Raw genomic sequence first — 57,671 nt, forward strand, 5'->3', positions numbered from 1 at the left:
CGGGCCCGCCCGCGTTAGCACTGGTTAACCTGCCTCCATGACTGTGACCCTCGAAGTACGCGACAACGTCGGGACCATCCGGCTGGACCGGCCGCCGATGAACGCCCTGGACGTGGCGGTCCAGGACCGGCTGCGGGAGCTCGCCGAGGAGGCCGCCCGGCGCGAGGACGTGCGCGCGGTGATCCTGTACGGCGGCGAGAAGGTGTTCGCGGCCGGCGCGGACATCAAGGAGATGCAGGCGATGGACCACACGGCGATGGTCGTGCGGTCCCGGGCGCTCCAGGACTCCTTCACCGCGGTCGCCCGCATCCCCAAGCCGGTCGTCGCCGCCGTCACCGGTTACGCGCTCGGCGGCGGCTGCGAACTGGCCCTCTGCGCCGACTTCCGCATCGCCGCGGACAACGCCAGGCTCGGCCAGCCCGAGATCCTGCTCGGCCTGATCCCGGGCGCCGGCGGCACCCAGCGGCTCGCCCGGCTGATCGGCCCGTCCCGGGCCAAGGACCTCATCTTCACCGGCCGCATGGTCAAGGCGGAGGAGGCCCTGACGCTCGGTCTGGTGGACCGGGTGGTCCCGGCCGCCGAGGTCTACGAGCAGGCGCACGCCTGGGCCGCCCAGCTGGCGAAGGGGCCCGCGCTGGCGCTGCGCGCGGCCAAGGAGTCGGTGGACGCCGGTCTGGAGACGGACATCGACACCGGGCTGACCATCGAGCGGAACTGGTTCGCCGGACTGTTCGCCACCGAGGACCGTGAGCGCGGGATGCGCAGTTTCGTGGCGGAGGGGCCCGGCAAGGCGCAGTTCCTCTGACCCAGGACCCAGGACCCAGGTGCGGGTGGGGCCGGTTCCGGACCGCACGTGCGGTGGGGACCGGTTTCGACCGCACGTGCGGTGGGGACCGGTTTCGACCGCTCGTGCGGTGGGGCCGGTTCTGGACGTACCCGAGTTCCGGACGCACCCGTGACGCGGGTTCATCCCTGCGGGCGGTTTATCCGGGCCCTGAGGCAGCCTCGGGGCCCGGCCTGGCACCTGTCGGGCGATCCCGCCCGGTCGGCTCATCGCCCCAGCTCATCGGGGCCGTGAAGGACGCCGTCCTGCCACGGGCATATGCCGAACGCCCTTTGGGGAGAGGGGTGTTCCGGGGTGCGGATTCCTTCGGAACGGCCCCGGAGGGCGAGGTGTGCGTCCATGATGGTGGACATGGCGGGCCTGGAGGGTGTGGATCAGCCGCGACCGCGCAGCAGCGCGACCGCGGCACGCTGGACGTCGGGCATGGACGACGAACAGGCGTTCAAGGCGCTGGAGTTGTTCGGAAATCCGACCGAGGGGGAAGTCCGGCTGCCGTCGCGGCCGGAGTCCGCGGCGACGGCCCGTCGGCTCACCTCCTGCGTGGTGCTCCGGCAGTGGGCCCTCTCGCCGCAGACCGCCGAGTACGCGGTGCTGCTCGTCTCGGAGCTCGTCGGCAACGCGGTACGCCACACCGGGGCCCGCGTCTTCGGGTTACGGATGGTGCGCCGCCGGGGCTGGATCCGGATCGAGGTGCGTGATCCCTCGCGCGGACTGCCGTGTTTGATGCCGGTGCGCGAGATGGACATCAGCGGCCGGGGCCTCTTCCTCGTCGACAAGCTCTCCGACCGGTGGGGGGTGGACCTGCTGCCGCGCGGCAAGACCACCTGGTTCGAGATGCGGATCTCGGACCGCTGACACCTGAGGCCGCGGGGGTCCGGGCGCGACCGCAGGGCTCCGGACGCACGGAAGCCCCCTTCGGCCGGGGTGCGGCGCTGCGGGGGCTTCTGTGGGGGCCGTGACATGTGGGGTGGGTTCACGGCCGCTCGTGACGACCTCGGCCCGGGTCAATGGGGGTCGTGGCTCCGACTATGGCAGACGGGCGACCTCGGTGCCAAAGATGCATTCCGGTTGATTCTCGGGCCAAACGGGCATTTCGTGGCTGAATCACAGGTGGGCTCGGTCACTCGCCTGTCTTTCCATGCATTCTTATCGCACCACCTGAATGATTCATAGATCATTCAGTAAATCGGTCAATCGTCATATTTCACTTGTTCCGCCCTTACTGTGTCCCGGGACTCCGTGGAAGGCGAGGTGGTCGGGTATGGCAGGACGCAGGGTGCCGGTGCGCCGCCGGGACGCGCTGGGTGCCGGGGCCGGGCTGCTCACGGCCGCCGCCCTCGCGGGCTGCGCGAGGAGGGCGGGAGGGGGAGTGGCCGACGGGGCGCCCGCGCCCTCGTCGGCGTACGCACCCCCTGCCGTCCCCGCCGCCCCGCGCCGCTTCCCCGGGCAGCCGGTCGAGATCGCCCACGGCCCCCGCGACCGGCCCCGCGTGGCCCTCACCTTCGAGGGCCGGGGCGACCTCGACCTCGCCCGTACCGCGCTCGCCCGGATCGAACGGGCCGGGGTCCGGGTCACCGTCCTCGCCGTGGGCAGCTGGCTCGACGCGCACCCCGGTATGGCCGGCCGCATCCTCGACGGCGGTCACGAGCTCGGCAACCACACCCAGAACCACCGCGACCTCGCGGCCCTCGACGAGCGCGCGGCATACGAGGAGATCACCGCCTGCGCCCGGCGGCTGCGCCGGCTCACCGGCTCCATCGGCACCTGGTTCCGCCCCTCGCCCGGCCCGGACACCACCCCGCTCCTCCAGCGCCTCGCGCGGCGGGCCGGGTACCCGCACGTCCTGTCGTACGACGTGGAGTCCCGCGACCACGCCGCGACCGGGGTCCCGGCCGTCCTCCGCAAAGTGACGGGCGAGCTGCGGCACGGCTCCGTGGTCGGGCTGAGCCTCGGCCGCCCGGTCACGGTCGCCGCGCTGCCGCTCCTCCTCACCGAGATCGACCGGCGCGGCCTGCGCGCGGTGACCGCCACGGAGCTGCTGAGCTGACGCCACGGGCGGCACGGCACCGGGACCTCCAGCCCCGGCCGCCGCACCCGTCACCCGTACGGCCCGATAATCTGACCCCGACAATCGGCACCACGAAGGGGCGGAACAGTGGCGGACATCGAGTCGGCGCGGACGGTATTCGAGAAGTTCGACGGTAACGGCGACGGTCTCATCACGGCGGGCGAGTACAAGAGCGCGATGGCGCAGCTGGGCGACCCGTTCGTGACGGAGACGGTGGCACAGGCGATCATCAACGCCCACGACGGCAACGGTGACGGCCTGCTCACCTTCGACGAGTTCTGGGCCGCGCAGAACAAGGCCTGAGCCGCGACGGGACCCCGGCCGCCGTCTCGTCCGGCCGGGGCCCGCGCCGGCGGCCCTTGCGGCGGCCCCGCCGGGCGTTCCGCACGGGATCTCACCCGCTAGCGCTTCTTCCGGTACGGCTCCCAGCCCCGCAACTCGGTCTCGCGCGGGGCCAGGACGACCGCCGGGGCGCCGCCCGCACCGAAGAACCGCACCGGCCGGGAGGCGTCCCAGGACGGCCAGCCCGGGTCGCCGGCCGCCGCGAAGTCCACCCACGCCCGGTGCATCGCGTCCGCCACCTCCTGCGGTGCGTCCGGGCCGGTCAGGGCCATGGTGTCGGGGTGGGCGAGGGTGTCGAAGACGAACCCGAGCTCCAGCGCGTGACAGGCACCGAGGCGCTGTACGGGGGAGGGCCAGCCGAACTCGTAGACGTACGTGGACGCCCCGGCGCCGGCGCGCGCGTCGGCCAGCCGGTTGAGCGGGACCCGCAGCAGCAGGTCGGTGGCGAGCGCGCCGAGGAGTTCGCCGGGGGTGGCGTCCGGCCGGTTGGCCCGGTAGGTGCGGGCGGTGGCGTTCGGGACCCTGAACTTCAGCAGTGCCAGGCGGAGCTTCAGCCGGCCGATCCGTTCCATCAGGCCGCCGGGGACGAACCAGAGCCGGTACTCCTCGGTGTTCGCCCCCATCAGCAGATCGATGCCGGCGGCGGCGCCCGCGCGCAGCGCCTCGGCCGGGTCCCGGGTCAGCAGCTCGCCGTCCACCACGATCTGGAAGGAGTTGCGGCCGGTCAGCGGGTTGCCGCCGCTCGTCACCTCGGTCTGGGCGGTCAGCAGCGCGTCCGGGTCCACGGCGGCCAGCGCGGCGGCCGTGGCGGGGACGCCGAGCCGCCCGGCGATCAGCTCGGTCGTCCCGCGCGCGACCTTCGGGGCCAGCGCCGTGGGCGCCCCGCTCTGGAGCACCGCCCGGTGGAACAGACCCGCCGAGCGCTCCACCGCCAGCAGGGCCGCGACGCAGACCGCCCCCGCCGACTCCCCGGCCACCGTCACCCGGCCCGGGTCGCCGCCGAACGCCGCGATGTTGTCCCGCACCCATTCCAGGGCGGCGAGCTGGTCCAGCAGCCCCCGGTTGGCGGGCGCGTCCGGGAACACCCCGAAGCCCTCGACGCCCAGGCGGTAGTTGACCGAGACGAGCACCACCCCGTCCCGGGCGAACGCGGACCCGTCGTACACCGGCACCGCCGAGGATCCGTGCAGCAGCGAACCGCCGTGGATCCAGACGAGGACCGGGAGCCCCACGGCCTCGGTGGACGGCGTCCACACATTGAGGTTGAGCCACTCCTCGCCCGGCACCCGCGGGTCCGGCAGCAGCCGGTCCAGCGGCGGGGCGTAGGGCCGCTTGGGGGCCGTCGGCCCGTACGCGACCGCGTCGCGCACGCCCGCCCAGGGCTCCGGCGGCTCCGGCGCGCGGAACCTCCGCACGCCGACCGGCGCAGCCGCGTACGGGATGCCGCGGAAGACCGCGACACCCCGCTCCACCGCACCGCGCACAGCGCCCCGCACGGTCCTGGCCTGTGGGGGAGACTGCGGGGGAGACCCCGCCCCGATGTCGGACATGGTGCGTGCCCACCCCTCTCGCGGTGCGGTGGCTCAGCGGCTCACTTCAGGTGGACCAGCCCGTCCGTGGTGAGGGCCGGGCGGCCCTTCGTACCGACCACCACGATCTTGACCGTGTGCCGGGCGCTCCCGGTACTTGGTGGCGGTGGACTTCAGGTCCACCGTGGCGGCCTTCTTTCCGTCGACATAGACGTATGCCTGCCCCGAAGTGGCGGCCCGCGACACCACCCAGGCGGCTGACCGGCCGGTGAACGTCCAGGTCAGGCTGGCGTTCTTGGTGCTGCTGGAGAGGGACTTGCCGCCCAGGTAGCCGGCGGAGGACTTCGACGTCCATATCCCGGTCTTCTCGGCGGCGGTCTCCTGGAGGATCACCGGGGTGCCGGAGACCGAGGCGGCGGCCGTGTTGCCCGCGTGGTCGTACGCCGTCATCTTCCACGCCGTCACCGCCCCGGACTTCGCCGTGTGCGCGGCGCTGCCGGCCGTCGGGCCGTACGTCCTGGCGACGGGCGCGGTGAGCCGGACCTCCTTGAGGGCGGCGGCGTCGGTGGCCTTCCACCGCAGGGTGAGCGGGACGGCGGCCGTGTTCACCGTGCCGGTGCGCAGGGTGAGGACCGGCTTGGTGGTGAAGGCGGGGGCCGTCCGCTCGGCGACGACCGTGGCCGCGGCCGACGTGGTGACCTTGCCCGACTGGTGGGTGGCCCGCACCTGCACGGAGTGCTTGCCGAGCGCGAGGGTGACCGGGGCGGTCGTGACGTTGCCCTTGACGGTGGCCACCGCCTTGCCGCCGACGAGGAGTTCGTACTGCTTGACGAAGGAGGCGGGGGTGGTCGCCCTCCAGCCGACGGTGACGTTCGACCGCGTGTAGTACGTGGAGCCGGAGGCGCTCGCTCCGGTCACCGAGGCGATGGTGAGGCCGGTGACCGATCCGCCGGCCAGCGAGCGGATGGCGGGGAGCTGGCCGTACAGGCTCTGCCCGGGGCACTGGGTGTTGAACGCGTCCCGGTGTCCGGAGATCTGCTGGAAGGGGTACTTCTTGCCGGTGGCGAACTTCGTCCCGGAGAGGTTGCGGCTCGCGGTCCCGGCGGTCAGCTCGACCTTGCCGGTCGGGTCGCCCTCGTACTGGCCGAGCTTCCAGGCGGCGATCCTGGCGACCGCGGTGGTCGCGGCTCGCGCGGCCGCGGTGTCCGTGTACATGCTGATCACGCCGATCCCGGTGGTGTCCCGGTTGAAACCGTACGTGTGCGCGCCCAGCACGGGCCGGTCCGCACCGCCCCTGCGGCCCTCGAAGACCGTGCCGCACCTGTCGACGAGGAAGTTGTAGCCGAGGTCCTTCCAGCCGCTCGACTTCACGTGGTAGGTGTGCAGCCCGCGCACGATGGCCGAGGAGTCGGCGCAGGAGTAGGAGTTGGTCTGCGCGGTGTGGTGGACGAAGACGGCCTTGACCTTCTCCAGGTACTCCGGCGCCTCGTCGTTGAGCGACTCGTCGGCCTGCCAGGCGACCCGCGAGACGATCGGCGGACGCGGGACCGTGGACGGCGGGGCGGGCGGCAGCGGCGGGGTCGAGGAGGCGCTGGGCGTCGAGGACGCGGTCGTCGGCGTCGGGGACGCGGTGGTGGGGCTCGGGGGCGGCGGAGTGGGGAACTCGGTGGTCGGGGTGGGGGAGGGGTCCTCGCCGGGCTCCCCGGTCGGCTCCTCCGGCGTCGGCGTGGGCGAGGGGGTCTCCTCACCGGGCGTCGGCTCCTCGGACGGGCTCGCGTCGACGGCGAACGCGGCCGGTTCGGCGGCGAGCGGGGTGGCGCTGCCGCCCGGGTCGACGGTGTCCAGCCGCAGCCCGTCGGGCAGCCCGGCCCGCACACCGTCCGCGGCACTGATCCGGACCTCGACGCCGTTCGAGGGGCCGACCCAGCGGGGCTCGGTGGTGCCCCGGACGCCGGGCCGCCCGGCCTCCGTGCGCGCGTCGATCTCGGTGTCCAGCGGCAGCCAGCCGGTCCACTCGCCGGTGGCGGCGGAGCGGGTGCGGGCCTCGACCGTGCCCGCCACCCGGGTGGCCGGATCGGTCCAGGTGACACCGAGCAGGCTGAACCGCTCGGTGGAGCGCTGGGCGAGGGAGGCGGAAGTGCCGTCCTCGGAGGTCCTGAGCGGGGTCCGGTACACGTCCGCCTCCGCGGGGGCGGACTTGGCGTCCGCGTCACCGCCGGGGGAGGAACTGCCCGTCACGCCCTGGAACACCAGGACACCCGTCACGGCCGCGGTGGCGACGGCAGCAGTGGTCCATATTCTTCGCTGTGATCTCACGTGTGACTTTCCCGGGGACTCTGGTGGAAGGCATGGCCTTCCGACCGGTCAGTCGCTGACCGGGGGCACGACACAGTGATCGGCCCGGCCGGTGGGGCGACCCGGGACAGGCTTGCGCGGGACAGGCTTCCATGCGATCACTTCCGACCGGGCCTGTTCTTTCCCGATCTGCCATGACGTGATCCGATCGATCTCTCTCCGGGATCATGCGATCGGTGCCGTCGGCCTCCAGAGCCTGGAAGGCCGCTGCCTTCCAGGCCCTATCTGCCTTATCTGCTCCATCTGCTCTATCTGCTCCATCCGCGGATGGAGCAGATAGAGCAGATAGGGCAGATGGATGGAGCAGATAGAGCAGATAGGGCAGATGGATGGAGCAGGTGGAGCAGGTGGAGCAGGTGGAGCAGGTGGAGCAGGTGGAGCAGGTGGAGCGGGGCGGGCTCAGGCGGCGAAGTAGCGGGACATCGAGTTCCGCGCGTCCAGCTCCACCAGGTCCGGCCGGGTGTAGCGCTCGGCGCGGGCGTGGTAGTCGAAGTCACCCCGTACGAGCCCCCGGTAGTCCTGCACGCAGCGCTCCAGGGCGGCCCGGGTCGCGGCGCTGATCCCCGCCGCGTCGATTTCCTCGATCAGTTCCTTTTCCGCCCGCATCACGCGCTCGGCAATACGTGCCAGCTGAACTCCGGCCTCGTCGACGGCTTCCTGGAGCGTGGAGCCGCGGTCGCGCTGAATGAGCCGCACCGCATTGTGCTCGTATCCGAGAGCGGCCTCCTTCTCGAACGAGCAGATGTCGTTGCAGAGCCCTGAATGATCGGTCACCGCGTTCCGCAGGGCGATGTAGCCGGGCAGACTGCGGGCGGAATCCGGCAGATCGATTCCGGCGGTGATCTCATGCAGATCGAGGAACGGCTGCATGGCCACCGAGTCCCGGCGGTGCTTGACGAAATCCGACCGGCTCGGCACCTGCCCGGCCGCCCGCTCGACCGCCTCGGCGTAGTACGTCCAGAGCCAGGCCGCCGTGTCCCGCCGGAACTGCCGGTTCCACCGGGGGGACCGGTCGCGGCAGGTCCGCTCGCGCAGCCCGGCGAGCGCCCGCTCCATCGGCCCGTGCGGCGCGGCCCCGTCGAGCACGTCCACCAGCCTGGCGATCGCCGCCTCGCACATCAGCGGGTCGCGCCCGGCCGGGCCGTCGTCGAACTCGTCGTCCACCAGGAAGGCCCAGAACAGCCATTGGCAGAAGAGGTCGAGATGGTCCTGGGACGCCTTCGGGAAGATGAGGGAAATCCAGAGCTCGGGCCGGGTGCGGATCATCTTCCTGCGAGCCGGAACGGAAAGAATCAGCCCTTCCGCTTCCGCCCATTCCCAGGCGGCCTCCCTGGTTTTGTCCAGACCCGGATGGCATCCCGCGCTGGCGAACGGCATGTGAAACGCCGGTAACGTTATCTGGCTCATTGCTGCCCCTCGTCGAATGAGTACGGATAGGGGATATGCACCGCGCATTCCCGGCGACCGCGCATGGGCGCGCCCGTCGGAGCTGGGTCGGCGAGCCGGTGAGGGCGATCGCGTCACCATGCGTGAGGCATAGTCAACCCCCTGTGGAGGGGTCGAGGGAAGCCATAAGTGACCGAAATTGCTTCATCGGCCCGAACGGCTGAGCAGCTGTGAGCAGTTGGGGGGCCTCTGGGACTGAACGTGACGCTGGGCCGTCCGGGTCACCCGTCAGGTCCGCTTGAAGAACTCGACCTCCCCGACCGCGATCGGACGGCCTCCCGCCCGGCCCGCCGCCTCGCGCAGGACGAGCCGGACGGAGACGACGTCGCTGATGCCCGTCCGTACCGTCTGGGGGCCGGGCTTGTCGGTGAACGTCAGCTTCTTCTCGCGGACCGTGCCGTCCGCCGTCGTGACGACCAGCTCCGCCCGGATCGGCCGCGGCTCCCGCCGGAACTCCTGGGGCTCCTTCGACGCCCCGGTGTGCACGACGACCCCGACCAGCCGGAACGGCGTTTCGAACGTGCACGTCAGTGACGAGCCAGGGGCGGGCGCGCCCCAGTACTTGTCGGTCAGGCCGTCGACGGCCGCGCCCGCCGGATGGCCGGGGGCGGCGCCGCTCGCGCTCACCCCGGCGGGGCTGATCTCCGCCGTGCCGCCGAGCTTGTCCCGTACGTCCTCGAAGAGCACCCGCCCGGCCGGCAGGAACAGGAAGCCCACGAAGAGCAGTCCGACGACCGCCAGCACGAGCAGGACCCGCCGCAGCGCCCGGCTTGAGCGGACCCGCACCCGGCGGCGGAACGGCCACACCGTGCGCCACCACGGCAGGGGCGCGGCCTGCTCCCTGGCCTGGAGCGGTGCCGCGCAGCGCCGGCAGAACCGCCGCCCGGGCAGGTTCGGCGTACCGCAGGCCGGACACGGCGGCCCGTCCGGCGCCTCAGCCGCCTCCACCGGCCGGACCACGGGCCGCCGAGCGACGGGCTTGGCCGGCTGGACGGCGGCTATGGGGTCCTCGGGGTCGGGCGTGGGTGCGGGTGCGGGTGCGGGTCGTGTGGGTGGTACGGGCGGAGGTGGTGTGGGAGGCGCTGGGCGTACGGGTGCGGGGCGCGCCGGTTCGGTGGATGGAGCGGGTTCACGCGCAGGCGTTGGCGTACGTTCCGGACGCGGCTCAGGTTCCGGCTGAGGCGTCGGTGCCGGGGCCGGTGCTGGTGGTGCCGGGGCCGGTGCTGGTGGTGGCGTCGGCTGAGGTTCCGGTTCCGGTTCCGGCCGTCGGGTCGGCTCCGGCTCCGGCCGTGGCGCCGGAACGGGCTCCGGCTCCGGGAACGGTTCCGGCCGGGTGTGCCGAGGCTCCGTCGACCACCCCAGGTACGACCCGCAGTTCCCGCAGAAGTCGTCGTCCTCGCGATTGGCCGTTCCGCACGCCGGACACGAGCGCATCGCGTCAGCCTCCTGTCTCTACGAGCGTCGTGGGCGCCTCTTCGGGCGGGCCCGGCAAAATCTCCACCCGGCAGGTGAGGTGGACGGGGCACGAGGCCGTCACCACGTCCAGGAGCCGGTTCTCGTCCACCGTGGCTCCGGGCGCCACCGGCCAGACGCGGACCAGCAGTTCGCCGGTCGGCGGCGGAGGCAGCTCCGTACCCGGGCGGTCCGACCACGCCACGCCCCCGCCGTCCCGCACCTCCGCGTGGACGCCGAAGCAGAGCCGGAGGTGTTCGACCAGGCCGCGCCGGGTGCCGCGCCACCGGTGCAGCTCCACCGCGCGGGCCACCACCGCCCGTCGCAGCTCCGGCGGCCGGTCCGGGTCGGTGCCCGCGCCCACCCAGGTCGCCAGCCAGGCCAGGAAGTCGGCCGGGGCCAGGGCCGGGTCGAAGTAGGCGGGCAGGTTGTCCAGGGTGGACAGGACCGGGGCCAGGACCGTGTCCAGACCGGCCGTGAAGCGCTGGGCCAGGTCGTCGTCCGCGTACAGGGCGGGCAGCAGTTCGCCGATCGGGTAGCGGCTGGGCAGCCCGGGTACGGCGGCCCGGCTCACGCGCCCTCACCCGGTCCGCTCGCCGTGACGATCACCTGGTGCTGGTGCGAGAAGACCAGCGCGCCCGGTGCCACGTCGATCCGGTCCACCGCCCCGCCGCGCCGCCCGGTGACCGGGTCCGCCGGGAACAGCCGGACCTCCTCCACCAGCCCGGCCCCCCGCACCCCTTGGAGGACCGCGAAGACCTCCCCGTACTGCACCGGCCGCCCGAACGGCCACCCCGTACCGCCCGCACCGCCGCGCAGCGGGTCGATGTGGCGGAACAGGGCGTCCAGGGCCTGAGCGCGCACCCGGTCCACGTCGGCCGGGGCCGCGAGAAGCCGGGCGACCACGGTGACGCCCTGGTAGGCGGGCGGCTCCACGACCAGCCGGGTGCCCACCAGGCGCCGTTCGTCCAGCCGTTCCGCGACCGCCGCGAGCACCTGGTCCGAGGGGATCAGCTGCTCGAACCGCAGCCGGCCGCCCTCGTCGGGGACCGCGTCCGGCACCACCAGGACCCGTACCGCACCACCCTCGCCCGGTACGGCGGGCAGACATCGGACCCGGCGCAGCGAGGGCGCCGCCTCGCGGGCGATGACCTCGTGGTCCCGCGCGGTGACGGCCCGCTCCTGCACCCTCAGGATGTTCGACGCGCGCACCTTGGCGTTCTCCACGGTCTCCCCGTCCACGCCGCCGATCGCCGCCTCCCGGTTGCCGACCCCCGCGACGTACGGGACCGAGCTGCGCAGCACCGAGATCGCGCCCCGGGCCACGTTCCCGGCCGACCCGCCGCCCGTGCGGTAGCGCGGGACGCGGAGCTGGGAGCCCTTCTCCGGGACGGCACCGTACGCGCGCATCGTGCCGTCCGGCTCCCGCACCTCCGGCGGGAACGCGAACTCGCCGGAGACCGCGTCGATCCGGACGTGCCGGTCACCGGGCGCGGAGGCGCCGAAGTGCTCGACGGGCGTCCAGACCTGCCAGCCCTCGGCGGACGACACCTGGACCACCGGCGGCTCGCCGTCCATCAGCAGCGGCACCCGGCTCACCGAGAACCGCTGCCCGGCCACCCCCTCCGACACCCCGAGGGGCACGTCGAGGACGGTCTCCGCGTGCTCGACGGCGGCCGTGCCACCGACCGTGAACACCTCGGCCTCCCGGATCGTCGGCGACTCGGAGTAGAACGGCTGGCCCGGCTCCGGTGCCGTCACCCGGCAGCGCAGCCACCCCGCCCGGGTCCCGGCGACCACGGACGCGGTGTGTCCGGCCGGGACGAACACGATGATCTCGCCCGGCCGGTTGAGCCCGCCGGTGCTGTCGTCACCGGTCGCGCACTCCACCCACCGGGCCCCGTCCCACGCCTCCCACACCAGCGGCGGCTGACGCGGGTCGACGCCCACACCCTCCACCCGGCTGTCCAGGCGTACGGCGACGATGCACCGGGGTACGGCGGTGGGCAGCCCGAACAGCAGGGCGTCACCCGGTTCCGGGCGCGGCGAGAAGCACGGGATGTCCTTGCCCGCGCCGAGCGGCCCGGTGCGGTCGGTCTGGTCGCCGGTCTTCGGCGCGGTGACCAGCCGGACCAGCGAACTCGGCACGATCGGCAGGTCCTCGGAGGTGGTGAACACCACCGGCTCCTCCGCCTCCCCGCGCGCGGTCGCCACCTCGGTCCCGGCCGGCAGCCGCACGGTCTCCGGCTGCGGCGCGGAGAGCCAGAAGTCGACCTCGGCCCGGCCAACGGTCGGTGGGAACAGGGTCACGCCCAGCAGGTCCAGGAAGGCCGCGTAGTTCTTGTCCGGCACCCGGTTCAGCCGGTACAGCAGCTGGTCGACCAGGTACGCGAACGTCTCGATCAGCGTGACCCCGGGGTCCGACACGTTGTGGTCGGTCCACTCCGGGGAGCGCTGCTGGACGTACCGCTTGGCCTCGTCGACGAGCTGCTGGAAGCGCCGGTCGTCCAGGTTGGGGGAGGGCAGGGCCATCAGCGCGTCCCCGCTTCCGCGGACGCCTCGGAGGCGTCCCCGTCGGAGGGGATCGTGTAGAAGGGGAAGACCAGGTTGCGCAGGTCGTTGGTGGCCCGCACGGTGTAGCGCACGTCGATGTAGAGCGTGCCCTCCTCGATCGCGTCGAACGCGATCACCACGTCCGTCACCTCGATGCGCGGCTCCCACCGCTCCAGCGAGGTGCGGACCTCCTGGGCGATCCGCCCGGCGGTCGCGCCGTCGCCGGGCGCGAAGACGTAGTCGTGGATGCCGCAGCCGAACTCCGGCCGCATCGGCCGCTCACCTGGTGCCGTACCGAGGATCAGACCGATGGCCTCCTCGATCTCCTTGTCCCGCTCGACCAGGGCGATCCCGCCCGTCGCGCCGGTCCGCAGCGGGAAGCCCCAGCCGCGTCCGATGAATCCGCCGCCGCTCACATCGGGCCCCCGATCAGGACGTTCGGCGCGCCGCTGATGATCTGCGCGCCGCAGGTGGTCTTGTCGCCCACCCGGGCCGCGGGCAGTCCGCCGATCAGCACCTGACCGCTGAGCGCGGCGGCCGGGCTGGGCATGATCACGTTGCCCGGCCCGAGAGCCGCGTGCGGGGGGACGACGCAGGCGTGCAGACTTCCGGGGCGGGGCGGGACCAGACTCCCGGTGACGGCCGCGATCCGGCCGCCGATCCACACGGTGGCGACGGCCACCGCGCCTGGGGGCGGGGTGCCGATGACGCCGCCGTGGGCGGTGCTGTCGCCCGAGCGGGCTGCGGGGGGCATGGCCGGGGTTCTCCTTGCTGTGAAAGTGACTTGCGGGGCAGGGGGTGGAGTAGGGGTGGAGCGTCAGTTGATCCGGATGAGTTTGGCCTTGAGCACGGCGAGCAGCCCGCCGTCCACGGTGACCCCCGTCCTGCCCTTGATGGTCACCGAGCGCCCGTTGATCTCGACGTTCCCCGTACCGGCGTCCAGCGTGATGCCCGACGAGGAGAGCGTCACGGAGCTCTGCGGCCGCTTGACACCGGGGGCGAACACGGTGAGGGCGATCTCGTTCCTCCGCTCGTCCAGTACGACCTCCAGCCGCTTGTTGCCACTGGCCAGCCGGACACCGGACGGACCGCGCGGAGTGTCCAGCAGCTCCAGCCGGTTGCCCGAACGAGACACCAGGGAACGGCGGTTGACCTTGCCGCTGGTCTTGTCCACCAGCGGTACGTCATGCTCCGACGGCCGGTCGATCCCGTTGTACAGGCCGCCCAGCACATACGGGCTGTCGATCAGCCCCTGATCGAAGCCGACCAGCACCTCGTCGTTGACCTCGGGGCTGAACACCCCGCCGCCGCCGTTGCCGCCCCACTGCACCGTACGGACCCAGTCGGTCACATAGGTGTCGTCGAGCCAGGGGAACTTCAGCCGTACCCAGCCCCGTTGGGCCTTGCCCTCGCGGATGTCGGTGACCACGCCGATCGCCAGCCCCGGCATGCGCGGACCGCGCGAGGGCGTCCCGCCGCCGGTCAGCCCGGCCAGTGAGCGGTCGGGTGAGGCGCTCACGAGCACGGTCGTGCGGTAGCCGCCGTCCGGTTCGAGGACGTGGTGTGCGGCGGTCGCGGTGTAGCGCCCGGAGAACGTCGGCCCCACGTTGCCGAGGGCGACCGGCGCGCCCGCCCGCAGCCGGGGGTTGCCCACGGCCACCGCCTCGATCTCACCGAAGCCGGAGCTGACCGAAGCGGCCACCGCACCGGCGACGGCCGTGGTCTCCGCCTGGGTCCGGTACGGGGTGTCGGCGACGGTCATCCGGGCCTTCGCGCCGAACGCCTTGGACGCCACCGACGGTTGCATCCCGGGGGCCACCGTGGTGCTGCGGACGGCCTGCTCGCGCGCCACCAGCCGCGTCTTGGTGTCGACGTTCCAGCCGCGCACCTCCACATCGCCCGCCCCGTCCGCGCCGGTCACGACCGCCCGCAGGGAGAGCAGGTTGTCCCCGTACTCCAGGACCATCGGGTTCCGGGCGGCGGGGGTGGTGGGTGAGGGCGCGGTGGCGGCGCGCCTCGGCTTGGTGAACTGGAGCACGCCCTTGTCGTCCACCCGTACCTGCGCGCCGCTCTCGGCGGCCAGGTGCTGGAGGAACTCCCAGTCCGAGACGTTGGCCTGGGTCAGCTGCTTGTACGTGATCGGCGCCGCCTCGACCTTGCCGCAGGTCAGCCCGGCACCCGTGGCCACCTTGCGGACGATGTCCGCCGTCTTCATGTTCCGGTACGCGACCACTTTCCGGCCGCGCTGGAGCCGGTGCGCCTTGGAGAGCGCCCGGATGACGGTGAACGTCCCGGTGGTGTCGTGGTCCAGCTCGATCGCCGTGACCTCACCGGTGAACAGCCGCTCACGGACCCGGTCCTGCACGGTGACCACGGAGATCTTCAGCGGTGTGCCGAGCGTGATCCCGCTCTCGGTGAGCAGCTCGTGGTCCGGGTCCCGGTACATCAGTACGGCGGTGTCCGGCAGTCCGACGTTCTCGTCGACCACGCAGCTCACCAACTGGGCGGCCCAGCCCAGCGGCAGCTCGTTGGGTGCCTCCACGATGGGGTCGGCGGCGAAGGCGCGGCCCGGGGCGACGCCGGTCATCGGTCCCCCTCCACCAGGTGGTCTTCCAGGCCCGGCACGAGGAGCTCGCTGCCGGGTATCAACTGCATGGGGTTGTCCAAGCCGTTGGCCTCCGCGATGGTGCGCCAGGCGGTGGCATCGCCGTACTCGCGCCAGGCGAGCAGCGGCAGGCTGTCCCCGGCCACGACCCGGTGCGTCCGCCGGGCCTCCTTCGAACCGGAGGTGGGGTTCTGGCCGGCGGGGTCGACGCTGGCCTCCTCGATCGACAGGGAGCAGGTGGCGCGCAGCGGCTTCCCGTCCACGTCGAACAGGGTGTACGAGACGGAGAGGTTGGAGAGCACGCCGTCGAACGAGGTGGTCCTCGACGTCCCCCAGTCGAACCGCACCCACGGGCTCGCGGGCGTCTTGCGCGCGAGGCTGGTCGGCGTCGGCACGCAGGCGATCATCAGCTGCTCCACCGCCTTCTCCACGGAGTTGTCGTGGGTGGCCGTCGCATCGAGGAAGACCTCCAGGGAGAGCGACCGGGGCCCGCTCCCGACGAACTCGGGCAGCGCGGACTGGCCGGCCATCCGGGACGGAGTGCGCCGCCACTCGGTGTTCTTGCTCAGCGACAGCTTGGAGGGGTTGAACTGGAGCGTGAGCTGCGCGAGTTTGCCGCCCGGCTTGGCGCCGACCGTCGACGGTGGCTCCATGATGGTCAGTTGGGCGCGCGCACGGCTCGCACGCAGAGCGGGTGACATGGCGGTTCCTCCTCTCTCGTAGGGCGGGTCTTCTCTGGCGGGGCGGGTCCTCAGGACGGGTCGTCAGGACGGTTCGTCAGGACGGTTCGTCAGGACGGTTCGTCAGGACGGGGCGTCAGGAGGGTTCGAGGCCCTCGTGGGCGATCTCCAGCGTCTCGATCGCCGCCTGGGAGCTCGCGGGGTCGAAGGAGGGGCCCTGCCAGCGCACCGGGATGATGCCCTGCACCTGCCAGCTGATGATCCGGCTGAGGTCCGGGCGCAGGGCGACGATCTCGCCGTCCTTCGGCTCGACCCGCTGGATCGTCTCGTTCAGCCAGCGCGCGATCTTGAGCGTGTCGGCGGTGACCGGGCGGGTCAGCGTGATGTTGGTCCAGGTGATGCGTCCCGGCAGCTGCCAGGTGAAGCCGTTGTTGCCACCCTCGGCGTACGTCTCCATCTCCACCTCGGCGCCCAGGCCCGAGCAGGTGTGGAAGGCCCCGAGGTCGCTGCCGCCGATCACGAGCTTGAAGAAGACGCTCGTTGCGAAGATGTTGTCCGTCATCCCGTTTCTCTTCTTCTCTGCCGGTGCTGGTCCTGCGGTTGCTGCGGTTGCTGCGGTTCTCGCTGGTCCTGAGGTTCTTGCTGGTTTCGCGGATATTGCCTGGGTGGGGTGCGCTGTCAGCGGCGGCCGTCGTGCAACCGCCCGGCGCGCTCCCGGCCGCGGCGCATGTCGGCGCGGATGAGCCGGCTCACGGGGTCGAGGAGGCGGCGGGCCAGCTCCTCGATCTCGGCCCCGGTGAACCGGGTCGCCGCGTTCGCGGTGTTCGTGGTGGCGCCCTCCGCCGGGGTGTCCGAGGTGGAGGCGGAGCCGGACCTGCCGTCGTCCGTACGCTGAACGACCGGCGCCGGGACGGCCTTCACCGGGACGCCGGTGATGCCCGCGTGGGCGGCCGCACGCTGCAACACCTGTGCCTGCGTCGGGGGCCGCGCCGTCGAAGTGCCGGAGCCGCTCGGCCCGGAGGCCGGCGTGGGCGGGCGCGGCGGAACCCGTACGGAGAGGGCCGGCGGCCCGGGCGGGGGAGCACCGCCTCCGGGCGCCGGGCCGGCGGGCGGGGGGCCCGCGGGGTCGGGCACGACCGGCAGCGGCATCCGCTGGACGGGTACGACGGTGACCCCGGGCCGCGCCGCCGCGGGGGGGTGGGGGCGGACGACCGGGACGGGGTGGGCGCGGGAGACGGACTGCGGGGACGTCGCCGATGGCGATGGCTGGGGTGCCTGGCCCGCTTGGCCTGTCTGGCCTGTCTGGCCTGCCTGGCCTGCCTGGCCTGTCTGGCTTGCCGTTCGGACTTCGGGGCCGGGTGACGACGGGGCGGTGGCTGCCGAATCCCGTACCGGACGACGCTGCACGAGCCGCTGGATCACGCCGCCGACGGCGGACCCGCTCTGCGTGGGGGTGGCGGTGGCGGTGACACGGGGACGGCTGCGGTCGCCGATGGTGCGCCGGGGCGCGGGGGTCGCGTGCACGGCGCGCTGGACGGGCGAGCCGGGCGAGGCAGGTGAGCCGGGTGCCGGGCCTGCGGACTTCAGCGCCGGGCCGGGGGGCTGCGTGGTCCGGTGCGGGGAGATGGGTGCGGCGGTTGCGGGGGTGGGGCCACTGGGGCGGGTGCGGGGTGCGTTGCGCCGGGGCGTCGCACCCCGAGACGTCCGGCGCTCCCCGGTCCGCGCGTCCCCGGCCTGAGCGTCGCTGGTCCGCGCGCCGTCGGTCCGTGTGTCCTGTGTGTTCTGGGTGCTCCCCGGGCCCGGCTGCTGTACGTCGCGGCGCCAGGTGGCAGCCACGACCGGCCGGGCCGTGCTGTCGCCCGCCGCAGTCGTCGGCGGGGCCGTCGAGAACCCCTCGGCAGAACCGGTGTTCACCTTCAGGGCCCTGCCCGAGAGCAGGGTGCGCGACCGCTGGACGGTGGGTGACAGTGGGTCGCCGGCGGTGGCCGGCGTGGTGTCGGCCCGTCCGCCCTCCCGCTTCGGGTGCTTCGGGCCGATGTTTCGGATGCGGACCGGTGCCGGAGGAGCGGCCGGGGACGCGGTGGTGCTGGGTGCGGGCGTACCCGTACCCGTACCCGCACCCGTACTCGTATGCGTATGCGTACGCGTCTGGGGGCGCTCCCCGTCCACCGCGCGCTGTACGGGGGAGAGGTGAGCGGGCGTGGAGGACGAGCGGACCGGCATCTCGGACGGTGCGCCGGAGGAGGCCGGTGGCGTCATGAGCGGCGCGGGCGCCCTCTGCGCAGCCGGTGTGTCCGGGGAGCCCGGCTGCGTACGGTGACGGCCACCGAGGAGAGGCGCGTCGCGCTGGAGCCGGGCGCTGGGCGGGAGTGCGGTGAGGGGCGCACCGATCCCGCCGCGCGTACGGGCACGGGGGGCGGAGCCGGACGGGCCGGCGGGTCGTGAGGGCCCGGGGGTGGTGCGGGGGCGTTGCGGCTGAGGTGTCGCGGCCGGTGCGGCTGCCGCCGCCGGTTCCGCGGCTACCGCCGTCTCTCCCGTCTGACGCTGAAGCACCGGCATGGCCGGCGTCTCCTGCCCTGCCGGGGCAATGCGTGCGGGCTGTCCTTGCCCTGCCGAGCCGGAAGGGATGGCCCCGGAGGGCAGCTCCCGCAGGGGTTTGCCCAGAGCAGGGCGCACGGGGGTGGTCGCCTGCTCGCCCCGCTGCTGGGTGGCGGTGCTCCGCTGCACGGTGCCGGTGCCGGAGGCAGCCGGTGGGGAAGGTGTGACAGGCACGACAGGAGCGGCGGGTGTGACTGGAGAGCTCGGCGGCAGGCCGGTGATCTGCCGCAGCCGCATCGCCGGACGCCGGGCGACGATCAGGGGCGGCGCGGTCCGCCGAAGGCGTACAGCGGCGGGCCGGGCACGCTGCACCGAACCCGCAGCCGAACCCGACGCCGAACCCGCAGCCGATCCCGAACCCGCAGCCGAACCCGAACCCGCAGCCGATCCCGAACCCGCAGCCGAACCCGAACCCGAAGCCGAACCCGAAGCCGAACCCGAACCCGAAGCCGAACCCGATGCCGAAGGATTCGGCTCGGAGGCAGTGGCTTGCACGGAGGCAGCCGCAGCCCCTTCGCTGCGCACGGCACGCTGTACGGTCGGCGCGGCCGCCGCGCCCGCGCCGGTAGCGGCGCCGGAGGCAGGAGCGAACCCCGCCCCGACCCCCCGTACCGTCTTCGGCGTCGTCCCGCCCGACCGCTGGACCGGAGCGGTCCGCCCAGGCCCACTGCCACGCGCGCGGCCCGCCGTCGCGGACGGCGGATCCACTCCGGCCGCCGCCTCGCCCTCCGCCTCCGGCCGGGCCGCCCGCAGCAGCAGCGGGCCCCCGGGGGAGGCGGAACGCGCGAGGCCCGGACGGGCGACGCCGTGGATGAGGCCCACCGGGGCCGACGGCAGCACGGCGTGGCCGAGTTCGCCGCCGATGGTGGGGTTCTGCCAGGAGGCGAGCTCGGACCGGAACCGCAGCCCGTCGCTCACCCCGATCGAGGACCGGGCGACGGTCACCGAAGGCGGGGCGACCTGCCGCCAGCCGCCGTCCCAGCCGGGACCGGAAGCGCCGGGACCGGAAGCGCCGGGACCGCCGCCCGAACGGGCACCCGTACCCGCGCTCGTACCAACTCCCGTACCAACTCCCGTACCAACCCACGCACCGGCCCCGTCCGACGAGGCCGTGCCCGGACGTCGCCGGTCCGTTCGGCGTAGCCAGTCCCCGAACCCCACACGATCACCCGCCTTCGTTGACGCGGGTGTTGATCCGCGCTATCTCCCGCACCCACTGCTGACGTTCAGCGTGGGTGAGGTCGAGAATGTCCTCACGCTGCCAATGGAAGTGGTAGGCGACGTACGCGATCTCCTCCCGCAACCGGGGAAGCGCGTACGTCACGATTCCCCCAGGCGCCCACCCGAGAGGTCCACCTCGAACGAACCGTGGCAGAGCGGGCAGGTCACCGCCGCGTGGGTGTGGCCCTCGCTGTTGATCCGGCGGTAGAAGTCCTGGAGGAACGCCACGTCGGTGGCGTACATCCGCTCCACGATCCCGGCGTGCACATCGGTGACCGTGCCGAGCTGGGTGATCACCTGGCTGAGCAGTACCACGGACAGGTAGGCCGGGTTCTCCTTCACCCGCAGATCGATCTGTGGGCGCAGCTCGTCCCGGGCCGTGGCCAGCCGCATGGTGCCGTGCCGGTGCACCTGGCCCTCGTCGTCGACGTACCCGCGCGGCAGCTCGAACGCGAACTCCGTCTGCAGCGTCTCGCGTTCGCGGTCGCGCTGGGGCGCGTGGGCGGGCGCGGGCGCCGGCGCCTCCTGGCGCGCGGCGGTCGTGGCGGCGAGGTTGTCGAGGGCCTCTTCGAGGCCACTGCCCGGCGAAACGGTCCGGCGCCTCATTCGACCACGATCTCCTCGAAGGTGATGGTCACCGTCTCGGTCGCGGCGCTGGACTCGCCGGCCTTGAGCGAGGGGCCCTCCCACTTGGAGGCCCAGCCCTGCATCAGCTGGATGCGCCGGACGGTCGCACCGGTCGAGTCCTTGATCTCGATCGTGAGGTTCTGGCGCGCGGTGTCGACGGCTCCGTTGTTGAGCGTCTCCTTGATCCAGGTGGTGAACTCGCTGCTCTGGTCGAGGCCGCGGGTGATCGTGACCTCGCCCGCCTGGCGCGCGCCCGGCTGCTTGCGGATGATCTGCTTGCCCTCGGCGGTCACCTGGCGGACCTCGACGACTTCTTCCTCGACGGTCAGTCCGCTGATCTCCTGGATGGACTCCACGAGATAGCCGCCGAGCTGCACGCCGAATACGTGGGTGGAAAGAGCGTCGCCCTCTGCCATGACTCTGTGTCACCTGTTCCGCTCGTGATGGTGGTGGTGGTGGAGGAGGAGGGACCCGTGAGGGTCACTCGTCGATGAGGCTGGTGCTGTCGGAGAACTGAGCCAGGCGGAAGACCACGAACTCCGCGGGCTTCACCGGGGCCACGCCGATCTCGCAGACGACCTGGCCGAGGTCGATCGACTCCTGCGGGTTGTTGCTCCGGTCGCAGCGGACGTAGAACGCCTCCTCGGCCGTGCGGCCGAACAGCGCGCCGCGTCGCCACTCCTCGGTGAGGAAGGCGGTGACATTGCGCCGGATGCTCGACCAGAGGCGGTCGTCGTTCGGTTCGAAGACCACCCACTGGGTGCCCAGGAGGATCGACTCTTCCAGGTAGTTGAAGAGGCGGCGCACGTTCAGGTAGCGCCAGGCCGGGTCGGAGGAGAGGGTGCGGGCACCCCAGATCCGGATGCCGCGGCCGGGGAAGGCCCGTACGCAGTTGACGCCGATCGGGTTCAGCAGGTCCTGCTCGCCCTTGCTGAGCCGGATCTCCAGGTCGACCGCACCCCGGATGACCTCGTTGGCGGGCGCCTTGTGCACCCCGCGCTCGCCGTCGCTGCGCGCCCAGACGCCGGCCACGTGACCGCTCGGCGGGACCAGGGAGTTGCGGCCGCTCGCCGGGTCGAAGACCTTGACCCAGGGGTAGTAGAGGGTGGCGTAGCGCGAGTCGTAACCGGCGTCGTCGTTGCGCCAGGTGCGCACCCGCTGGGCGTTCATGCCGGGCGGGGTGTCCAGGACGGCGACCCGGTCGCCCATCTGCTCGCAGTGCGAGATGACGGCCAGCTGGACGGTCTTGACGCCCTCGGCGTCGATCTCGCCGCGCTCGAAGGCGCTCATCAGGTCCGGGACGGCGACCATGGTGATCTCGTCGATCGCTTCGAGTCCGGCGAACCCCGTGCGGGCGGCGGTGTCGCCGACGTACTCGGACGCGTCCAGCCGTGCCACACCGGAACCGGGGGCGGGCGCGGCGGGGGCGAGGGCGACGGTCTGCTTCTCGGGGCGGCTCTGGGCCTCTCCGGGCTGCTCGGCGACCTGGATGAGCTGGGAGTCGCGGGCCTGGGTGACAAGGTAGCCCTTGACGTTCTTACGGGTGGAGACGTCGTAGCTCTCCACGACCTTGCCGGCCTGGCGGACCAGCAGCCGGAAGCGGTCCTCCGGGGGGTTCTCGCCCTCGGGGTCGGCGATCTCGACGGAGAGGTCGGCGCTCGTGCCGGACTTGGCGGAGACCAGGAAACCACCGAGCGCGACCGGGGCAGGGGCCTGGCCGACGGCGCCGGGCGCCGCGGACTCGGACGCGCCCTGCGCGGGGCCGCCGATGCGCACGATGTAGGCCGCGCCGCCGCCATTGGCGAAGAAGCCGTACACCGCATGCGTGAGGTAGGTGTCGGCGGTGAAGGTACCGAAGGTCTGGACGTACTGGTCCCAGTTGGTCACCAGCGTCGGCTGGTGGAAGGGGCCCGTCCCGGCGAAGCCCACGAAGGCCGCGACCGCGGTGCCGACTCCCTCGATGGGCCGTGCTCCGGACTGCACCTCCTCCACGTATACACCGGGGGTGAGGTACGACGGCATGCTCGCTCCTTCGGGGTGGTCACTCGTTCACCGCTCAGTCTTGCCCGGCGGCGTCGGCCGGGAGTAGGCCTCAAAGTCCTGGGCGCGGGGCAACGACGCTGCCCTTCCCGGGCACCCGTACGGCGTGAATGCTGCCCTCGGCGCCCGGGTGTGCCACTTGTCTTTTCCCGAGGCGGGCGGGGCGCATTCCCGAGCCCTCGGGACGAAGATGACCCTGGGACGAAGATGACCGTGGGATGAAGGTGACTCCCGGGATGAAGACGAGAAGAACAGCGGATCACGGAAGTGTTTCCGACCGGCCGGTGCTGGCGGATTCGTCACCGGAATCACCGGAGGGTCGGGTAATCGTTGCGGAGTGATGGGATTCGGCCAGAATGCGCCCAGAAGGTGCGGTGATCCGGCCTGGTTCAGCCGACGGAAACGGGCGCCCAATCGTTCCGATCGGGCGCCCGCGTTCTCTCGTCGGGCCGTCAGGAAGGTTCCTGAGCAGGCCCGTTCCTATCCCGTACCCCCGAAACCGGATGTTCTTGCCGAGTCGTCGGCGTCCAGGATGACCGAACTGGTGTAGACCTTTGGTGTATTCGGGAGGATGAATTCGCCACCGCGCGGCACGCTGGGTTTCCTCCGGGGCCGGGTTTCTGCTGTTGTCGTTACCGATAGGCGGAGCGCGGCACGCGGCGCCGTTGATTCCGCTGTGTTCTATCGTGCGAGATCGCTGAGTACACCGCTGACGTTAATCACCTGATGGCAGCCGGACGCCTGTGTCCCGGTCGCCGGAGTGCCGGGCTTGGCACAGGTGACGGCAGCGGTGACCGTGGCGTTCTGCGGAATCTGAATGGGGGTGACCCAGTGATAGTCCTGGTTGCGGAAGGTCTCCAGTGCGATGGTCGTGATCTTCCGCTCTCCGAAGGAGATCGTCAGCACCCCCTCGTCGCCCTGGAAGTTCGCCACCACGATGTCCGTGATGCCGAAGACCTTGCCCGGCGGAACCTGGTACGTCCCCGCCTTCTCGGCCCCGGCGTCGGTCTCCACGTCGATCGTCGCGGAACTCTGCTGGGTGCCCCCGGCGCCCGTACCGCCCGGACCGGCGCCCGTCCCCGGTCCCGTACCGGAGCCGCCGTTGCCGCCGGGCGTACCCGACCCGTCCGGACCTGTGCCCTGACCCCGGCCTCCGGCCGGGTCGTCCGGGCCGCCCGGTGTGGCCGAACCCTGCTGCTGCTCCTCGCGGGCGGCCTCCTCCTGCGCTGCCTCGGTCGCCGCCTGCTTCGCGGTGCTCTTCACCGCCGGCCGGACCAGCGCGAACCACGCCAGCAGCAGCGCCAGCAGTGCGGCCAGCACGATCAGCAGCCACTTGGGCAGGACGGGCATCTGGAGGAATTCGCCGGGCACCGGCTCCGGCCGGACGGCCTCCAGCTGGGCGGGCTCCGGCCGGACGGGCTCCCTGCTTCCGGCCCCCGCCAGGGCGGGCTCCCGGGCCTCGGCGGGCTCCTCGGCCTCGGCCGCCTCCACCTCGAACGGCCAGGTGACCGGCTCGCCGAACCAGATCAGTTCGGCCGCGCGCACCCGCAGCCGGATCTCGGCCGACTCCCCGGGTTCCAGCCGCTTCCGAGCCGGTGTGAAGCCCAGGCGCAGCTCCTCCCCGGCCTGCTTGCCGGTGAAAGCCACGTCGACCGGGGTGTTCCCCTTGTTCTGCACGGCGGTACGGAAGCGGGCGCCCATCCAGCCCCGACGGCGGCGCGGTTCCAGCTCGGTGCGCAGCTCGTGGAAGGGCTCCACGGTGACCGTGCCCTCGGGGACCACCACCGACTCCGGGTGCTCCGCCGGCAGGACCCGGACGGCCAGCGGGGTCTCGCCCGCCTCGACCTCGTGGGAGCGGGGCGGGGCGAAGGTGAGGGTCACCGTCTCGGAGGTGCCCGGATAGAGCGACACGCGGGCCGGCTCGACGGTGCTCCACGTGGCGCAGTCGCCGACGACTTCGAGCGTGTAGGCCTCGACGATGTCGCTGTCGTTGCGCACGGTCAGGGTCGTCGTCGCGGTACCGCCGGGCGACACCGTCACCGTGGGCGTTTCGAGTTCGGCAGATGTGGTCACCCTGCGACGGTAGGCCGCACCGCCGGCCGCGCAGCAGGGTCACGAGGGCAACGGGCGGGCAGGGCCGGTGCCCCGAACGCACACCGGCCCGGTGGCCCCGCGACCCCTCCCCGCGCCCGCGCCCCCTGCCGAAGACCGGCGCGGGCGAGAGCGGAGAGGACACATCGGGCGGAAGTACCTGAGAAAGACGGCGCGGAACGATGACGACGGCAGACACGAAGAGCAGGGCGACGGCCGACCCGCAAGGCAGGGCGACGGCCGACCCGGACAGCAGGGCGACGGCTGACCCGGACAGCAGGGCGACGGCCGACCCGCACAGCAGGGCGACGGCCGACCCGCACAGCAGGACGACGGAGCGCGGGCAGTACCGCAGGCCCGACGCGGCCCGGCGGACCGCGCGGAGCGTCCCCGGGGCGGGGGCCGGGGACCGGGTCACCGTGGCGGTGTACGCGGAGGACCTGATCCTCCAGACCGGCATGATCCACCAGCTGCGGATGCGGCCCGAGATAGAGCTCATACCGGAGGCCGAAGCCGACCGGGCCCAGGTCTCCCTGGTGGTGGTGGACATGGTGGACGAGGCCACCGTCCAGCTTCTGCACCGCCTCCAGCGCAACACCTCCACCCGCACCGGACTGGTCGTCGGCCTCTTCGAGTCGGGCGCGCTCCAGACCATGATCGAGTGCGGGGTCGCCGCCGTGCTGCGACGCGGCGAGGCAGACCAGGACCGGCTGATCCACCTGGTCAAGGCCATGGCGAACGGCGAGGGCGTCCTCCCGGGCGACCTGCTCGGCAAGCTCCTGGACCATGTCAGCAGCCTCCAGCGGACGGTTCTGGACCCCAGGGGGCTCACCCTCTCCACCCTCACGGCACGCGAGGCGGAGATGATCCGGCTGGTGTCGGAGGGCTTCGACACCGCGGAGATCGCGCAGAAGACCTCGTACTCCGAACGTACCGTCAAGAACGTGCTGCACGAGGTCGCGACCCGGCTCGACCTGCGCAACCGCGCCCACGCGGTCGGGTACGCGATGCGGCACGGACTGATCTGAGCACCCCCGGCCCCCGGGGCGGGGAGGGGCAGCCGCAAAGGGCAGCGGCTGCTTCCCCCGCTCCGGGTACTCGGGGCCTGTTCTTCCCACCCGCGCGAGCGCGATGCTCGACGGTGGAGCGTCATCAACAGACTGTGAGGTGGGCCGTGACCGGCACTGCTGGCCCGGCGAAGCATTCCCGGTGGAGCCGACTGGCGGGTGCGGTGGTGCTGCTGGCGCCGCTGCTGGTGGTCGGCTCGGCCACCGCTCCGCAGGGTTCGGGCGCGGCGGTGGCCGCCGAGGCCGACGCCGACCCGGCCCAGGCCGGACGTATCGCCTTCGCCGGTACGGAGCACCGCAGCCTGGGACGGGCCGGCGGGGAGAGGACCACCGACCCCCTCTTCGGGAAGACCGGCCCCACCCACTACGACCAGGACCCCTCCGCCCGGGGCGGCGTCCTCGTCTTCACCAGCCTCCGCGACAGCGCGCGCCCCCAGGTGTACGTGCGCGACGCGGACGGCACCGTCCGCAGGCTCACCGCCGACCGGGACGCGGCCGACCCCGAACTCTCCCCGGACCTGCGCACGGTCGTCTTCGACTCCGCCGAGCCGGGCCCCGGCTCCACCGTCCAGCGCGACCTCTGGGCCGTCGGCGTCGACGGCTCGAACCTGCGGCGGCTCACCGACACCGCCGACAACGAGGAGTCCCCGACCTTCTCCCCGGACGGTACCCGGATCGCGTACGCCTGCGACGGGGACACCGCCCGGGGCTGGCAGATATACGAGCGGGCCTTCGCCGGCGGCGAGCAGACCCGGATCAGCGACGGCCCGCCCGGCGACGCGAAGGACCCGTCCTGGAACCCGGTGGACGACGACACCCACCGCGGCCGCGTCGCGTACACCCACATCACCGACCCCGACCCGGAGAAGGGCTACCGGCTGCGGGTCACCGAGGGCACCGGCACCGACCGGCCGCTGCTGGGCGGGGGCCACGCCGCATGGGGCAGCCACTCGGTCTCCTGGCTGCCCAACGGCGACGAGGTCCTCTTCCTCAGCCCCTTCCACGTCTGCGGCTGCGACGACTTCGACCACGTCTACCGGGGTCCCGCCTTCGCCGAGCAGACGCCTGACCAGCTGGTCTCCGAGGACCGGGACGTCGAGTCCCCGACCTGGACCGGCGGCGACAGCGATACGGGGGACGTCGTCGTCTCCCGTATCACCGCCGACGCGGCCAACGTCGTGACGCTCCAGGACGTACGGCAGGACGGCTCCGACCCGCGCGACCTCGGGTTCACCATCCTCGACGAGGACCCCGCGGCCCGCACCAACACCGACCCGGCGCTCGACCCGCTGTTCAACCCGGCGCCCGGGTACGACCCGTGGACCGAGCGGCAGAACTACACCCCCGACGGCCGGCGCATCGTCGTCACCCGCTTCGAGGGCCCCGACGACGCGCGGATCGAGCGCATCTGGATGGTCGACGCCGACGGCACCGACGGCGCCGCCCTGCCGCTCGCCGGCCGCGGCGACCGTGACTGGGACACCGACCCCACCTTCTCGCCCGACGGCACCAAGCTGGCGTTCACCCGGACCTCGCCCGGCGGCGTCGGCGAGGCGGCGGGCCCCGGCCGCATCCTCATCGCCGACGTGGCCACCGGCGCGATCCTCGACGAGATCCGCCCGCCCGAGGGCCGGCAACAGGGCGACGCCCAGCCGACCTGGTCCTCCGACGGCGTCAACCTCGCCTTCACCCGCAACCACACCATCAACGGCAACGGCGGCAACAAGCACATCTGGACCGTCCCGGTCAGCCGGCTCGACCAGCAGCGGGATCTCAGCGCCACCATCTGCCCCGGCGGCTGCGAAGTCATCGACGACAGCCCGGCGTTCTCCCCGGACGGTACGAGGGTGGCCTTCAACCGCAAGGACGGCGGCGGCCGGATCAACGAGCGGGCCGGCATCTTGATCAAGCCCCTGCGCGGCGGCGGCTGCCGGGTCGTGCTGCCCGCCTCCCAGCGGGACAACCCCGACGGCTGCGCACAGGAGATCCCCGACACCACGGCGACCGGCCCCTTCCAGCCCCGCGACGCGGCCTGGTCCCCGGACGGCAGCCGGATCGTGCTGACCTCCCGCCGCGCGCTCGCGCCGAACTCGATGGAGCAGCTCTCCGTGCTCGACCTCGCCTCCGGTGAGCTGAAGCCGCTGGACAACGAGCACACCGGACGGCAGAAGGAGCCGAGCTACCAGCAGTCGGTCGACCTCGCCGTGACCGCCCCGCCCACCGGGCCCGCCGTGGAGGTCGGTTCCTCGGTCGAGGTCGAGGTCACGGTGGTCAACCACGGTCCCTCGCCCTCGCCCGGCACCACCTTCACGGCCGATGTCCCGCCCGGCGTACGGCTGGAGGAGCTGACCACCGACGCCGGTACCTGCGCGGCCACCTCGCCCCAGTGCGACCTCGGCGTCGTGCCGCCCGGCGCGCGCGTGGAGATCACTGCCCGGCTGACCGGTGTGGTGCGGGGCGACCAGCCGATCGGCTGGTCCGTCACCGGCGCCGTGCTCGACCGGAACCCGACGGACAACGCCACCGGCACCCTCGTCCCGGTCCAGGACGTGCCCCCGCCGACCCCGCCGCCCACCCCCACCCCGACCCCGCCGCCCACCCCCACCGCACCCGCACCGCCCCCGCCGCCGTCCCCGCGCCCGCCCGCCCCGCGCCCCCCGGCCCCGCTGCCGCCCGCCCCCCTGGCCGGTCCCGGAGTCGTGGTGCGGGCCCAGCCCAGCCCCGGCTACGTCGGCGGCAAGGTCGTGGTGACGTACACCGTGCGCAACGGCCGCAACGCGTCCGCCACCGGCCTGCGGCTCCGGCTCGGGCTCCCCGGGAACATCCCGTCCGGCCCGCTCCCGGCAGGCTGCACGGGAGACCGTTGCACGCTGCCCGACCTGGCGCCCGGCGCCTCCACCGTCGTACGCGTCGTCCTCACCCCGGACCGCGCGCTGCGCACGACCGTCACCGCCACGCTCACCACCACCGGCACGGACGCGGACCGGAGCGACAACGTCTCCCGCATCCGGCTGCGCATCCTCCAGCCCCGCATCATCGCGGTGCCCGCCGTCGGCAAACCCGGCTTCGTCACCTCCGTGCGCGGCAAGGACTTCCCGCCCGGGGCTCCGGTGAAGCTCACCTGGAAGCCGGGGATCACGGCCTCCGCCGCGGCGACCCTGCCGAACCCGGACGGCACGTTCATCGCCCAGCTGCTCATCCTGGCGAAGGACCGGACCGGCCCGCGCACGATCACCGCCAGGGGCCCCGGCTTCAGCCCGGTGAAGACCCCCTTCCTCGTGGTGCTCGGCACCATCACCCCGCCGGACGAGGTGATCCGCCGATGATCCACGAAGTCGACGAAGGGCTGCGGCTGTTGCTCGTCGACGCCGGACTCCAGGAGAGCGGGGTCGACCTGGTCTTCGACGCGCCGACGAAGGACTGGTCGGCCCGGCGCAACGCCCCCACCATCAGCGTCTTCCTGCACGGCATCCGCGAGGACGCGGCCCGGCGGCGGACCGGCACGGCCGAGGAGCACGACGAGAACGGGATGGTCACCGGCCGGCGCACCCCGCCGCGCTGGTTCGAGCTGACCTATCTGCTCACCGCCTGGACCAACCGCCCGCAGGACGAACACCGCCTGCTCTCCGAGGTGTTGCGCTGCCTGATGCGTCACGACGTGCTGCCCGCGCGGATGCTCACCGGCTCCCTCGCCGACCTCGGGCTCACCGTGGAGCTGGAGGCGGCGGGCCCGCGCACCGAGGGCCCGTCCGCCTCCGACGTGTGGTCCGCGCTCGGCGGCGAGCTGAAGGCCGGGGTCGACCTGCGCGTCCTCGCCCCGCTCGCCGGCGAACGCGCCCCCACGGGGCCGCCGGTCACCGAGGGCCTCGTGGTGAAGACCGTGCCCGCCGTGGCGACCGCCGGCACCGAGGACCCGGGCCGCCGCCTGCGGTACGAAGGGGCGGGCGACCTGGACGCACGGGGCTTCGCCGCCGAACGGGAACGACAGCTGCCGCCGGGCCGGCGCAAGCGGGGGAGCGCGGCACGGTGACGCTGACGCGGAGCGCGCCGGTCCAGGGCGCCGCCGACGCCCCGGCGACGACGGACGTCGAGATCCTGTGGGAGCGGCTGGTCCGGGTCGAGGAGCGGGTCCGGCACGCGGTGGCGGCCCGCCGCGCCACCGACCCGGACCCGGACGACCCGTACCGGGGGCAGTACCTCACCCCGGAGGCGGTCGGACGCGTCCTGGAGTCGCGGGACGCGTTCGCCCCCGTACCGGACGCGTCGTACGGTACGGAGTCCGCCCCACCGGACTCCCGGCTCGACCGGCTGGCGGTGCGCTTCGGCCTCGTCCCGCTGGACGTGGAGCTGCTGCTCGTCGCGGTGGCGCCGGACATCGACCCCCGGTTCGAGCGCCTCTACGGCTACCTCAACGACGACCTGACCCGCCGCCGCCCGGCCATCGGCCTGGCGCTGGAACTCTGCGGGCTGCCCGCCGCGAGCTCCGGCCGGTTCCGCTTCGCACCCTCCGCCCCGCTCGTCGCGGGCGGGTTGCTGGAGATCGGTGAGCCCGAACGCCCGCTGCTCTCGCGGAGCTTGAGGGCCCCCGACCGGGTCACCGCGTATCTCCTCGGCGACGACGAGCCGGACGGAAGGCTGCGCGGACTCGTCCGGGTGCCCGCCCCCGGCGGCGCACCCGACGACCGGCCACAGGCGCACCGGATCGCGGCCGCGCTCTCCACCGGCAGCGGCCTGGTGCACCTGCTCGACCGGGGCGGTGACCCCTCGGGGCTGGCCGTCGAGGCGCTCGTGGCCGTCGGCCGCCGTCCGCTGGTGGTCGACCTCGTGGCCCTCGCGGCCTCCGGTGACCAGGCGCCGGAGCTGGTACGGACCCTGGCGGCCGAGGCCCGCATCGCCCACGGTGGCGTCGTCCTCGGACCGCTCGAAGCGCTCGCCCCCGAACGCCCGGAGGGCGCCCGCCTGCTGGCCACCCTGTGCACGGCACTGAGCGGCACGCCCTTGATCGCGTACGGGAAGAAGAACTGGGACCCGCTGTGGACCCGGGACAGCCCGGTCCCGGTGACCGTCCCGCCCCCGGGTCCGGCGGACGCGGCACGCCGGTGGCGGCAGGCGCTCGCCGAGGCCGCCAGGTCGCTGGGGCTGCCGGACGAGCGGGCCAGCGCCGACGACCGGCTGACCGAGGCGACCACCTCCTACCGGCTCGACTCCGACCAGCTGCGCAAGGCCGCCACCGTCGCCTCCCGCCTCGCCCTCCTGGAGCAGCGCCCGGTCCACCCGGACGACCTGCGCACGGCGGTCCGCGCCCAGAACGGCGCCGGGCTGGAACGGCTCGCCCGCCGCATCGAACCCGCCGTCGGCTGGGACGACCTGGTCCTGCCCCCGGCCAGCCGCACCCAGCTCACCGAACTCGCCCTCCGCGCCCGCCACCGCGAGCAGGTGCTCGGGGAGTGGGGGATGCGGCCGGGCGGCGGCCGGGGCCGCGGGGTCATCGCCCTGTTCGCGGGCGAGTCCGGCACCGGCAAGACCATGTCGGCCGAGGTCGTCGCCCGCGACCTGGGCATGGAGCTCTACGTCGTCGACCTCTCCACCGTGGTGGACAAGTACATCGGCGAGACCGAGAAGAACCTGGAGCGGATCTTCGTCGAGGCCTCCGACGTCAACGGCATCCTGCTCTTCGACGAGGCCGACGCGATCTTCGGGAAGCGGTCGGAGGTCAAGGACGCCCACGACAAGCACGCCAACATGGAGTCGGCCTACCTCCTCCAGCGCATGGAGTCCTTCGACGGGATCGCCGTGCTCACCACCAACCTCCGGGCCAACCTGGACGAGGCGTTCACCCGCCGCCTGGACGTGGTCGCGGAGTTCCCGATGCCCGACGCCGAGCAGCGGCTCGCCCTGTGGGACCGCTGCCTGGGCACCTCGATCCCGCGCGACCCCGGGCTCGACCTGGAGTTCTGCGCGGCCCGCTTCGAGCTGGCGGGCGGCTCGATCCGGGCCTGCGCGGTGACCGCCGCCTACCTCGCGGCGGAGTCGCGGGCCCCGCTGGCCATGGACCAGATCGTCACCGCGGTGCTCCAGGAGTACCGGAAGCTGGGGCGGCTGGTGCTGGAGAGCGAGTTCGGCCCGTGGCTGGCCAAGGAGCGGGAGCGCCGCGGGTGGTAGGCCCCGTGCGCCGGTGCGGCCCAGGGCCTGCCACCACCCGGACCGGCCCCGATGTGGGGACGGACGCCATCGCCGTACGCCGTCCCGGGTTCCTGGTCCGGCCGGCCGTGCCAACGGCCGTCGAACTCCCGCACACGTAGCAGCGGGTCCGGCCGGCCGTCGAGGGCGCCACATCGGCCGCGTTCCACCGGGTCGGCGCCACCCCCGGCGACGCGCCGGCCGAGGGCAACCACCGGGTCACCCAGCTCACCCGGGCGGCCCGCCACGTGGTCGTCCGCGCCCCCTGGTGCCGTGCCACCGCTCGGCGTCCGCCGCCCTGGAACGCCGGCTGGACGACGGCCAAAGGCCCCCGTCGAGCCGCACGCTGAAGCTGCCCGACGGGGCCGGCCCGGCGAAGCTGCCCACGTACCGCCCGCTGAAGGGTTGGACAGTGGCGGCGGCCGCCACACCGGCCGCCCCCACTGTGGCGGTCCGTGCCATGGGATGTCCGGACGGGTGTCTCTAGCGTCTTCGGCCATGACGAGCCAATTTCACGCAGCGTCCGGCCCCTCGGCGCGGGCCGCCGGAGCCGTGGACCTCGGCGGGCGCACCGCCCTGGTCACCGGCGGCGGCAGCGGCATCGGACGGGCCACCGCCGAGGCGCTCGCCGCCGCCGGGGCCCTCGTGCACGTGGCCGACCGCGACGCGGACGCCGCCAAGGCCGCCGCCGCCGCGACCGGCGGGGTGGCCCATGTCGTGGACCTCGCCGACGCCGAGGCGATCGGGGCACTGCCCAGGGCCGTGGACATCCTGGTCAACAACGCCGGGTTGCAGCACGTGGCGCCCATCGAGGACTTCCCGCCCGACCGGTTCGAGCTGATCCAGAAGGTGATGCTGACCGCCCCGTTCCTCCTGATGCGGCACTGCCTCCCGCACATGTACGCCGGGGGATGGGGCCGGCTGGTCAACGTCTCCAGCATGCACGGTCTGCGGGCAAGCGCCTTCAAGTCCGCCTACGTGGCCGCCAAGCACGGCCTGGAGGGGCTGAGCAAGGTGGCCGCCCTGGAGGGCGCCCCGCACGGGGTGACGAGCAACTGCGTCAACCCCGGTTACGTACGGACCCCTCTGGTCGAGGGACAGATCGCGGCCCAGGCCGCCGCGCACGGCATCCCCCGGGACGAGGTCGTCGCCGACGTCCTGCTGGACCGGTCCGCGATCAAGCGGCTGATCGAGCCCGACGAGGTCGCCGCCGTCTGCGTCTGGCTCTGCTCCCCCCACACCTCGTACATCACCGGCGCCTCCCTCCCCGTCGACGGGGGCTGGGGCGCCCGCTGAACGTCCCACCCCCGCACCACCCGCACCCCCGTCCCTGACCGCTCGCCGATGAAACGCGGTGACTCACCATGGGTTCCCCCAACTCCACCTCCCCGCAGCCGGCCGGGGGCAAGATCGGCCGGATCGTCGCGGCCGGCCTCGTCGGCACCACCATCGAGTGGTACGACTTCTTCCTCTACGGCTCGGCCGCCGCCCTCGTCTTCAACACCCTCTTCTTCCCCAGCAGCGACCCGCTCGTCGGCACCCTGCTGGCCTTCCTCACGTACGCGGTCGGCTTCGCCGCCCGTCCGCTCGGCGGCGTCGTCTTCGGCCACTACGGCGACAAGATCGGCCGCAAGCAGCTCCTCGTGATCAGCCTGCTCATGATGGGCGGCGCCACCTTCGCCATGGGCCTGCTGCCCACCCACGCGAGCATCGGTGTCTGGGCCCCGATCCTGCTGACGGTCCTGCGCCTGGTCCAGGGCTTCGCGCTCGGCGGCGAGTGGGGCGGCGCGGTGCTGCTCGTCTCCGAACACGGCGGTGACCGGCGGCGCGGCTTCTGGGCCTCCTGGCCGCAGGCCGGAGCGCCCGGCGGCAACCTGCTGGCGACCGGTGTGCTGGCGCTGCTCGCCGCTGTCCAGAGCGACGAGACCTTCCTCGCCTGGGGCTGGCGCATCCCGTTCCTGCTCTCCGGCGTCCTCGTGATGATCGGCCTGTGGATCCGGATCTCCGTCGAGGAGTCCCCGGTCTTCCTGGAGGCGCAGCGGAAGTCGCGGGAACAGGCCGCCGCGGGCGGCAAGGAACAGGCCCCGGTCGTCGAGGTGTTCCGCAAGAGCTGGCGCGAGGTGCTCCTCGCCATCGGCACCCGCTTCGGCGAGAACATCTCGTACTACATCCTCACCGCGTTCCTCCTCGTCTACGTGACCGTGCACCTGGAGATGTCCAAGAGCGACGCGCTGAACGCCGTACTGATCGGCTCGGCGGTCCACTTCGTCACCATCCCGCTGTGGGGCGCCCTCTCGGACCGGCTCGGCCGCCGGCCCGTCACCCTGATCGGCGCCCTCGGCATGGCCCTGTGGGCCTTCGGCTTCTTCGCCCTCCTGGACACCAGGTCGTTCCCGCTGATCGTCCTGTCGGTCACCGTCGGCCTGCTGCTGCACGGCGCGATGTACGGGCCGCAGGCGGCCTTCATCTCCGAGATGTTCGACACCAAGGTCCGCTATTCCGGCGCCTCGATGGGCTCCCAGCTCGCCTCGATCATCGGCGGCGCGCTCGCCCCGCTCATCGCGGTCGAACTGCTCAAGGACCACCGCTCCTCCGTCCCGATCTCCCTCTACCTCTGCTTCGCCGCCCTGGTCACCGCGGTGACGGTCTGGGTGGCGAAGGAGACCCGGGGCCGCGACCTGGCCAAGGACGGCCTGGGCGATCCGGTCCCGGCCGCACCGACCGACACCCGCAAGGACTCGGTCCGCCTCGGCGGCTGACCCCCCGGACCTGCCGCGCGCCGCACCGCTCCAGGTGGCGCGCGGCAGGGGCCGGCCGGCCATGGACCCCCAGGGAGACGATCACCGTATGCTCACCGGCGTGACAGCCCGCGGCCCCCAGGGAGGCGGTCACCGTATGCTCACCGGCGTGACAGCCCCCGGCCCCCAGCACTCCGCCGCCGCCCTGCGCCGGCTGCTCGACCTGCTGGCCCAGGGCGCGGCGGCCGAGGAGTTCGACCGGCCCGCCGCCACCGCCCGGCAGGCGGGCGCCTCCGCCGCCGAACTGGAGGGGATCGCCGAGGCCACCACCGTGGCCCTGCGCATCCGGCGCACCCTCTGCCAGCACCGGGTCCGCGAGGCGCAGCTCACCGCCCTCTTCGACACCGCCAGCGACCTCGCGGCCCTGCGCGACCTGGACGCCGTCCTGCGGGCCATCGTCCACCGGGCCAAACTCCTGCTCGGCACCGACGTCACCTACCTCTCGCTCAACGACGACGCGGCGGGCGACACCTACATGCGGGTCACCGACGGATCGGTCGCCGAGGCGTTCCAGAAGGTGCGCCTCGGCCTGGGCGAAGGGCTCGGCGGCCTCGTCGCCCAGACCGCCCGCCCGTACGCGACCGGCGACTACGCGGCCGACCCCCGCTTCCACCACACCGCCACCATCGACAGCGCCGTCCTGGACGAGGGCCTGCGCGCGATCCTCGGCGTACCGCTGCGGCTGGGCAGCCACATCATCGGCGTCCTGTACGCCGCCGACCGCGCCCCCCGCGAGTTCACCGCGGGGGAGGTGGCGCTGCTCTCCTCGCTGGCCGACCACGCGGCGATCGCCATCGACGGGGCCCGGCTGCTGGAGGAGACCCGGGCCGCACTCGTCGACCTCAACGCCGCGTCCGAGACCATCCGCACCCACAGCGCGGCGATGCGCCGCGCCGAGGAGGCCCACGACCAGCTCACCGACCTCGTCCTGCGCGGCGGCGGCGCCGACGACGTGGCCGCCGCCCTCGCCGACATCCTGGACGGCGGCATCCTCATCCACGACGCGGACGGCGCCGAACTCGCCCGCGCCCGCACCGAAGCGCGGCCCCCGCCCACCCCGGCGATCGCCTCCTCCCGGGCCCGGGGCCGGGCCGTCCCCCTGAACGGCACCTGGGTCTGCGCGGTCCTCGCCGGACCCGAACTCCTCGGCTCCATCGCGCTGACCGGCCGGGCGGACCTCGCCGACGCCGACCGGCTGCTGTTCGAACGCGCCGGCGTGGTCACCGCGCTCCTGATGCTGCTGCGCCGCTCGGTCGCCGAGACGGAGGACCGGGTACGCGGCGAGCTGCTCGGCGACCTGCTCACGCACACCGGCGACCCGGGCACCCTCACGGCCCGGGCCCGCCGGCTCGGGGTCGACCTGGGCCGTCCGCACAGTGTGTTCGTGGCCCACAGCGAGGCGGCCCCCCGCCACCGCCTGCTGGCCGCCGCCGCCCGCAGCGCCCAGACCCGCAACGGCCTGGCGGGCCTCCACCACGACCACGTCGTCCTGGTGGCCCCCTCCGACACCCCGGGCCCCGACGCCCAGGCGCTCGCTGCCGAACTGGGCCAGGCGGCCGGCTGCCCGGTCACCGTGGGCGCGGCGGGCCCCGCCACCGGCCCGGCCGAACTGCCCGGCACCCACGGCGAGGCGGACCGCTGCCTCTCCGCGCTGCGCGCGCTGGGCCAAACGGGGCGCGGCGGGGCCCTCGCGGACCTGGGGTTCATCGGCGTACTCCTGGGCGACCAGGCCGACCTCGGCGGCTACCTCACCAGGACCCTGGGCCCCGTGCTGGACTACGACAACCGGCGCGGCACCGACCTCGTCACCACCCTGGACGCCTACTTCGCGCAGGGGGCGAGCCTCACCCGCACCAAGACCCAGCTCCACGTCCACGTGAACACCGTGGTGCAACGGCTGGAGCGCGTCGGCCGCCTCCTCGGCCCGGACTGGAACGAGCCGCCGCGCACGCTGGAGATCCAGCTGGCGCTACGCCTGCACCGCCTGACGCGGGGTCTGTGACGGGCCGCTGCCCGGCACGTGGAGCACGGCGGGCACCGCCGTCCCCGACCGTCCCCCGGCCGTCCCCCGGCCGTCCCCCGGCCGTCCCCCGGCCGTCCCCCGGCCGTCCCCCGGCCGTCCCCCGGCCGTCCCCCGGCCGTCCCCCGGCCGTCCGCGGGGACGGACAGGAACGGCCGACGGACTCACTCAGCTACCCCAGACGGTCGGTGGTGCGCGGCACGGAGTCGTAGGTCCGGGCGCTCACCCACCGGCCGGTCAGGCCACCTCCGGTCCCGCCCGGCGTCCCGGGGAGGAGGGCGGTGTCGGGGAGGGGCCAGACGGCGTGCCGTCCCCGGCCGAGCGAGATGTGCGGAGTCCAGCGCTCAGGGGCGTGCACGGGGTTCAGCCGTCCGCAGGACGGGGCGTCGCGCAGCGCCCGCCACACCCGCTCGTGCAGACGCAGCAACTCCTCGTCGGGCAGGACGGCCCAGGCCAGGACCTGGGTCCGCCCGCCGAACCGCAGCGTCCCACCGAGACGCAACGGGAGGGGCAGGACGGTCAGGACCTGCTCCAGGCGCCGCCGCACGTCCGCTTCGAGACCGTCGACCGTGGCGAGGGTCAGATGCGGACGGTTGGTCGGATGCCGGTGTGCGGCCTGGCTCGGCAGTCCGGCCTCCAGCAGACGGCACCACACCTCCCCGACGGCCCGCTCCGTCGCCCCGTCGGGCAGCAGCTCAACCGTGTGCACCTGGACAGCGTACGAGCGCGCGGGGCGCCGGACGACCCGAGTGCCACGCGCCGGAATGCGGAGCAGGGCTTGATACGAATTTCTCGGGACGGGTACCTAGCCCCCATGTCATCCATCAGGCCTCTGGCCGTAGTGACCGGCGCGTCGAGCGGCATCGGCTTCTCCCTGGCGCGGCAACTCGCCGAGCGCGGATTCGATCTCGTGGTGAACGCCGAGGACCATGACCGCCTGCACCTCGCAGCGCGACAGTTCCGCGAGGCGGGTGCCCGAGTGGAAGTGGTGCAAGCCGATCTGCGTGTCTTCGAGGAAGTCGAACGGTTCTACGCGGCGGTGACCGCGACACGGCGGCCGGTTGCCGTGGCGGTGCTGAATGCGGGCGTCGGCCGGGGCGGGGCGTTTCTCGACAACGACCTGGCCGACGAACTGGAGATCGTCGAACTCAACGTCCGCTCGACGGTGCATCTCGCCAAACGCGTACTGCGTGACATGGCCGCACAGGACGCCGGCTACGTGCTCGTGAGCTCCTCCATCTCGGCGATGATGCCCGGCGCGTTCCAAGCGGTCTACAACGCGTCCAAGTCCTTCCTTCAGTCCTTCACCCAGGCGCTGCAGAACGAGCTCAAGGACACCGGAATCTCGGTCACGGCCCTCATGCCCGGCCCCACCGAGACGGATATCTTCCATCGCGCCGACATGGACGACACCAAAGTGGGTCAGCAGCCCAAGGACGATCCGGACCAGGTGGCCAGGCAGGGCCTGGACGCCCTTTTCGCCGGCAGGGGCAAAATTGTCGCCGGGTCGGCGAAGACCAAGGCGCAGGGACTGGCCGCCAAGCTGGTTCCCGACAAGGTCAATGCGCAGATGCACCGGAAGATGGCCGAGCCGGGATCGGGTGACCGGGGTGACCGGGGTGACCGGGAAGAAGAGGAGAACAACTGAGGCGAAAGGAGGCGTTGGCCCACGCGGACGACCCGGCCGCGTGACACGTTTGTCCGGCGAGAGCGCCGGGAACAGCGATGCCCATGGGTGACTACAGCAGCTCGACCACCGTCGCGGTTCCGGCCGAACGACTCTTCTCCTACCTCTCGGACGTGGAGAACCTGCCGGCCTACATGCCGCGGCTGACATCCGCACACCCCCACGGCGGTGACCACGTGACCGTCACCGCCCACATCGATCCACCCGACGCCCCGGAGCAGGACGTCACCAGCGAAGCCTGGATGCGCGTGGACGAGGAGGGCAGAAGCCTGGAGTGGGGCGCCCCGGGCCCCCACGACTACCACGGCCGGCTCCACGTCACCTCCGGCGACGACGCGTCCCACTCCCTGCTCACGGTCGAGCTGCACACCGAGGACACCGACGGACCCTCGGTGGACGACGGCCTGCGCGAGGCACTGACCGGCATCAGGACAGCCGTGGAGAGCGCGGAAAGCTGAACGCCCGCCTGTGAAGGGCTCACGGCCGAGCCCTTCTCCGCAGTGCGTCGGCGGACGGATCAGGAGGGTGCCCGGCCCCGTTCGCGGACAGTGCCGTGCAGGTACTCGCTCAAGGCAGCGCCCTCCTCGAAGACGGCTGAGCCGCTGTCACCTCGGAAGCGGCCGAAACTGCCGACCGTCACCGTCGCACCGTCCCGGAGCGCCTCGGCGATCGCTCCCGCTCGCTCGACCGTGCCGAACAGAGCGTCGATCACGCGCTCCGTGTCTTCCGGGCCGAGCTCCTGGCCGCCCTCCGCCGCCTTGCGCACCGCGGCCTGCACCAGCTGGGACTTGTTCATGACATCTCACTTTCGGCCCGGCCCTCCGCCCCCGGGTGCGGGGCGGAAGGCCGGAGGGGACAGGTGACCGGAGGGGTGACGTGATCAGTGCGTCCCGGACCACGGCGCCATCGCCCCGGCGCGCTGAAGCATCCCCTGCGCCTGCTCCGCCGGCCGCTGCTGTTCGCCGTGCAGGGCGTTGAGGACGATCAGACCCCCGGTGAGCGCCGGGAGGACCCACTGCACCAGGGCCAGGTCGCGCTGGGCCTTCTCGGTGTCGATGGGGTGCTTCGCCGCCTTCTCCAGGTCCTCGACGCGGTCCGACGAAGCGAGCTCGATCTTCTTGCCCAGGACGCGGCTGTAGGCCGTGGCCGCCAGTGCGGCTCCGGTGAGCACCGTCTTGGCGAGGGTGGACGAGGCGACGCCCTTCTGCGTGGCGACCCGGTCGGCGTTGGCGGCCAGCAACCCGCCGCCGCCCACCAGGTGCGCGGCGATCGCCGCGGCGCTGACCGGCGTCCACCTCGCCCACCCGAAGCTCGCGATCCGCGCGGTGTTCCGCCACGTACCGCCCTCGGCGCGAGCGGCGCTGTTCAGACCGACGGCGCCCATCAGGGACCCGCCGAACCATGTCGCCAGGCCCAGATCGTGCATGCTGCGCAGGGCCGTGTTGCGTTCCGACATCAGGAGACTCCTCAGGATCGATACGGCTGACGCCGGGGTGCCACCGGCTCTGCCTCCACCGTCACCCGGTCCGGGCACCCGCGCACGTCGAAGGGGCGCGGACGGGGGCACTCCACCGACGCCCGCACGCCACCGCTTCCCCCGCTCGGACCGGGCCCGGACCGGCGTGGCGGCCCGAGCGGGGGAGTTTGACTCCTCGGCCGATCGGATACCTCTTCGATGCCTGTTCGGCCGCAGGCCCGCCCCGACGTCGGGGCCGTGGAGCACCGTGCGTCCAGCCGAGCGCGCCACCGGTGCCGCGCCGGGGATCGTGGAGGTGGACGATGGCCAGTGCTCTCCCGCGGGAGGACCGTCCCGTCGCGGTACCCCTGTGCCTGGACGATCTCCTGGACATCCTGCGGGACCTGGCTCCCGATGCCCGGCTGGTCGCCCGGCCCGGCGACGGACGGGTCCGGGTGCACGGTGTCACGCTGGACAGCGCCGACGTCAGACCCGGCGACCTGTTCGCCGGTCTGCCCGGACGGCTCCGGCACGGTGGCGACTACGCCGGCCGGGCCGCCGATGCCGGGGCCGTCGCCCTCCTCAGCGACCGCCCCGACCCCGGCCTGCCCTCCCTGGTCGTCGACCACCCACGCCAGGTGCTCGGCGTCCTCAGTGCCCGGCTGTACGGCGACCCCTCCCACGCCCTGTCCGTGTACGGGGTGACGGGGACCAACGGCAAGACGAGCACCACGCACCTGCTGGCCGCCGGGCTGGAGGCCGCCGGCCGCCGCGTCGGGCTGGCCGGCAGTCTGGAGACGCGCCTGCCGGGCCGCGCCGGCCGGCCCGCCGAACGCACCACGGCCGAGGCGCCGGCCGTCCAGCGGCTGCTCGCCCGCACCCGCCGTTCGGGCGGCACCGACATGGTGCTGGAGGTCTCCAGCCACGCCCTGGAGCTCGCGCGGGTGGACGGCACCCGCTTCCGTGTCGCCGTCTTCACCAACCTCAGTCCCGACCACCTGGACCTGCACGGAGACCTGGAGCGGTACTACGCCGCCAAGGCGTCCCTGTTCACGCCGGACCGGTGCGAACACGCCGTGGTCAACATCGGTGACCCCCACGGGCGTCGCCTGGCCGACGAGACGCGCTGTCCCCTCACCACCTTCACCACGGGCCCGGAACCGGCCGACTGGAGCGCCCGCATCACCTCCGCCGACGCCGAGGGCACCCGCTTCCGCCTCCTGGGGCCAGGTGTCGACCGAGGGGTACGGCTGCGGCTGCTCGGCGCCCATCAGGCCGACAACGCGGTGGCCGCCGTCGCCGCCCTGGCAGCCGGCGGTGTCGATGTGGCCACGGCTCTGCGCGGTCTCGAGAACCTCGTATCGGTGCCCGGGCGACTGGAACGTATCGACGCCGGACAGCCTTTCCTGGCCTTCGTGGACTTCGCCCACAACACCGGCGGCCACCGCCGGCTGCTGCCCTACCTCCGCTCCCTCACCGACGGCCGCGTGATCGTGGTCCTGGGCGCGACGGGCGAGCGCGACCCGCACAAGCGGGCCGCGCTCGGAGACACGGCCGCCCGCGGCGCCGACCTCGTGATCGTCACCGACGAGAGCCCGTACAGCGAGAGCCCCGTCGAACTGCGCACCGCCGTCGCCACCGCCGCCCGCCGCAGCGGCCGGACCGCGGTACGCGTCGAACCCGACCGGCACCGCGCGTTCCGCCTGGCGGTGGCCGCCGCCCGCCCCGGTGACGTGGTCGTGGTCACCGGGCGCGGCGCGGACCAGCGGCAGACCTCCACCAGCGGCTCCCGCCCCTTCGACGACCGGGTCGCCCTGCGTCAGGCTCTCCTCCGGTATGCCACGGTCCCCCGTTCGAGCGGCTCCCCGTAGGGGACCCGGTGGGCAGGGCTGGGGTGGTGACGCTCCCCCCGGGGGCCGACTCGGTCCAGGTTCCCCCGGTACGGACACGCTGCCGGGGGAACCGCCCCCGCCCCCGGCCAGGACGGACCGCGCGGCCGCGCCGCACCGGTGACGCGTTCACCCGGTACCGGGTCGACTGGTCCAGGTGGGTGCCGTCCGGTCGCAGGGCCCCCCGCTCGGCAGCAGAGTGCCACTGAGCGCGCCGAATACGTCGGTGCCCGACGAAGGAGTCCCTGTGTCGACACCCTCCGCTGGTGGGCCCGGCGACGATGCCGGCCGCGCGTCCCGGAAGAAGGATGCGGCGGACAGCAGCTCGTCCAAGGGCGCGATGAAGCGCACGATGCGGGAGTTCAAGGAGGACAACCTCACGGACTGGGCCGCCGCCCTGACCTACTACGGAGTCCTGGCGATCTTCCCGGCCATGCTGGCCCTGGTGTCGATCCTGGGACTGCTGAGTCCTTCCGCCATCGACTCACTGATCAAGAACCTCTCCAGCATCGCGCCCGGGTCCGTGCGCGACATCCTGACCACGATGCTGGAGCAGCTGAAGGGCGGCCAGGGCCAGGCCCTGATCGCGTTGATCATCGGTGTCGTCCTGGCGCTGTGGTCGGCCTCCGGTTACGTCGCCGCCTTCATGCGCGCCTCCAACATCGTCTACGACATCGGTGAGGGCCGACCGGTGTGGAAGACGCTGCCGGTGCGCTTCGGCATCACCGCCGCCGTGGTGATCCTCCTGGCGCTCACCGCGGTCGGCGTCGTCTTCACCGGCACCCTGGCCCGGAGGATGGGGTCGATCCTGGGCCTGGGCGACACGGCGGTGACCGTGTGGAACATCGCCAAGTGGCCCGTCATGCTGCTCCTGGTCGTCCTCATGGTCACCCTGCTGTACTGGGCCGCCCCCAACGTCAAGCGCCAGGTCCGGCGCGTGATGCCCGGAGCCGCCCTGGCCGTGATCGTCTGGCTCGTCGCCTCGGCGCTGTTCGCCCTCTACGTGGCCAACTTCAGCAGCTACAACAAGACCTACGGCACCTTCGCCACCCCCATCATCGCGCTGATCTGGCTGTGGCTCACCAACATCGCCATCCTGCTCGGCCTGGAGCTCAACGCCGAACTCGAACGCGGACGGGCCATCGAAGAGGGCCATCCCGCGGGCGAGGAGCCCTACGCCGAGCCGCGCGACACCCGCAAGCTCTGAACGCGTTTCGACGGGCGGCACCAGGTTTAAGGTTCGGCGTATGCGGTCAGGCGGTGGGAGACCACGATGCCGAGAGCAGCAAGGTGTGAGTGACATGAGTGCCGACGAGAAGACTCAGGCCAAGACCGAGCAGGCCAAGGGCAAGGTCAAGGAAGCCGCCGGGCGCACCGTCGGCAACGAGCGGCTCACCGCCGAAGGCCGTGCCGACCAGGCCAAGGGCGACGCCCGTCAGGCCAAGGAGAAGATCAAGGACACCCTCACCGACTGACGGCGTTCTGCATTCGCCACTCGGCCCCGCGGAGCTCAGCTCCGGCGGGGCCGTGCCTTTGCGCCCCGAGGACAGGCGCCGGACTCAGAGGCGGACCGCGCACTGGATGCTGGGGCCGCCGTCGGAGAACTGGACCTCGGTTCTCTTCGGGCAGGATTTCGTGTCGACGACGCCGCCGTAGTAAGGGAGAACGGCGATGACCTCGTGGAACGGCCGCCCGCTCATCGTGTCGTCGCCGCAGGCCACCTCGTAGCCGTAGGTACCGATGCCGCCGCCGGTGGGGTTGGCGCCCCTGCGTTCTTGCAGGCAGTCGCCCTTGATGATGTTCGGACCGCCACCGGCCCCCGGTGCGCCGGGGTGGGGTGCGGTGAGGTTGCGCAGGCACACCGGCGCATACTGCTTCTGGCCGGAGTCGTCGACCGGCAGGGTCAGGACGATCGCCAGGTCGGCGTGGGCCGCCTCGGCCGGGCAGCGGGCCGACTCGTACGCCGATGACTCGCCGCGGACCAGTACCTCGGCGACAGCGTCCGCGTCGGTGCACGGAGTTTCCCGGTAGCCCTCGGAGGTGGTGGCGGCGCTGTCAGCCGTGACGCACTTCCCCGCGGCGAATGCGTTCTTCCCGATCGGTTCGGGTTCGGTGGGCACGGGTTCGGCCGTCCGGTCCGCGTCGGCACCCGGCGAGGCGTCCGCACTCCGCGAGGCGCCGGTGGCCTGGCCCCCGGAGCCTGCGCCGTCGCCCTCCGCCCCGCTGCACGAGACCAGGAACAGCGCGCTTATCAGCAGTCCTACCGCCGTTGCCGGTAACGGTCCCGAGCGTGTCCGTCGTGCCATGTCTTCCCCCTGAGCCTCGGCCCCGCGATACCCCGGGACGTGCCGACCATCGCGCTATACCCATGCCACCGGACAGCCATGCCGTCCTGCCGCACGTCGTCGGAGCTCGACCGGATGCCACTACGCCGCCCCGAGGACGTTGGCGAGGAAACGTGCCTCGTTGGGCCCGAGGCCGGCGGCGATGACCGCTTCGCCGCCCGTGAGACGGCCGACGAGGGAGACTCTGGCCAGGAGGCGGTCCTCCCCCTGGACGATGGCCAGGGCGTTGGCGGGCGCAGGGCGCCCGGTGACCGCGCCGGTCAGGTCGGCGAACTCCTTGGCGTCGTCGTCCTGGAAGACCACCCGTACCGCCCACCCCTCCTGCGGCTCGTCCCTGAAGGCCGTCACCTCCTCGAACCTGCTCACCGTCAGACCGGTCGTGTCGGCGACGACCACGCACAGGTCGCGGTCGTCCGAGGTGAAGCCCCGGCCCTCGGGCACGGCGGGCAGCGGCGTGGTGAAGGGGTCAGGGGTGGCTGCCCCATCCGGGTCGGGGGTGCCGGCCTCACCCGGGTCGGGGCAGGCACCGGGCCGCTCGCTCGCCACTTCGAGGAACCGCACCGGCTCGTCCGGGGTGCCTGCCGCCCGCGCCCCGCCGACCCCGTCCCACGGCTGCCAGAGCAGCACTCCCGTCGCCAGCAGGCCGGCTGCGGCGAGCGCGGCGAGAAGCCGCCGCCGTCGCGGAATTCCGGGGGGCGCTGCGATCTCCGGTGGGCCGGCGAAGTGCGCGGTGGCGGGCGGCGGGCCGATCGGCCGGGTCGGTTCGTGCGGTCCGGCGCGGCCGGGTGCGGCCGGCGGGTTCCCCGGACCTTCGACGCGGCGGATCGCGTGGCGCAGGGCGTCGGTGCGCTCCGCGCGGTGCCGTTCGATGGCATCGGTCCAGCGGGAGTCCAGTACGCCTCCGCCGCCGCGCGCCGCCGCACTGCCGCCGAGGTGGTCGGCGCAGTGGGAGATGATCTCGTCCGGTGTGGGGCGGGAGCCCGGGTCGAGGTCGAGGCAGGGCAGGACCAAGGGGGCCAGAGCAGGCGGGAGGCCGGCGGTGTCGACGTCCCCGGTGGCCGCGCGTACCAGCAGCTCCATCGCCGAGATCTGTTCGATGTTCCGGTAGGGGGGCCGGCCCACCGCGAGGTAGAACAGGGTGGCTCCCAGGGAGAACATGTCCGACGCCTCGGCCGTCGGCTCACCGCGGGCCTGCTCCGACGAGGCGTAGGCCACCGTGCCGAGCGCGGACTGGGTACGGGTCAGGTCGTGGGCCTGCGAGATACCGAAGTCGATCAGTCGGGGCCCCTCGACGGGCAGCAGCACGTTCGAGGGCTTGACGTCCCGGTGCACCAGGCCCGCCGCGTGCAGGGAGGCGACTGCCTCCGCCATGCCGGCGGCCACCCAGTGCAGGGCGTCCGGCCCCAGCGTGCCGCAGTCCTCCACCAGATCCTTCAACGAGGGCGCGGGCACGTACTCCTGGGCCATCCACGGCACCTGGGCACCGGGGTCGGCGTCGACGACGCTCGCCGTGTAGACCCCGCGCACCCGGCGCGCGCACTCGACCTCGCGGACGAACCGTCTGCGGTCGCCCGCGCTGTCCGTGAGCAGCATCTTCAGCGCGACCGTGCGTCCGGCCGGCGACCGGGCCAGGTACACCCGGCCCATACCGCCGCTCGCCAGCTCCGCGAGCACCGTGAACTGCCCGACCCGTTCCCCCGGACGTACTGTCTCCGCCCCAGCCCACCGCATACCCCGACCGCCCCGTCCCCTCGTCGCACTCCCGCCACGGTGGCCGCGTCGCGGCCCCGACCGCTCCGCGTCGTCACCCACCGCACGCGAAGTGGCCACGCTGTCAGCCTAGTTGAGGCGAACGGCGCCTGGACCACGCATCGGTGGACGGTCAGAAGTCAGGACGTCGGCCGAGCAGGGAGTTCCTCCATCCGAGCAGGAAGGGCCCGGTAGCGCCGACAGCGAGGAACGAGCTGCTCAGGGCCTACGGACTCAGCACTCGATGATGTTCACCGCGAGCCCGCCGCGCGCGGTCTCCTTGTACTTCACGCTCATGTCGGCGCCCGTCTCCTTCATGGTCTTGATGACCTTGTCCAGGGAGACCTTGTGGCTGCCGTCCCCGCGCAGCGCCATCTTCGCGGCGGTCACCGCCTTCACCGCCGCCATGCCGTTGCGCTCGATGCACGGGATCTGGACGAGCCCTCCGACCGGGTCGCAGGTCAGGCCCAGGTTGTGCTCCATGCCGATCTCGGCGGCGTTCTCCACCTGCTCGGGGGAGCCGCCCAGGACCTCGGCCAGGGCCCCGGCCGCCATCGAGCAGGCCGAGCCGACCTCGCCCTGGCAGCCGACCTCGGCGCCGGAGATGGAGGCGTTCTCCTTGAAGAGCAGGCCGATCGCGCCGGCGGCGAGGAGGAAGCGGACGACGCTGTCCTCCTTCTCCGCCTCGGTGCAGCCGCCGGCCGCGAAGTTCATGTAGTAGTGCAGGACGGCCGGGATGATGCCGGCCGCGCCGTTGGTGGGGGCGGTGACCACCCGGCCGCCCGCCGCGTTCTCCTCGTTGACCGCCATCGCGTAGAGGGTGATCCACTCCATCGCGTGGGCCTGCGGGTCGCCCTCGGCGCGCAGCTGGCGGGCCGAGTTCGCGGCGCGGCGGCGGACCTTGAGGCCGCCGGGGAGGATGCCCTCGCGGGACATGCCGCGCGAGACGCAGGCCTGCATGACCCGCCAGATGTCCAGCAGGCCGGAGCGGATCTCCGCCTCGGTGCGCCAGGCCAGCTCGTTCTCCAGCATCATCTGGGAGATGGAGAGGCCGGTCTCCCGGGCCAGGCGCAGCAGCTCGTCGCCCGAGCGGAAGGGGTGCCGCAGGGCCGTGTCGTCCGGGACGATCGGGTTCTCGCCCGCCACCGCGTCCTCGTCCACCACGAAGCCGCCGCCGACCGAGTAGTACGTCTTCTCCAGGACCGGCGCGCCCTCGGTGTCGTACGCGAAGACCGTCATGCCGTTGGCGTGGTACGGGAGCGCCTTGCGGCGGTGCAGGACCAGGTCGTCGTCGAAGGCGAACGCGATCTCGTGCATGCCGAGCAGGTTGATCCGGCCGGTGGAGCGGATCTCCTCGACGCGGCCGTCGGCGGACTCCACGTCCACGGTCTGGGGCGACTCGCCCTCCAGGCCGAGGAGGACCGCCTTCGGGGTGCCGTGGCCGTGGCCGGTCGCGCCGAGGGAGCCGTACAGCTCGGCCCGTATCGAGGCGGTGTGCGCGAGCAGCCCCTCGTTCTTCAGGCGGCGCGCGAACATCCGGGCGGCCCGCATCGGGCCCACCGTGTGGGAGCTGGACGGGCCGATGCCGACCGAGAAGAGGTCGAAGACCGAGATGGCCACGGGAGGACTCCTTGGGGGTTGGAAGACGCCGTTGTCTGCCTGGGCGGTGCTGGGACAAGCGGGGCGAAAGCAGCGGGGGAGGGGCAAGGAACGGGGCACCGCGCTCACTCTCCTCAGTGTGCGCGGTGCCCCGCCGTTGTGCGCAGAACCGCAGGCCAGGTGCTACTTCAGGCCGGGGTACAGCGGGAACTTCTCGGCCAGCGCGGCGACGCGGGCCTTGAGGTCGTCGGCGTCGTAGGACGGCTTGAGGGCGGAGGCGATGATCTCCGCGACCTCGGTGAAGTCCTCGGCGGCGAAGCCGCGGGTGGCCAGTGCCGGGGTGCCGATCCGCAGGCCCGAGGTGACCATCGGGGGGCGCGGGTCGTTCGGGATGGCGTTCCGGTTGACCGTGATGCCCAGCTCGTGGAGCCGGTCCTCGGCCTGCTGGCCGTCCAGCTCGGAGTTGCGCAGGTCGACCAGGACCAGGTGCACGTCGGTGCCGCCGGAGAGGACGGAGACGCCCACCTCGGTGACGTCCGGCTGCACCAGGCGCTCGGCGAGGATGCGGGCACCGTCCAGGGTGCGCTGCTGGCGCTCCTTGAACTCCTCGCCCGCCGCGATCTTGAACGAGACCGCCTTGGCCGCGATCACGTGCTCCAGCGGGCCGCCCTGCTGACCCGGGAAGACCGCCGAGTTGATCTTCTTGGCGAGCTCCTGGGTGGAGAGGATCACGCCGCCGCGCGGACCGCCGAGGGTCTTGTGCGTGGTGGTGGTGACGACATGGGCGTGCGGCACCGGGTTGGGGTGCAGTCCGGCCGCGACCAGGCCCGCGAAGTGCGCCATGTCGACCATCAGGTACGCGCCGACCTCGTCCGCGATGCGGCGGAAGGCGACGAAGTCCAGCTGGCGCGGGTAGGCGGACCAGCCGGCCACGATCAGCTTCGGCTGGGACTCCTTGGCGAGGCGCTCGACCTCCTCCATGTCCACCAGGCCGCTCTCGTCGACGTGGTACGGGACCACGTTGTAGAGCTTGCCGGAGAAGTTGATCTTCATGCCGTGGGTCAGGTGACCACCGTGGGCCAGGTTCAGGCCCATGATCGTGTCGCCCGGCTTCAGCAGCGCGAACATCGCGGCGGCGTTGGCCTGCGCACCGGAGTGCGGCTGGACGTTCGCGGCCTCGGCACCGAACAGGTCCTTGATCCGGTCGATCGCGATCTGCTCGACCACGTCGACGTGCTCACAGCCGCCGTAGTAGCGGCGGCCGGGGTAGCCCTCGGCGTACTTGTTGGTGAGGACGGAGCCCTGCGCCTCCATGACCGCGACCGGAGCGAAGTTCTCCGAGGCGATCATTTCGAGGGTGGACTGCTGACGGTGGAGCTCGGCGTCGACGGCGGCGGCGACGTCCGGGTCCAGCTCGTGGAGGGAGGAGTTCAGAAGCGACATCAGGGGGTCCCTTAAGGTCTCAGTTGCCGGAGAACGCGGTGTACTCGTCGGCGGAGAGCAGGTCGGCCGGCTCCTCCGTGACGCGCACCTGGAACAGCCAGCCGCCCTCGAAGGGAGCGGAGTTCACCAGCGAGGGGTCGTCCACGACGTCCTGGTTGGCCGCCGTCACCTCACCGGTCACCGGCGAGTACAGATCGCTGACGGACTTGGTCGACTCCAGCTCGCCGCAGGTCTCGCCCGCGGTCACCGTGTCACCGACCTCCGGAAGCTGGGCGTAGACGACGTCACCGAGCGCGTTGGCCGCGTACTCCGTGATGCCGATGGTGGCCACGCCGTCCTCGACGGCCGACAGCCACTCGTGCTCCTTGCTGTACCGCAGCTGCTGGGGGTTGCTCATGACCTGAATTCTCCTGTACGCGGGGGAGTGCTGATGAACGGTGGTCTTACGGTGTGAGACGGAGGTACGTCACTTCCGTGGCGTCTGCGTGCGGTGAGAAGGCCCGGCTTCTTCCGGGATATCACTTCTGGCGCTTGTAGAACGGCAGCGCGACGACCTCGTACGGCTCGTGCGTGCCCCGGATGTCCACGCCCACACCCTCGGTGCCCGGCGCGGCGAAGGCCGCGTCCACGTACGCCATGGCGATCGGCTTGCCCAGGGTGGGGGAGGGGGCGCCGGAGGTGACCTCACCGATCACCTTGTCGGCGGGCCCGCCGACGGCGACAACGGGGAAACCGGCGCGCGGGACCCGGCGGCCCTCGGCGATCAGGCCGACCAGCTTGCGCGGCGGGGCGGTCTCGGCCCGCTCGGCGGCGGCGATGAGGGCCTCGCGCCCCACGAAGTCGCCCCCCTTCTCGAACTTCACGACCCGGCCCAGGCCCGCGTCGAACGGGGTCAGCGCGGTCGTCAGCTCGTGCCCGTACAGCGGCATGCCCGCCTCCAGGCGCAGCGTGTCCCGGCAGGACAGGCCGCAGGGGATCAGCCCGTGCGCCTCGCCGGCCTCGCTCAGCGCCCGCCACAGCTGCTCGGCGTGCTCGGGGGCGACGAACAGCTCGAAGCCGTCCTCGCCGGTGTAGCCGGTGCGGGCGATGAGCGCCGGCACCCCGGCGACCGTGCCCGGCAGGCCCGCGTAGTACTTCAGCCCGTCCAGGTCGGCGTCGGTGACGGCCTTCATGATGGCGGGGGACTCCGGGCCCTGGACCGCGAGCAGCGCGTACGCGTCCCGGTCGTCGCGCACCTCGGCGTCGAAGCCCCCGGCCCGCTCGGTCAGCGAGTCCAGCACGATCTGGGCGTTGCCCGCGTTGGCGACCACCATGTATTCCGTCTCGCCCAGGCGGTAGACGATCAGGTCGTCCACGATCCCGCCGTCCTCCTGGACGATCATCGTGTAGCGGGCCCGGCCGTTGCCGACGGTGGCGATGTTGCCGACCAGCGCGTAGCTCAGGAAGGCCGCGGCCTCGGGGCCGGTGACGGTGATCTCGCCCATGTGCGACAGGTCGAAGAGACCGGCCCGGGTGCGTACGGCGTTGTGCTCGTCGCGCTCACTGCCGTACCGCAGGGGCATGTCCCAGCCCGCGAAGTCGGTCATGGTGGCGCCGAGCGAGCGGTGCGTCGCGTCGAGGGCGGTGAGACGGGGGGCAGTGCTCATGGATACGGCTCCAGGGCATGACGACGTCAGGACGGAAATCCTCCCCATCTGTCATCGGAACCTGAGAGGTTCGCCGATAGCCCCTGGCGGGGTATGCCCCTGGAGAGGGGCGCCCCTGGTCACAGGGCTCGGCTTGCACCTTGGGTGGAGCCGCGGGGCGGCTCGCTTTTCAGATCTGCCTCATCCACGCGGTACGGGGCCTGAGAGATTCAAGGGAGGATCTTGCTCCTTCGGCGCCCGGCTCACACTGTGGCCGGAACTCTCCCGCGCGGATTCGAACGGCCGGTATGCAGTTGGCGGGGTCATCATCGCACGGCTTGCGGCAGAGTGGGGAGGCCGGTCGGCAACGCTTGTGGAGACGGCGAGGGCGGTTGTGTCGCCTTGCCATTTCTTTACACTTCAGGGGCAGGCGTGGGCGGCCCGACAGCAGGGGGATGCGCGATGACGGCACAGCGGTCGGTACCGACCGCGGGGTTCGCGCCCGGCGCGATGCCCGCACAGCCCGCGCTGCCCGTACGGGAGCTGCCGGACCCCCGTCCACCGGTGGTACGCGATCTGCGCGGGCGCACCGGGTCCGTCCCGTACGGCCTGGACTTCCCCACGGGTGACATCGCGGTCGTCTCCGGGCTGCCCGGCGGCGGCAAGTCCACCCTGATCCGGCAGGCCGTGCGCGGCCACGCCGTCGACTCCCAGGACACCCGCGACCGCTGGGCCGCCACCCTGCCCCGTTTCGTCCCCTACGCCCTCTACCGCCCCCTGGTCCGCGCCGCCCACTACCTGGGGCTCCGGGCCGTCCTGCGCTCCGGCGCGTCCGTCGTCGTGCACGACTGCGGTACGCAGACCTGGGTACGCCGCTGGCTCGCCCGGTACGCCGCGCGGCGGGGCCGCACCCTGCACCTGCTCCTGCTCGACGTCGACCCCGAGACGGCCCGCCAGGGGCAGCGCGAGCGCGGCCGGGGCGTCTCCGGGTACGCCTTCGCCCGGCACCGGAACGCGGTGGCCCGGCTGATCCGGGACACCGAACAGGGCGCGCTGCCGCCGGGCTGCGCCTCGGCGGTGCTGCTGGACCGCGAGGCCGCGAGCGCGCTGAGCCGGATCTCCTTCACGGACGGCTGCCCGGACGGCTGCTCCGGTTAGGGTTCTGGCCGGAGTAACGACGGCTGAGAGAGGCACAGCGGCAGTGGACGTTCCGGCCCAGGTCCAGGCCCATCCGCAGCACGGGTGGCCCGCCAACGAGCTCGAAGAGGTGCTGACCGCCTCCCTGGGCGTCGCCGACGCGGGCGCCCGCCTCGTGGAGGTGCTCGGCCGCAGCTCGGTGTGGGTGCCACTGCCGAGCGGCGGCTCGCCCGCCAGCGCCGACCTCGACCTGCCGATCATGGACATCGACGGCGCCGCGTACGTCCCCGTCTTCAGCTCCGAGGGCCAGTTCCTGAGCTGCGTCGGCAGCCACATGTCCTTCGCCGTGGCGCCCGCCCGCGACTTCGCCCGGGGCCTGCCCCCGCAGGTCGGCCTCGCGGTGAACCCGGGCGGCGCGGTCGGCGTACCGCTGCCGCCCCCGGCCGTCGCCGAGCTCTGCCGGGCCGGGCGCACCGCCCTGGACGGCCCCGCCACCGGCGGCCGGGTCAAGCTGTACGAGCCGGACTGGCAGCACGACCCGGTCGACTTCCTCTCCGCCGTCTCCGCCGAGTTCGACGCCACCGGTGTGGTGAGCACCGCCCGCCGGGCGCTCGCCAGCATCGAGGGCGGCGACCCCGTCCTGTTCGTCGGCGTCGAGTTCGCCACCTGGGACGGCGCGGGCCAGAGCGCCCCGATGGACGCCCTGGGACGGGCGCTCGGCCGGATCGAGGTGCCCTGGCCGGTGAACCTGGTCCTGCTGGACGTGGCCCAGGACCTGGTCGGCGACTGGATGCGGGAGAGAGTACGGCCGTTCTACCGGCGTGAGGGTCACTGATCCGTCGACATCGGGGCGCTGACCTCGTCGGAGAGCGCCCGCGCAGCGGCGCCGCCGGATCGCGGCGTCAAGCCGGTGTCAGAAGTGGCGCATAAGCTGGTTTGATGGCGAGGCCTCCCGTGTGCCCGGGAGCGTCGGCGTGCGTCGGACGGATCGAAGAGGGGCGGGACCCAGGGTGAGTGCGTCAGGCACTGCGGCGGACAGTGGGGCCTCCCCTGCTCGAGCGGAGCCGAGAGCTGGGGGAGAGGTCGAGCACATGCTGCGCCAGGTGACCCCCGGGCGTTACGACGCCTACGAGGCGCTGCTCGCGGCCCTCGCCGACGGCCGGGTCTGGATGCTGCTGTGGCACGGCACGGCCGGCTCACCGGACGCCCAGTACGGCTCCATGGAGATCGACGGCCTGGGGTACGCCCCGTGCGTAACCTCCGCCCAAGAGCTCTCCGCCAGCGGCTGGAGCCGGGCCCACGAGCTGGTCTCCGGCCGGGACATCGCCCGCACCCTCTTCCCCGACCGCTGGGGCATCTGGCTCAACCCGCACGCCCCCGGCGGCGGCGTCGGCATCCCCTGGCTCGACCTGCGCCGGATCGCCACCGGCCTGGACCGGCTGCCCGCGGGCCCGCTCCGGCTGACCGAGCCCGCCGTCGAACTCCCGCGGTTCTACGCCCAGCTCACCCAGAACGCCCACCGCACCCCGGCCGTCCGCTCGCTGCGCCGCGCCTGGGTGCACCCCGCGGTCGGCGTCCCGTACCTCGCGATCGGGCTCGACCTCTACGACACAGGCCGGGCCGCCGTCGACGCGGTGCGCGCGATGATGCGGCAGTCGATCGGCGCGGTCCCCGACGGGCTGCCCGTCTCCACCGTCGCCATGTCCGACGAGTACGACCCGGTGGCGATGTGGCTGCGCGCCAACGCCCGCCCGTTCTACGACCGCGAGGCGCACGCCCCCGCGGGGCCGCCGCCCACCGCCGCCCCCGGCTACGGATACCCGACCCAGCAGCACCGCTGACCCGTGAGACCGGCACCGCCGGCCCGCGTGACGTACAGCCGCCGCTGAGCCCCGGGGTGCCCCTGCCTCGCCGAACACCCCCAGATGTCCGGCTTGTTAACCGGGCGCGGAGGGATGTCCCGGAACTGGACGGTTTGTTAACTGTCCGGGTCTCGACTAGGTCTCACCGCTATCCGGACTGTTCTCTTGCGGTGCACCCCGTCTGTAGTGTGCGGCCATCAAACCTCACCACATGGCGAACCAGGGGTGGACCCATGCGCATATTCAAGTCCCGGGCTGTCCGGGCGATCACGACAGCGGTCGCTGTCGGTCTGATCGCCACGGGCTGTTCCAGTGAGCGGGACGAGGGCGGCTCCAAGGGGGGCGACAAGGACACCTTCGTCTTCGCCGGCTCCGGTGACCCCGGCTCCCTCGACCCGGCCCTCGCGAGCGACGGCGAGACGTTCCGCGTCACGCGCCAGGCGTTCGAGGCGCTGCTGGAGCACGAGCCCGGCGGCAGCAAGCTGGTCGGGGGCCTGGCCGAGAAGTGGGCGAGCGACCCGGCCGGCAAGGTCTGGACGTTCAACCTGCGCCAGGGCGTGAAGTTCCACGACGGCGAGGCGTTCAACGCCGCCGCGGTCTGCGCGAACTACGACCACTGGTTCAACTGGAAGGGCACGTACCAGTCCAGCGCGGTCTCCTACTACTGGCAGACCATCATGGGCGGGTTCGCCAAGAACGAGGACGCCGAGGCGCCCAAGGCGAACTACAAGTCCTGCACCGCCAAGGACGAGAACACGGCCGTCATCGAGGTGAACGAGCCCTCGGCGAACCTGCCGGGCGGATTCTCCCTCCAGGCGCTCGCGATCCACTCGCCGAAGGCGATCAAGGAGTACGAGAAGCAGGACGCGTCCGCCAAGGGCGACGCGATCACGTACCCCAAGTACAGCCAGGAGGCCGGCACGGTCGCCGGCACCGGCCCGTACAAGATCGTGAAGTGGAACAAGGGGAACAAGGAAGTCTCCCTGGAGCGCTTCGACGACTACTGGGGCGACAAGGCCAAGGTGAAGAACCTGGTCTTCCGCACCATCTCCACCGAGGAGACCCGCCGCCAGGCGCTCCAGGCGGGTGACATCGACGGCTACGACCTGGTCGCCCCCGCCGATGTGACGACGCTGGAGAAGCAGGGCTTCGAGGTCCCGACCCGTGACGTCTTCAACATCTTCTACGTCGGCATGAGCCAGGGCGCGAACCCGGCGCTGAAGAAGCCCGAGGTCCGTCAGGCGATCACGCACGCCATCGACCGCGAGAACCTGGTCAACACCCAGCTGCCCGAGGGCGGCAAGGCCGCGACCCAGTTCATGCCCGACACGGTCGCCGGCTTCTCCGACAAGGTGAAGACGTACCCGTTCGACACCGCCAAGGCGAAGAACCTCCTCAAGCAGGCCGGCGAGGAGAAGCTCTCCATCGACTTCTGCTACCCGACCGAGGTCACCCGCCCGTACATGCCTGCCCCGCAGGACATGTTCGAGCTGATGAAGGCCGACCTGGAGAAGGCCGGCATCACCGTCAAGCCGAAGGCCATGAAGTGGGCCCCGGACTACGTGGACGGCGTCGAGGCCGGCTCCTGCGCCCTGCACCTGTTCGGCTGGACCGGTGACTTCAACGACGGCTACAACTTCATCGGCACCTGGTTCGCCAAGGCCGAGAAGCAGTGGGGCTTCAAGGAGCAGAAGGTCTTCGACGCCGTGACCGCGGCTTCCAAGATCACCGACCCGGCCGGACGGGTCGAGGCGTACAAGAAGGCCAACGAGGCGATCATGGAGTACGTCCCGGGCGTGCCGATCTCGTCGTCCCCGCCGGCCATCGCGTTCGCCAAGAACGTCAACCCGCCGAAGGTCTCTCCGCTGACGCAGGAGAACTTCGCCGAGGTCTCCTTCAAGTAATCGCACACCAGCGGGTCCGCCCGGCCACAGCAACCAGGTGGCCGGGCGGACCCGCATCGACGCACGTGAGAAAGGGGCATGCGGGGTGCTGCGACTCGTCGTCAGAAGACTTCTCCAGCTCATTCCCACCCTGCTCGGCCTGTCGGTCCTGCTGTTCCTCTGGCTGAACCGCCTGCCCGGCGGACCCGCCTCAGCGATCCTGGGCGAGCGGGCCACCGAAGCCGAAGTGGCGAGAATCAACCGTGCACTCGGGCTCGACGAGCCGGTGCACGTCCAGTACTGGCGCTTCCTCAAGCGCATCTTCGAGCTCGACCTCGGAACCTCCACCCAGACCGGCCAGCCGGTGTGGGACGAATTCGCTCTGCGCTTCCCGGCGACCGTGGAACTCAGCGTCGCCGCCATCCTGATCGCCGTGGTCGTGGGCATCCCGATGGGCTACCTCGCGGCCAAGCACCGCGGCGGCTGGCTGGACGTCGCGTCCGTCTCCGGATCGCTGCTCGGCATCTGCGTCCCGGTCTTCTTCCTGGCCATGCTGCTGCGCGGGATCTTCTCCGTCCAGCTGGGCTGGTTCCCGAGCCAGGGACGGCTCACCACCGGCCTCAACGCCACCGACATCACCGGGTTCTCGGTCCTGGACGGGTTGCTGACCGGCGAGTTCGACGCGAGCTGGGACGCGATCATGCACCTGGTCCTGCCCGCGCTCGCGCTGGCCTCGATCCCGCTCGCCGTCATCGTCCGGATGACCCGCGCCAGCGTCCTGGAGGTGCTCGGCGAGGACTACATCCGTACCGCCGAGTCCAAGGGCCTGGACAAGCGTGTCGTGCGCGGCCGCCATGTGCTGCGCAACGCGCTGCTGCCGGTGATCACCGCCGTCGGCCTGCTGACCGGCAGCCTGCTCTCCGGAGCGGTGCTCACCGAGTCCGTCTTCGACTTCGGCGGCATCGGCTCCTTCATCCGTACCGCGATCGACGGCCGTGACTACCCGGTCCTCGTCGGGTTCATTCTCTTCATCGCGGTGGTGTACGTGCTCATCAACCTCCTGGTCGACCTCGCGTACAGCATCATCGACCCGAGAGTGCGGGTGCACTGACGTGACGATCCTGACCAACAGAGCAGACAAGATCGACCGTCTCGCCGAGCTGACCCAGAGCGCCGATTCCGTCGCCGGCACCAGCCTCTGGCGCGAGGCGTTCCGCCGGATGCGCTCCAGCAAGATGGCGATCATCGGCGCGGCGATCATCGCCGCGTTCGTCCTCGTCGCCGTCATCGGCCCGATGCTGGCACCCCACGGCCCCACCGCGCAGAACTGGCGCAGCGAGGTCTTCCCCAACCAGGGCAAGTTCGTCGGCATGCGCGGCGAGAACTGGTTCGGCCTGGACCACCTGGGCCGCGACATGTTCTCCCGCTGGCTCGTCGGGGCCCGGCAGACGCTCCTCGTCGGCGTGGTCTCCATGCTCATCGGCCTGGTCATCGGCGCGGCGGTCGGCATCCTGTCCGGCGCCGCCGCCACCCTCGGCGGCAAGGCCGGGCAGCGCGTCGACACCGTGATCATGCGCTTCACCGACATCATGCTGTCGCTGCCGTCCCTGCTGCTGGCGGTCTCCATCGCCGCGGTGCTCGGACAGTCGCTGACCACCGTGATGATCGCCGTCGGTGTCGTCCAGATCCCCATCTTCGCCCGTCTGCTGCGGGGTTCGATGCTGGTCCAGGGCGGCGCGGACTACGTGCTCGCCGCGAAGGCGGTCGGCATCCGGCGCAAGCGGATCGTGCTGACCCAGATCCTGCCGAACTCGCTGAGCCCGGTGATCGTCCAGGCGACGCTGAGCCTCGCCACCGCGATCATCGAGGCGGCGGCCCTGTCCTACCTGGGGCTCGGCAACCCCGACCCGGCCATTCCCGAGTGGGGCGTGATGCTCTCCCAGGCGCAGCGCTTCTTCGACAACGAGCCGATGATGGCCGCCTACCCGGCCATCGGGATCATCATCACCGCCCTGGGCTTCACCCTGCTCGGCGAGGCCATGCGCGAAGCCCTCGACCCGAAGCTGCGAGGCTGAAGTCCCATGCCACTGCTCTCAGTTGAAGAACTCAGCGTCACCTTCACCGCGCGCGGCCGCAAGGACGCCACCGCCGTGGACGGCGTCTCCTTCGACGTCGACCAGGGCCAGGTCGTCGGCCTGGTGGGCGAGTCGGGGTGCGGCAAGTCCGTCACCTCGCTCGCCCTGATGGGGCTGCTGCCCCGCAAGGGCGTACGGATCGGCGGACGGGCCGAGTTCGACGGCCGGAACCTGCTGGGCATCGGCGAGCGCAAGCTCCGCGACCTGCGCGGCAGCCAGCTGGCGATGATCTTCCAGGACCCGCTGTCCTCGCTGAACCCGGTCGTGCCCATCGGCGTCCAGGTCACCGAGATCCTCCAGCGCCACCGCGGCCTCAAGGGCGAGAAGGCCCGCAAGGAAGCGGCG

General features: G+C 72.5%; 49 protein-coding genes, 1 pseudogene and 1 riboswitch (1 of these 51 only partly in view). Of the genes and pseudogenes, 24 read left to right on the forward strand and 26 right to left on the reverse strand.

What is annotated here, in order from left to right; all coding sequences use genetic code 11:
• Positions 1-37: 37 nt before the first annotated feature.
• The 4 genes from ACIQAK_RS08805 to ACIQAK_RS08820 all read left to right on the forward strand — a co-directional run bounded on the left by ACIQAK_RS08805 (position 38) and on the right by ACIQAK_RS08820 (position 3,215).
• Complete coding sequence (locus ACIQAK_RS08805) at positions 38-805, forward strand: enoyl-CoA hydratase-related protein (protein WP_366387560.1); 768 nt, start codon at positions 38-40, stop codon at positions 803-805.
• Between the two features lie 378 nt (positions 806-1,183).
• The gene (locus ACIQAK_RS08810) at positions 1,184-1,699 is read left to right on the forward strand and encodes an ATP-binding protein (protein WP_366387561.1); all 516 of its coding nucleotides are present in this window, start codon (positions 1,184-1,186) and stop codon (positions 1,697-1,699) included.
• 406 nt (positions 1,700-2,105) lie between these two features.
• A complete protein-coding gene (locus ACIQAK_RS08815) occupies positions 2,106-2,891 on the forward strand; it encodes a polysaccharide deacetylase family protein (protein ID WP_366387562.1) in 786 nt (261 codons plus the stop codon).
• Positions 2,892-2,999: 108 nt separating this feature from the next.
• Positions 3,000-3,215: an EF-hand domain-containing protein gene (locus tag ACIQAK_RS08820; RefSeq protein ID WP_366387563.1), complete on the forward strand. Its 216-nt coding sequence runs from the start codon at positions 3,000-3,002 to the stop codon at positions 3,213-3,215.
• A gap of 98 nt (positions 3,216-3,313) precedes the next feature.
• Here the strand turns inward: ACIQAK_RS08820 and ACIQAK_RS08825 are convergent, their stop codons facing one another.
• The 12 genes and pseudogenes from ACIQAK_RS08825 to ACIQAK_RS08880 all read right to left on the reverse strand — a co-directional run bounded on the left by ACIQAK_RS08825 (position 3,314) and on the right by ACIQAK_RS08880 (position 16,840).
• Positions 3,314-4,804, reverse strand: a complete 1,491-nt coding sequence (locus ACIQAK_RS08825) for a carboxylesterase family protein (protein WP_366387564.1) — start codon at positions 4,802-4,804, stop codon at positions 3,314-3,316.
• Between the two features lie 41 nt (positions 4,805-4,845).
• Positions 4,846-7,099 (reverse strand): annotated as a pseudogene (locus tag ACIQAK_RS08830) (N-acetylmuramoyl-L-alanine amidase).
• A 438-nt stretch (positions 7,100-7,537) separates the two neighbouring features.
• A complete protein-coding gene (locus ACIQAK_RS08835) occupies positions 7,538-8,515 on the reverse strand; it encodes a terpene synthase family protein (RefSeq protein WP_366387565.1) in 978 nt (325 codons plus the stop codon).
• A 297-nt stretch (positions 8,516-8,812) separates the two neighbouring features.
• The gene (locus tag ACIQAK_RS08840) at positions 8,813-10,018 is read right to left on the reverse strand and encodes an NADase-type glycan-binding domain-containing protein (protein ID WP_401847837.1); all 1,206 of its coding nucleotides are present in this window, start codon (positions 10,016-10,018) and stop codon (positions 8,813-8,815) included.
• Between the two features lie 4 nt (positions 10,019-10,022).
• Positions 10,023-10,610: a phage tail protein gene (locus tag ACIQAK_RS08845; protein WP_366387566.1), complete on the reverse strand. Its 588-nt coding sequence runs from the start codon at positions 10,608-10,610 to the stop codon at positions 10,023-10,025.
• A complete protein-coding gene (locus tag ACIQAK_RS08850; protein WP_366387567.1) occupies positions 10,607-12,568 on the reverse strand; it encodes a putative baseplate assembly protein in 1,962 nt (653 codons plus the stop codon). Before ACIQAK_RS08850 ends, ACIQAK_RS08845 begins: the two co-directional genes overlap by 4 nt.
• Positions 12,568-13,005 carry a GPW/gp25 family protein gene (locus tag ACIQAK_RS08855; protein WP_366387568.1) on the reverse strand — a complete coding sequence of 146 codons (438 nt, stop codon included), beginning with the start codon at positions 13,003-13,005 and terminating at the stop codon, positions 12,568-12,570. Before ACIQAK_RS08855 ends, ACIQAK_RS08850 begins: the two co-directional genes overlap by 1 nt.
• Positions 13,002-13,343: a PAAR domain-containing protein gene (locus ACIQAK_RS08860; protein WP_366387569.1), complete on the reverse strand. Its 342-nt coding sequence runs from the start codon at positions 13,341-13,343 to the stop codon at positions 13,002-13,004. The genes ACIQAK_RS08855 and ACIQAK_RS08860 overlap by 4 nt, the downstream gene beginning before the upstream one ends.
• A 63-nt stretch (positions 13,344-13,406) precedes the next feature.
• Positions 13,407-15,176: a VgrG-related protein gene (locus tag ACIQAK_RS08865; RefSeq protein ID WP_366387570.1), complete on the reverse strand. Its 1,770-nt coding sequence runs from the start codon at positions 15,174-15,176 to the stop codon at positions 13,407-13,409.
• Positions 15,173-15,895 carry a LysM peptidoglycan-binding domain-containing protein gene (locus ACIQAK_RS08870; RefSeq protein ID WP_366387571.1) on the reverse strand — a complete coding sequence of 241 codons (723 nt, stop codon included), beginning with the start codon at positions 15,893-15,895 and terminating at the stop codon, positions 15,173-15,175. Before ACIQAK_RS08870 ends, ACIQAK_RS08865 begins: the two co-directional genes overlap by 4 nt.
• Before the next feature lie 115 nt (positions 15,896-16,010).
• A complete protein-coding gene (locus ACIQAK_RS08875) occupies positions 16,011-16,436 on the reverse strand; it encodes a phage tail protein (protein ID WP_366387572.1) in 426 nt (141 codons plus the stop codon).
• A 116-nt stretch (positions 16,437-16,552) separates the two neighbouring features.
• Entirely contained in the window at positions 16,553-16,840 is a 288-nt protein-coding gene (locus ACIQAK_RS08880; protein ID WP_366387573.1) for a hypothetical protein, read from the reverse strand.
• Between the two features lie 859 nt (positions 16,841-17,699).
• Here ACIQAK_RS08880 and ACIQAK_RS08885 point away from each other — a divergent pair.
• Positions 17,700-18,068: a hypothetical protein gene (locus tag ACIQAK_RS08885; RefSeq protein WP_366387574.1), complete on the forward strand. Its 369-nt coding sequence runs from the start codon at positions 17,700-17,702 to the stop codon at positions 18,066-18,068.
• 1,569 nt (positions 18,069-19,637) lie between these two features.
• Here ACIQAK_RS08885 and ACIQAK_RS08890 read toward each other — a convergent pair.
• The 5 genes from ACIQAK_RS08890 to ACIQAK_RS08910 form a co-directional block, all read right to left on the reverse strand.
• Positions 19,638-19,796 (reverse strand): DUF6760 family protein, encoded by a 159-nt coding sequence (locus ACIQAK_RS08890; protein ID WP_018492281.1) that lies wholly within the window; start codon positions 19,794-19,796, stop codon positions 19,638-19,640.
• Positions 19,793-20,299 (reverse strand): hypothetical protein, encoded by a 507-nt coding sequence (locus tag ACIQAK_RS08895; protein ID WP_366387575.1) that lies wholly within the window; start codon positions 20,297-20,299, stop codon positions 19,793-19,795. Before ACIQAK_RS08895 ends, ACIQAK_RS08890 begins: the two co-directional genes overlap by 4 nt.
• Complete coding sequence (locus ACIQAK_RS08900) at positions 20,296-20,736, reverse strand: phage tail protein (protein ID WP_366387576.1); 441 nt, start codon at positions 20,734-20,736, stop codon at positions 20,296-20,298. The genes ACIQAK_RS08895 and ACIQAK_RS08900 overlap by 4 nt, the downstream gene beginning before the upstream one ends.
• Positions 20,737-20,800: 64 nt before the next feature.
• On the reverse strand, positions 20,801-22,342 hold the full coding sequence (locus ACIQAK_RS08905; RefSeq protein ID WP_366387577.1) for a phage tail sheath family protein: 1,542 nt from the start codon (positions 22,340-22,342) through the stop codon (positions 20,801-20,803).
• Positions 22,343-23,041: 699 nt separating this feature from the next.
• Positions 23,042-24,433 carry a hydrolytic protein gene (locus tag ACIQAK_RS08910; protein ID WP_366387578.1) on the reverse strand — a complete coding sequence of 464 codons (1,392 nt, stop codon included), beginning with the start codon at positions 24,431-24,433 and terminating at the stop codon, positions 23,042-23,044.
• A gap of 200 nt (positions 24,434-24,633) precedes the next feature.
• On the opposite strand from ACIQAK_RS08910, the gene ACIQAK_RS08915 reads away from it, so the two are divergent.
• The 7 genes from ACIQAK_RS08915 (at position 24,634) to ACIQAK_RS08945 (ending at position 36,498) form a co-directional block, all read left to right on the forward strand.
• Positions 24,634-25,479 (forward strand): response regulator transcription factor, encoded by an 846-nt coding sequence (locus ACIQAK_RS08915; RefSeq protein WP_366387579.1) that lies wholly within the window; start codon positions 24,634-24,636, stop codon positions 25,477-25,479.
• Positions 25,480-25,625: 146 nt separating this feature from the next.
• On the forward strand, positions 25,626-28,844 hold the full coding sequence (locus tag ACIQAK_RS08920; RefSeq protein ID WP_366387580.1) for a hypothetical protein: 3,219 nt from the start codon (positions 25,626-25,628) through the stop codon (positions 28,842-28,844).
• Positions 28,841-29,548: a DUF4255 domain-containing protein gene (locus ACIQAK_RS08925; RefSeq protein ID WP_366387581.1), complete on the forward strand. Its 708-nt coding sequence runs from the start codon at positions 28,841-28,843 to the stop codon at positions 29,546-29,548. Before ACIQAK_RS08920 ends, ACIQAK_RS08925 begins: the two co-directional genes overlap by 4 nt.
• The gene (locus ACIQAK_RS08930) at positions 29,545-31,680 is read left to right on the forward strand and encodes an ATP-binding protein (protein WP_401847840.1); all 2,136 of its coding nucleotides are present in this window, start codon (positions 29,545-29,547) and stop codon (positions 31,678-31,680) included. The genes ACIQAK_RS08925 and ACIQAK_RS08930 overlap by 4 nt, the downstream gene beginning before the upstream one ends.
• A 516-nt stretch (positions 31,681-32,196) precedes the next feature.
• Positions 32,197-32,994 (forward strand): 3-hydroxybutyrate dehydrogenase, encoded by a 798-nt coding sequence (locus tag ACIQAK_RS08935; RefSeq protein ID WP_366387582.1) that lies wholly within the window; start codon positions 32,197-32,199, stop codon positions 32,992-32,994.
• 68 nt (positions 32,995-33,062) lie between these two features.
• Positions 33,063-34,457 (forward strand): MFS transporter, encoded by a 1,395-nt coding sequence (locus ACIQAK_RS08940; protein WP_366387583.1) that lies wholly within the window; start codon positions 33,063-33,065, stop codon positions 34,455-34,457.
• 136 nt (positions 34,458-34,593) lie between these two features.
• A complete protein-coding gene (locus tag ACIQAK_RS08945) occupies positions 34,594-36,498 on the forward strand; it encodes a GAF domain-containing protein (protein WP_366387584.1) in 1,905 nt (634 codons plus the stop codon).
• A gap of 190 nt (positions 36,499-36,688) precedes the next feature.
• On the opposite strand, the gene ACIQAK_RS08950 is transcribed toward ACIQAK_RS08945, so the two are convergent.
• On the reverse strand, positions 36,689-37,225 hold the full coding sequence (locus ACIQAK_RS08950) for a 2'-5' RNA ligase family protein (protein ID WP_366387585.1): 537 nt from the start codon (positions 37,223-37,225) through the stop codon (positions 36,689-36,691).
• A 105-nt stretch (positions 37,226-37,330) separates the two neighbouring features.
• Here ACIQAK_RS08950 and ACIQAK_RS08955 point away from each other — a divergent pair, with 105 nt between their 5' ends.
• Positions 37,331-38,164, forward strand: coding sequence for an SDR family NAD(P)-dependent oxidoreductase (locus tag ACIQAK_RS08955; RefSeq protein ID WP_366387586.1), 834 nt, complete (start codon positions 37,331-37,333; stop codon positions 38,162-38,164).
• 83 nt (positions 38,165-38,247) lie between these two features.
• The gene (locus tag ACIQAK_RS08960; protein ID WP_366387587.1) at positions 38,248-38,661 is read left to right on the forward strand and encodes an SRPBCC family protein; all 414 of its coding nucleotides are present in this window, start codon (positions 38,248-38,250) and stop codon (positions 38,659-38,661) included.
• Positions 38,662-38,720: 59 nt separating this feature from the next.
• On the opposite strand, the gene ACIQAK_RS08965 is transcribed toward ACIQAK_RS08960, so the two are convergent.
• Both ACIQAK_RS08965 and ACIQAK_RS08970 read right to left on the reverse strand, forming a co-directional pair.
• Positions 38,721-38,999, reverse strand: coding sequence for a hypothetical protein (locus ACIQAK_RS08965; RefSeq protein WP_366387588.1), 279 nt, complete (start codon positions 38,997-38,999; stop codon positions 38,721-38,723).
• Positions 39,000-39,083: 84 nt separating this feature from the next.
• Positions 39,084-39,659, reverse strand: a complete 576-nt coding sequence (locus ACIQAK_RS08970) for a hypothetical protein (RefSeq protein ID WP_366387589.1) — start codon at positions 39,657-39,659, stop codon at positions 39,084-39,086.
• Positions 39,660-39,982: 323 nt separating this feature from the next.
• Here ACIQAK_RS08970 and ACIQAK_RS08975 point away from each other — a divergent pair, with 323 nt between their 5' ends.
• From ACIQAK_RS08975 to ACIQAK_RS08985, 3 genes are all read left to right on the forward strand, one after another.
• On the forward strand, positions 39,983-41,530 hold the full coding sequence (locus tag ACIQAK_RS08975) for a UDP-N-acetylmuramoyl-L-alanyl-D-glutamate--2,6-diaminopimelate ligase (RefSeq protein ID WP_366387590.1): 1,548 nt from the start codon (positions 39,983-39,985) through the stop codon (positions 41,528-41,530).
• 265 nt (positions 41,531-41,795) lie between these two features.
• On the forward strand, positions 41,796-42,755 hold the full coding sequence (locus ACIQAK_RS08980; RefSeq protein WP_366387591.1) for a YihY/virulence factor BrkB family protein: 960 nt from the start codon (positions 41,796-41,798) through the stop codon (positions 42,753-42,755).
• Positions 42,756-42,849: 94 nt separating this feature from the next.
• A complete protein-coding gene (locus tag ACIQAK_RS08985; RefSeq protein WP_366387592.1) occupies positions 42,850-43,023 on the forward strand; it encodes a CsbD family protein in 174 nt (57 codons plus the stop codon).
• Positions 43,024-43,107: 84 nt separating this feature from the next.
• Here ACIQAK_RS08985 and ACIQAK_RS08990 read toward each other — a convergent pair whose 3' ends face one another.
• The 6 genes from ACIQAK_RS08990 to gcvT all read right to left on the reverse strand — a co-directional run bounded on the left by ACIQAK_RS08990 (position 43,108) and on the right by gcvT (position 50,330).
• Positions 43,108-43,854 carry a hypothetical protein gene (locus ACIQAK_RS08990; protein WP_366387593.1) on the reverse strand — a complete coding sequence of 249 codons (747 nt, stop codon included), beginning with the start codon at positions 43,852-43,854 and terminating at the stop codon, positions 43,108-43,110.
• Positions 43,855-43,974: 120 nt separating this feature from the next.
• Positions 43,975-45,567, reverse strand: a complete 1,593-nt coding sequence (locus tag ACIQAK_RS08995; protein WP_401847843.1) for a protein kinase — start codon at positions 45,565-45,567, stop codon at positions 43,975-43,977.
• Positions 45,568-45,876: 309 nt separating this feature from the next.
• Positions 45,877-47,262 (reverse strand): L-serine ammonia-lyase, encoded by a 1,386-nt coding sequence (locus ACIQAK_RS09000; protein WP_366387595.1) that lies wholly within the window; start codon positions 47,260-47,262, stop codon positions 45,877-45,879.
• 162 nt (positions 47,263-47,424) lie between these two features.
• Complete coding sequence (gene glyA, locus ACIQAK_RS09005) at positions 47,425-48,684, reverse strand: serine hydroxymethyltransferase (protein WP_366387596.1); 1,260 nt, start codon at positions 48,682-48,684, stop codon at positions 47,425-47,427.
• Between the two features lie 19 nt (positions 48,685-48,703).
• Positions 48,704-49,081, reverse strand: coding sequence for a glycine cleavage system protein GcvH (gene gcvH / locus ACIQAK_RS09010; protein WP_366387597.1), 378 nt, complete (start codon positions 49,079-49,081; stop codon positions 48,704-48,706).
• Positions 49,082-49,202: 121 nt separating this feature from the next.
• Positions 49,203-50,330, reverse strand: coding sequence for a glycine cleavage system aminomethyltransferase GcvT (gene gcvT / locus ACIQAK_RS09015; RefSeq protein ID WP_366387598.1), 1,128 nt, complete (start codon positions 50,328-50,330; stop codon positions 49,203-49,205).
• A gap of 179 nt (positions 50,331-50,509) precedes the next feature.
• Positions 50,510-50,607: riboswitch (glycine riboswitch) on the reverse strand.
• Between the two features lie 164 nt (positions 50,608-50,771).
• Between gcvT and ACIQAK_RS09020 the strand changes: the two genes are divergently transcribed.
• The 7 genes from ACIQAK_RS09020 to ACIQAK_RS09050 all read left to right on the forward strand — a co-directional run.
• Positions 50,772-51,467: an AAA family ATPase gene (locus tag ACIQAK_RS09020; RefSeq protein ID WP_366387599.1), complete on the forward strand. Its 696-nt coding sequence runs from the start codon at positions 50,772-50,774 to the stop codon at positions 51,465-51,467.
• 43 nt (positions 51,468-51,510) lie between these two features.
• Positions 51,511-52,281 carry an enhanced serine sensitivity protein SseB gene (locus ACIQAK_RS09025; RefSeq protein WP_366387600.1) on the forward strand — a complete coding sequence of 257 codons (771 nt, stop codon included), beginning with the start codon at positions 51,511-51,513 and terminating at the stop codon, positions 52,279-52,281.
• Between the two features lie 175 nt (positions 52,282-52,456).
• Complete coding sequence (locus tag ACIQAK_RS09030) at positions 52,457-53,287, forward strand: enhanced serine sensitivity protein SseB C-terminal domain-containing protein (RefSeq protein ID WP_401847844.1); 831 nt, start codon at positions 52,457-52,459, stop codon at positions 53,285-53,287.
• Positions 53,288-53,541: 254 nt separating this feature from the next.
• Positions 53,542-55,212 (forward strand): ABC transporter substrate-binding protein, encoded by a 1,671-nt coding sequence (locus ACIQAK_RS09035; RefSeq protein ID WP_366387602.1) that lies wholly within the window; start codon positions 53,542-53,544, stop codon positions 55,210-55,212.
• 85 nt (positions 55,213-55,297) lie between these two features.
• Positions 55,298-56,302, forward strand: coding sequence for an ABC transporter permease (locus tag ACIQAK_RS09040; protein WP_366387603.1), 1,005 nt, complete (start codon positions 55,298-55,300; stop codon positions 56,300-56,302).
• A 1-nt stretch (position 56,303) separates the two neighbouring features.
• Positions 56,304-57,266, forward strand: coding sequence for an ABC transporter permease (locus ACIQAK_RS09045; protein ID WP_366387604.1), 963 nt, complete (start codon positions 56,304-56,306; stop codon positions 57,264-57,266).
• Positions 57,267-57,272: 6 nt separating this feature from the next.
• Positions 57,273-57,671: the 5' portion of an ABC transporter ATP-binding protein gene (locus tag ACIQAK_RS09050; protein WP_366387605.1), read on the forward strand. It continues 594 nt past the right edge of the window; only the first 399 of its 993 coding nucleotides appear in the window; the start codon lies at positions 57,273-57,275; its stop codon lies off the right edge, out of view.

Source organism: Streptomyces sp. NPDC088706 (genome assembly GCF_044752765.1).
Taxonomy (GTDB): domain Bacteria; phylum Actinomycetota; class Actinomycetes; order Streptomycetales; family Streptomycetaceae; genus Streptomyces.

Bases quoted from the DNA above. Each gene is read 5' to 3' on its own strand.
- ACIQAK_RS08900 (WP_366387576.1), bottom strand. From the start codon at position 20,736: ATGGCAGAGGGCGACGCTCTTTCCACCCACGTATTCGGCGTGCAGCTC.
- ACIQAK_RS08990 (WP_366387593.1), bottom strand. From the start codon at position 43,854: ATGGCACGACGGACACGCTCGGGACCGTTACCGGCAACGGCGGTAGGA.
- ACIQAK_RS08865 (WP_366387570.1), bottom strand. From the start codon at position 15,176: ATGACCGGCGTCGCCCCGGGCCGCGCCTTCGCCGCCGACCCCATCGTG.
- ACIQAK_RS08925 (WP_366387581.1), top strand. From the start codon at position 28,841: ATGATCCACGAAGTCGACGAAGGGCTGCGGCTGTTGCTCGTCGACGCC.
- ACIQAK_RS08850 (WP_366387567.1), bottom strand. From the start codon at position 12,568: ATGGCCCTGCCCTCCCCCAACCTGGACGACCGGCGCTTCCAGCAGCTC.
- ACIQAK_RS08945 (WP_366387584.1), top strand. From the start codon at position 34,594: ATGCTCACCGGCGTGACAGCCCCCGGCCCCCAGCACTCCGCCGCCGCC.
- ACIQAK_RS08810 (WP_366387561.1), top strand. From the start codon at position 1,184: ATGATGGTGGACATGGCGGGCCTGGAGGGTGTGGATCAGCCGCGACCG.
- ACIQAK_RS09035 (WP_366387602.1), top strand. From the start codon at position 53,542: ATGCGCATATTCAAGTCCCGGGCTGTCCGGGCGATCACGACAGCGGTC.
- ACIQAK_RS08905 (WP_366387577.1), bottom strand. From the start codon at position 22,342: ATGCCGTCGTACCTCACCCCCGGTGTATACGTGGAGGAGGTGCAGTCC.
- ACIQAK_RS08985 (WP_366387592.1), top strand. From the start codon at position 42,850: ATGAGTGCCGACGAGAAGACTCAGGCCAAGACCGAGCAGGCCAAGGGC.
- ACIQAK_RS08860 (WP_366387569.1), bottom strand. From the start codon at position 13,343: ATGCCCCCCGCAGCCCGCTCGGGCGACAGCACCGCCCACGGCGGCGTC.
- ACIQAK_RS08935 (WP_366387582.1), top strand. From the start codon at position 32,197: ATGACGAGCCAATTTCACGCAGCGTCCGGCCCCTCGGCGCGGGCCGCC.
- ACIQAK_RS08825 (WP_366387564.1), bottom strand. From the start codon at position 4,804: ATGTCCGACATCGGGGCGGGGTCTCCCCCGCAGTCTCCCCCACAGGCC.
- ACIQAK_RS08870 (WP_366387571.1), bottom strand. From the start codon at position 15,895: ATGTCACCCGCTCTGCGTGCGAGCCGTGCGCGCGCCCAACTGACCATC.
- ACIQAK_RS09020 (WP_366387599.1), top strand. From the start codon at position 50,772: ATGACGGCACAGCGGTCGGTACCGACCGCGGGGTTCGCGCCCGGCGCG.
- ACIQAK_RS08840 (WP_401847837.1), bottom strand. From the start codon at position 10,018: ATGCGCTCGTGTCCGGCGTGCGGAACGGCCAATCGCGAGGACGACGAC.
- ACIQAK_RS08805 (WP_366387560.1), top strand. From the start codon at position 38: ATGACTGTGACCCTCGAAGTACGCGACAACGTCGGGACCATCCGGCTG.
- ACIQAK_RS08970 (WP_366387589.1), bottom strand. From the start codon at position 39,659: ATGTCGGAACGCAACACGGCCCTGCGCAGCATGCACGATCTGGGCCTG.
- ACIQAK_RS08895 (WP_366387575.1), bottom strand. From the start codon at position 20,299: ATGAGGCGCCGGACCGTTTCGCCGGGCAGTGGCCTCGAAGAGGCCCTC.
- gcvH (WP_366387597.1), bottom strand. From the start codon at position 49,081: ATGAGCAACCCCCAGCAGCTGCGGTACAGCAAGGAGCACGAGTGGCTG.
- ACIQAK_RS08965 (WP_366387588.1), bottom strand. From the start codon at position 38,999: ATGAACAAGTCCCAGCTGGTGCAGGCCGCGGTGCGCAAGGCGGCGGAG.
- ACIQAK_RS08955 (WP_366387586.1), top strand. From the start codon at position 37,331: ATGTCATCCATCAGGCCTCTGGCCGTAGTGACCGGCGCGTCGAGCGGC.
- ACIQAK_RS08915 (WP_366387579.1), top strand. From the start codon at position 24,634: ATGACGACGGCAGACACGAAGAGCAGGGCGACGGCCGACCCGCAAGGC.
- ACIQAK_RS08875 (WP_366387572.1), bottom strand. From the start codon at position 16,436: ATGACGGACAACATCTTCGCAACGAGCGTCTTCTTCAAGCTCGTGATC.
- ACIQAK_RS08975 (WP_366387590.1), top strand. From the start codon at position 39,983: ATGGCCAGTGCTCTCCCGCGGGAGGACCGTCCCGTCGCGGTACCCCTG.
- ACIQAK_RS08960 (WP_366387587.1), top strand. From the start codon at position 38,248: ATGGGTGACTACAGCAGCTCGACCACCGTCGCGGTTCCGGCCGAACGA.
- glyA (WP_366387596.1), bottom strand. From the start codon at position 48,684: ATGTCGCTTCTGAACTCCTCCCTCCACGAGCTGGACCCGGACGTCGCC.
- ACIQAK_RS08940 (WP_366387583.1), top strand. From the start codon at position 33,063: ATGGGTTCCCCCAACTCCACCTCCCCGCAGCCGGCCGGGGGCAAGATC.
- gcvT (WP_366387598.1), bottom strand. From the start codon at position 50,330: ATGAGCACTGCCCCCCGTCTCACCGCCCTCGACGCGACGCACCGCTCG.
- ACIQAK_RS08835 (WP_366387565.1), bottom strand. From the start codon at position 8,515: ATGCCGTTCGCCAGCGCGGGATGCCATCCGGGTCTGGACAAAACCAGG.
- ACIQAK_RS08815 (WP_366387562.1), top strand. From the start codon at position 2,106: ATGGCAGGACGCAGGGTGCCGGTGCGCCGCCGGGACGCGCTGGGTGCC.